Below are 57671 nucleotides of genomic sequence, written 5' to 3'. Positions count from 1 at the left end.
AATTGGCATTCGGGTCTTTTGAATTGAGAATGACGTTGTAGGCTCCACGATTAATTTTTCCAACCAGATTCATATTCTGATAACGGTAACCTTTGTATGTCGCAGACTGAACAAAACCTTTTAAGTTGGCATTTGCATTTTTAAAGTCAAAGCTTTCTCCTTTGGCATAAATATTTGCAGTAATTGATCCTAAATCTTTATTCTGAATAATTTTTCCGATCTGTAAATTCTGAAGATTAGCTTTTACATCATACAATTCGCGGTTTTTTCTTCGCATATCCACTTTAGCGATAATTCCTGCATTGCCTAAAGTAGAGGTAAGACGTAAATTGGTGTTAACAACTTTGGTTGTTCCTTTTGCAGTTCCTTTTATTGTAAAGAATGACGGTAAAGTAATGTTTTTCGGAATCGTATTTTTTGGAACTAAATTGTAAATCGTTTTGGCGGATGAAGAAACTTCTGCAATTTTTAAATCATAATATAGATTATCAGGATTCATCGCATTTTTTATTCTTCCTGAAGCTGCAACTTTCAACCGATCCAGACCAGAAACTTTCAGATTCTGAATGGCAAGATCATTTATTGTTCCTTTCAAAAGTGCATTCACATTTAAAGTCGCATTCGGATATTTATTGAATGGAGCGGTATTTCTCAGGCTCGGAACCAAATTTAAAATATCTGAAAACCCAACTTTAGAATCACGGATGTCTGCTGAAATTTTCACAGCTCCCGGATTTGCAGAAAGTTGCTCAATTGAATTGTAATTTAAAATAATTTCATCTCTTAAAACCGTTTTCGGAGTCTGTAAATACAAATTTTTCAAATAAGCCTGTTCTGCTTCATACACAAAATCGGTATTGAATTTCTGAACATTCAAGCCTCTTGCTTCCTGAATTTCGGCAGATTTTACACTTCCTGCAAAACCATTGTTCTCCATTTTAAAATTTCGGACATCAAGATTTAATTTTGCGAAATTCAAATGATTAAAATCCATTCCGCTTTTGGTTGGAGCGACTGCGGTATTGTTGTAAGCGACCTTTACATCATCAAGAATCAGTTTTCCTAAAAGAACTTTCATTGCTTTTTCTTTCGCTGAATTTTTTGATGTTGCCGGTTCTGCTTTTGTGTCTTTAGGATTTGCGTTTGCTGTCGGAAGATAAAGATTGGCGTTGATGTTTGCGCCTGTTAAATAAACATTTCCAACGTTGTAAGATTTGTTTTCAAGATCAAGATCGTTTATATTGGTGCTTAGTTCTTTGAAGAGAACTTTAGCAAATGTTTTGGTATTGTCGTCGCCGTAATCGATGTTAAAATTGGTCAGTTTAATTCCGCTTAAACCCAACTTCATCGGTTTTTTCTGATTGAGAGAATCTACTTTCTGTTCTACATTATCTGCAACTTCTTCTATAAAGTCCTGTTTTAGTTTTAATTTTAATCCGTCTAGATTGATGTCGTTGACAGCGTAAGAATTATTCTGAAGATCAAACGTTTTTACTCTCGTATCAAAAGAATTGAAATAAACTTTGATGTCATTTTTTGACTGCTGATCATTAAAAGTTAGACCTATATCTTTCAGTTTAATTTTATCAAGCGAAATAATGAATGGTTTTGAAGTGCTTTCTTCTTTATCTGAAGTTGCAAATGCATCAATGATGTAATCAAAATTGAATTTTCCATCTGGTTTTCTCACCACGTTGGCTCTTACCCCTTCGAGATCAACCGAAGTAAGATCCGCTTTTGAATTGATAAGCTTCCACATATCTAAACCGACATCAAATTTTCTTACGGTTAAAAGAGTGTCGATATTCTGACCTTTCAAATACAAGTTCTCCATAACTAGACTGTTCGGAAAACCGATGTAAACTTTTTCGAGACTTACTTTTGTTTTTATTTTTTTCTCCAGATAAACGACAAGCTTATCTTTCACGTAATTCTGAACAGCAGGAATTCTCAGACTGAAAATAGCGAGAATAAGGATAACAAGTATTGAAATAATCGTGATCGCAATACCTTTAATTATTTTTTTAAAGTTTATTTTTCTTTTCAATTTTATATGATTTAGACTGATGTAAATAATTACTCTTAAGGATAATAGTATTAAAACTATCTTAATGATAAGTGCTTACGAATTAAATTTTATCAGTAGAAAAATAAGAATATAGGAATATTTTCATGATTATCTTTTTATGATTTAGTTATTGAAAAAAACTTTTGTTAAAAACACCTGCAATATGTTTGCCAACCCACCTTAAATCATATTAAATTGAATAATAACTAAAAAATAAAACCTGCTCAGAGAACAGGTTTTAGATAGAAAATATCCCTATTGAAGTTAAATATCCAGAGAATATTTAAAAGTGAATAGGTTTTCAGATGTTAGTCGGATACAATAGAGATATTTTTCTGATGGATGTTTTTACTTCATAGTTGATATATTTAGAGATTTTATTCTTGCCATTTTGCAACTTCCCCTTGCGGAGCTGCGCCACCCTGAGCTTCTGTAACAGGGCTTTTTTCCTGATTGATGTGATATATGTAAGCGGCTATTTTCTCAGCATCTCTTCCTGTAATGGTTCCTTCTTTGATAAAAGGTCGCATTGTAGGATTGTTGGGTGAGCCGTTCTCAAGCATCCAGAAAACATTTCTGAAAACATTTTTTTCTTTGATGTTGATCCAGTTTTTGTCAGTAAGATTGGGACCTATTCCACCTTTTCCACCTTCTGAGTGGCAGGTTACACAGTTGGTTTTAAAAAGTTGTTCTCCTTCAGAAATATTGTCTGCACTGTATTTTGCGGTTTCTAAATTGATGGCGGGTGCGGTTTTCTCGTATTCAGCGATGGATGCAAGCTGCATTTTTGCTTCCTGATCATATTCAGCTTCCGGGTGAGCATAATCTGTAAAAGCAAAAGCAATCATGTAAACGGCGCAGAAAGCAATTCCGAAATAGAAAAGACCAATCCACCATTTGGGTAAGGAATTGTCGAGCTCGGTAATTCCGTCAAAACCGTGATCGATAAGAATATCTTTCTCTTCAGACTGAGATTGTTTTTTAAAGGCTGAATTCCAGAGTTTTTCAAAATAAGGAGTTGACTTTTCTTTGATAAATAATTGCTTCTCTTCTTCGGAAAGCTTTTTAAAATTTTCATTTTCAACTAAATCTCCAATCGAATTCATGATTAGAATAAGAATGGTGACAATCAGAAGGAGTACCCAGAAAAACGGTGATGTGAGATACCCGGAATCCTGCGTGAACATCTCAAATGCCATAATGGTTAAGCCTATTGTTACAGCGATATATATTGAAATTGGAGTTCTCGTTTTCATTTGATTAAAATTTTACGATTCATTATTTTACACTTGCGGTTTTGATGTCAGTCGTTTTGATATCGGTTCCCAATCTTTGCAGATAAGCGATCATAGCAACAATTTCTCTTTGTTCAAGCGGGATAAAAGCATTTCCTTTTGCTGCTTTTTCTTTTTCCATCTGATCTTTTACATCGGTTGCTTCGGCATAAATTCTTTTAACAATTGCTTTCGACTGATTATCTGCCCATTGATCGGCAGAATCAATTTCTGCTTTTGTGTATGGTATATCAAAAGTGTTTTTCATCAGTTTGATTTTATCAGTCATCTGAGATCGGTCGAGTTTATTGGTAATCAACCATGGGAAACGAGGCATGATCGAACCTGCGGAAGTAATTCTCGGGTTATACATGTGCTTAAAGTGCCATGAATCCGGGTTTCTGTCGCCTTCTCTGTGAAGATCGGGTCCCGTTCTTTTGGAACCCCATAAAAAAGGTCTGTCATAAACGAATTCTCCGGCTTTAGAATACTGTCCGTTTTTACCGTCAAATCTCATTACTTCATCGCGGAAAGGTCTGATCATCTGTGAGTGACATGAGTTGCAGCCTTCACGGATGTAGAGATCTCTTCCTTCCAGTTCCAAAGGTGAATAAGGTTTTACAGCTGAAATCTGAGGTAAATTACTTTTTACAGTCAATGTCGGAACGATCTCCACCAAACCACCAATTGCAATAGCAATAAAAGCAAGTATGGATAATAGGTGAGGAGTTCTTTCCAGCCAGAGATGTACGCCTTCACCTTCTTTTCTTGAGCTACCTACATTTGCTAAAGCCGGAGCTTCTGCAGGAACATTTTTCTGAAACGAACCTTTTCTGATGGTTTTGTAAACGTTGACAACCATTAAAATTGCTCCACTCAGATAGAATAATCCGCCTAAAAATCTTAATTTAAAATAAGGAATAATTGCAGTCACCGTATCGAGCCAGTTTTTCCATAATAAGGTTCCGTCCGGATTGAATTGTTTCCACATCAAACCTTGGGTAAATCCTGCGATATACATGGGAACAGCATAGAAAATAATTCCTAAAGTTCCCATCCAGAAATGCCAGTTGGCAAGTTTTTTAGACCAAAGTTCGGTTCTCCACATGATCGGAATCAGGTAATAAACGACTCCGAATGCCATGAAGCCATTCCATCCTAGCGCTCCTAAATGTACGTGACCAATAACCCAGTCTGTATAATGACCGATTTTATTTAAAGATTTTGTTGCTAAAAGCGGTCCTTCAAAAGTTGCCATTCCGTAACAGGTTACAGCGACTACGAAAAATTTAAGAATAGGATTTTCTCTTACTTTATCCCATGCTCCGCGTAATGTGAGAAGACCATTTAGCATTCCTCCCCATGAAGGAGCAATCAGCATAATTGAAAAACCGGTTCCTACAGCTTGAGCCCAAGCCGGAAGTGCGGTGTATTGAAGATGATGAGGTCCTGCCCAGAGATAAACGAAAATCAGTGACCAGAAGTGAATGATTGATAATTTATAAGAAAAAACGGGTCTGTTGGCTGCTTTCGGCATAAAATAATACATCAAACCTAAAACCGGTGTTGTCAGTACGAAAGCAACCGCATTGTGTCCGTACCACCACTGTACAAGTGCATCTTTTACTCCCGCATAAGCAGAGTAGGATTTCCAGCCTGTAAATGATAACGGAACTTCAAGATTATTGAAAATATGAAGCATGGCAACTGCAATCCAAGTCGCAATATAAAACCAGATAGCCACGTAAAGGTGCCTTACTCTTCTTTTGGCAATCGTTCCGAACATATTGATTCCGAAAATCACCCACGAAAATGTAATTAAAATATCAATAGGCCATTCGTGCTCAGCATATTCTTTTGAGGTGTTGATTCCCATTAAAAACGTGATTACAACGGCGATGATCATGATTTGCCACGTCCAGAAATGAACCCATGATAAAGTATCACTGTACATTCTGGTTTTTAAAAGTCTCTGCATACTGTAATACGCACCGCAGAAAAATGAATTACAGACGAATGCGAAGATCACGGCACTCGTATGAAGCATTCTGATTCTTCCAAATCCTAAAGCTCCCTGCGAATTGATCAATCCCTGAATATTTCCGCTTCTTAAACTCTGAATTGTAGTGTCATCCGTTCCAAATAAAAATTCGGGTAATTCGGGATAAAAAAGCATTAATGCAGCAGTCAGTCCCAGGATAAATCCGATGATTCCGAATACGATTGTAGCATAGAGGAATGCTCTGACAATATTATTGTCATAATTAAATTTTTGCGTCTCCATAATTCCAGTTGTGTAGTAGAGTATAAATTTTATTTCGTTGAAAACACTTTAGCTGTAAAAAACATCTGTTGAATAGAAATAAATATCATAATACAAGTCTAATGTTTTGACAAAGGTATTTAGTAACTTTGTCTGAGGCTAATAGATAAACTTCTAAAATATACCTAAAACTACTAAAACAAAAGCTATGAAAGTGTGCGGACAAAACATCAGAAAAATCCGAAGAAGTAAAGATTTTACTCAGGAATACATGGCTTTTGAAATGGGGATTTCTCAGAAAGCCTATTCGGATATCGAAAATTCTAAAGTGAAAATCAATCTGGAAATCTTAACGAAAATTTCAGACATTTTAGAGATTAAACCCTCCGATATCTGCAGTATTTCGCACAAATGTTCGGGGAATGATTATGAAGATAAATTCAATGATTTACTTGAATATATGAAGCAGAATAACCTTCCAATTCCTGAAAATTATCTATAATACTGATCCTTAAGATTTTATTTTCTGTAAAAAACACGGCATAATTTAGCGATTGATTTAATTATTTTCAATAAATTGATTTTATTTTTCGTATATTTATAAAAATGTCTATTAATACTTTATAAAATAAGTTGTAAGCATTCATAATTTTTAAATTATATTAAAATGAAAAATGTTTATATAAGCGAAAGCGACGGACATAATATTAATGATCTACCTCCGAAGTCTATAAATATTGCCTATCTAATTTTAGTACATCGTTTACCTGATCAATTCAAAAAACTTTTCAGAGCAATCTACGAATCCACAAATTTTTATCTCATACATATTGACAAAAAAGCAAATCAGGAAATAGGTGAAGAAGTAAGAAGCTTTCTCGAAAAATATCCAAATGTGCATATTCTTAACCATGAAAATGTTGTTTGGGGCGGATACAGCATGGTACAGGCTGAACTTGACGGGATGAAATACCTTCTTGACATGAATACAGAATGGGACTATTTTATCAATTTGAGCGGACAGGATTATCCTTTAAAATCGCAAAAAATAATTAAAGATTTTTTATCAAAAAATAACGGTAAAAGCTATATTAAAATTGCCAATCAGGAAAAAGTGAGACCTGAAACAATGAATAGAATTGAAAATTATTTTGAAGAATCAGAAGGTAAAATATCAGACAAAACTCATAAAAGAGATTTTATGAAAAATATAATTCCCTACATTGGCGGTCAGTGGATGATTTTAACGAGAGATTGTTGTGAATTTATTATAAACAGTACAGAAGTAAAAAAGTTTGAAGATTATTACTTAAATACTTTAATTCCCGATGAATCTTTCTTCCAGACAGTTTTGATGAATACATCATTTATCGGAACACTGGTAGATGATGATAAAAGAGCAATAATCTGGATTCCTGACGGAGATATTAAATTGCGTCCTAAAACCTTCACAAAAGCAGATCTGGAGTTTCTGCAGAAAGGGAATCACCTTTTTGCCAGAAAGTTTGATGATAATGTTGACGAAAATATAATTGATTATATTAAAACTGATCATGAAAAGCCTTTAAAAACAATGGTTAAAATAACTGATGTTAAAAATATGAGCAGAACTTTCAACCACCTGAACTAGATTGAAATCATTATGATATGACCTTGATTCACTTGAGTCAAGGTTTTTTTATTTCTTAAATAAAAATTCCGGATCAATATAAATTACAAAGTGAAGGTTTCCTGTGTTTTTTTAATTAAAAAAACCATCCTTTGAAAAGGATGGTTTGTAGACCCACAGGGATTCGAACCCCGGATAACGGTACCAAAAACCGGTGTGTTACCACTACACTATAGGTCTGTGTTATTTTTGGTGGTGCAAATTTACAGTTTTTTTCTTTATCTGCAAGTAATTGTTGGCGAAGTTTGAATTTTTTTAATATTATTGATCATCTTTGATCGTTTATCAGAGTTTCGTGAAAAACAAAAACCACCCTTTGAAAAGGATGGTTTGTAGTCAACGGGGAACAATTGTCGAATCATTTTATCGAAGATTTGCAAAAATTAGACTTACTAATTTAGTAGGATGCTTATCACTAGTGTAATCACATTATCCTTTTTTTAGTCATTAAAAGTTTTATATTTTTAGGGTTGGAAAAATTATGATAATTTTATAAGTATTATAGTTAGCTTAATTCTTAAAACTAATACCATCTAGCTCATTTTTGATCACAAATAGAGAATATGAAAAAAAATAAAACTCAAATAACATCTAAAAGTATTGTACAAAGCGGTTTACCAAATGATTTTCGAAAATCAATTTCAGAATATATTTGGAATGGTTTTGATGCAGAAGCTTCTGTTATAGACATTTTCTTTAGCGCCAATGAAGTTGGTACTTTGTCTGAATTTTTAATAACAGATAATGGTAATGGGATATCATTCAAAACCATTGATGAAACTTTTGGATATTTCCTAGATTCTAATAAAGCAAAATCTTTTGACAACAATAGATTTATTAAAGGTAAGAAAGGAAAAGGTAGATTTTCTTTCCAACAGTTTTGTGATGAAGCAATGTGGAAGACTACATATTATGATAATGAGAATCAAAAATTTTTAAGTTATAATATCGAAATAGTAAGTTCTAATCTTGATGATTACAAAACGTCAGATTCAGTAATTACAAACGAAGGTTGCGGAACAACTGTTCATTTTGGATCATTCACAAATTTAACTGGGGATTTATTAGATTCTTCAGAATTCACTAGCTTTTTAGAGTCAGAATTTGGTTGGTTTTTATATTTGAATAAAAACAGAAATTTTGCCATTAATGTCAATAAAGTTCCAATTGATTATAACAATGTAGTTGAGAAGATTACAGAATACCCAATTGAAATTGAGGGCAAAAGCTTCGATATTTCTTTCATCTTATGGAAAAACAAAATCAATGAGAGATATTATTACTACTTTCTAAATAATGAACTAGATGAAAAAGGTCGAGAACATACAAAGTTCAATAATAAAACTCAAGATTTTTGTCACTCAGTTTACGTAATATCAGATTATTTTGAAAAATTTAGCAGGACGGAAAATGACGGAACTTCTTTAGGTTTTGAAAAGAACCAGAGTGATCCTGTTTACAAAAAGCTCTTACTGTTTTTAAATAGAATAGTTTCTGATGAAGAGAAAAATTTTATTAGGAATAGGAAAGCTGAAAAGCTTATTGAAGATTATAGAAAGAATAATATTTTTCCTAAGTTTCGAAGTAATCAATATGACAATCTTCGCAAAAGAGATTTGGAAATTGTCGTTAAAGAACTTTACTGTATCAATCCTAAAATTTTTCAAAATCTAAGAATTCCTCAGCAAAAAACATTAATTGGTTTTTTGAATTTATTGTTAGACTCCGAGCAGCGTGAAAATATTTTACAAATTTTAGAAAATATTGTTGAAATATCTGAAGAAGAAAGAGAGGAATTGGCAAGAGTACTTTCTAAAACAAAAATTAGCAATATTACTGCATTAGTACAATTGCTAGAAAAAAGGAAAAATACAATCAATACTATTCAACGGTTAGTTTTTGATTTGGAAAAGTTTACAAATGAATGCGATCACATTCAGGTTTTAGTAGAAAATAACTATTGGTTGTTTGGTGAACAATATCATCTTGTTTCTGCTGACGATAATTTTGAGAAAACATTAAACAATTATTTATACTTCTTAGAGCAAGAAGAAAAAATTAAGTTTGATAAAGATGATGAAGATGATGAGGTTCTACAGAAAAATAAGAACGAAAGGAAAAGAACAGTTATTGAGTCTAAAGAAAAATTAAAAAGGCCAGATATATTTATTTGCAGGAAAAATGCTTCTTCAGGGTTTTTAGATGAGGAAGAGAATATCATCGTAGAACTAAAACGACCAAGTGTAATATTGACGAAAGTTCAGTATGACCAATTAGAAAATTACATCAGGTTTATTGTAAAAGAACCCAAATTCAATAGCGATTTACGTAAATGGAAACTGATTTTAATTGGTAAAGATGTTGATGATTATATAAAAGATCAGTACGAATCACATAAGAATAAAGGCAAGAAATTTTTAGTTCAAGCGGTAAAAAATTATGAAATATATGCTTACACTTGGGATGATATTGTGAAAATTTTTGATCATCGGCATCAATTTCTTCTTGATAAAGTAGGATACAAAGATGACTTCATAAACGAAATAGAAACTATGAAAAATAATCCGCAAGAATTGGTCAGAAAAGTGATATAAGTTTTTTACTAAAAAATTAATTCTATAATTAATGAAAGCACCGATAAATATACATCCCCCTAAAAATTGGCAGGATTTTGAAACTCTATGTCTCAAAATCTGGGGTGAAGTATGGAATATTCCGCACGAAATTGAATTCAATTCAGATAATGCTCAGGGACAAAATGGCGTTGATATTTATGGACCTATTGATGGCGGACTAAGCTATAATGGGATACAATGTAAAAACAAAAAACTAAATTTAATTGATGGCAAGCCAAATAGGATTTCTGTTGGAGATATACAAGCTGAAATCGAGAAAGCAAAATCTTTTCAACCTAGTTTAAGCAAACTGATTATAGCTACCTCTTTACCAAAAGATCAAAAGGTTGAAGAATATGTAAGAATACAAAGTGTAGAGAATATAAAGAATGGACTCTTTTCTATTCAAATTTGTTTTTGGGAATTTTTTGAAAGAAAAATATCTGAATTTCCAAATGTATACAATTGGTATATTAAAAATGAGGATTTTCATCGTGTAAAGCAACTGTCAGTAACATTCGACAATGGCAAATCTGAAATTATTTGTCAGCCTAAATTTCAAAAAAACGTTAAACGTTACATATATAAATCTAAAGATGACAATATAGAAGATGAATTCGAGTATAATTTGACCCTAGCAGAAGCTATTAAAAAATATGATTCTTTAGGAAGTAAACCTAACAAGAAATTTAATGCTTTATTTAGTAAAATAAGTTTAAATCATTCTTTGATTGGACATCAAAAGTATGTCTGGGGACAAACGTGTTGGTTAAAACTTCAAATTCAAAATTCTGGAGAATCAGTTATTGAAGATTTTAAGATAGAGCTTGATTTTGAAGGAGATTTTGAAAAAGTTGGCGCAGAAAGTGGTCATTATTTGATTAATCCCAATTATGTAAACAATATAAGGGAGTATAGTAATACTGAGAAATCTCTGTATATCAAAACTCAGAGTAAAGAGCTTGTCCAAGGAGATTATTTCAATACTGGAAATTTTTTTATCAAGCCTAAAGTTTCAGGAGAAAACAGTGAGGTTATCGTCAATTGGAAATTACTGTCTCGTGATTTTACAGATTCGGGAACACTATTAATAAAAATCAAGCCCAAATTCCATACAGTTTTTATTGATAAAGATGTTGAAAATATTGAGGAAGAAAGAGAAGATATTATATATAAATTGTTCGAAAGACCGGGCATTTCAAACTTTACAAGTATCAATTATCTTGATAAAGAATCTGATTATAATTTTGAATAAATGAGAGATAATTTCAGTCAGAAAACCAAAGATATTTTAGCTAAAAGAGTTGCTTGGAGATGCTCCTTTCTAGGTTGTCAGAGGCTTACTGTAGGACCCGGACATAGGAACAATGAGGATGTTATTAATTTGGGAGAAGCTTCACATATTTTTGCTGCATCTTCTGGAGGTCCTCGTTACGACGATGCTATGTCACAAGAGCAAAGAAGTTCTATTGATAATGGTATTTGACTGTGTAAGAGCCACGCAAGAATCATTGATGTAGATTATGTCAATTATTCACCAGAAACTTTAAAACAATGGAAGTTAATCGCAGAGCGAACTTCTTTTGAATTATTAGAGAATTTAGATCACCAGAAAGTAATTCTACCAACAACCTTAGTTGCCATTGGAAGTAATATTCTTATCGAAGCAATTTGGAAGTCAGCAAATGATGGCATTTGGAAATTTGAAATTGTTAAATTCGTTTTGGGTGAATTTAATAATATTCTAAGTTTTAATGACAACAAAAGCAAATTAGAAAAATATATAATTATCGAAAGCCAAGGTGACGGAAGATTGATATCAGGAGATTTGAATTGGCAATTGGTAGATAATAAATACATTATTTCGTTAGCTACTCTGGAAAAATCAAAGAGAACAACACCTTACAGATTGACTGACATATCTGCAGATTTCCAATTTGAGGATGGGGATTTTAAATTTGTTACAGGTGAAGATGCTGCAAAGCAAGCGATAATGATAGCACTAAGTACTAATTTTGGTGATATGAAGGACTCTCCTTTATTCGGGTCTTTCTTTTCATATTATTATTGGAAGTTTAAAGATGATATTTTTAACTTAACACGACTTCTCAAGCTTGAAATAACAAGACTTGTCTCTATTCCTTACCAAGATAGACTAAGTGGAGATTATAATCCTCCTTTAGATTTTATCAACAGAATTTTGAAAATAGACATATTAGAGATCAATGTTATTGATTCAAAAATTCCTATTAAAATTGCAGTAGAATGGGGAGATGGAAAACATTGGGAAAGTGTAATTGAAATCTACATTGGAGAGTTAGAAAGGTTTAATAATTTTTGAGTTTAATCTTACAAAGATTTTGAGTTTATAAGAAATCGGTCACAATGGCGGATTTAAGATGTGTAATTGCTGTAACTTTCTGACAATTAGTACGGTATTGACTGTGGGAATGCTTTTTGAGTATATGATCTAAACTCATACTATGTTGAAATCTCTATTTCAAAGAATCACATCTAAAACACCAAACAAAGAAAATCTTAATCGAAAAAGTATAAGCTCGTTAGCTCCAAAAATCTTAACTGAAGAGAAAGATATAGCAAGAGTTCAGCCTTATCTCACAGCAATCAAAAACTCTATCGATGAGCCTGATATTACCAATATAGCGATTACTGGCGCATATGGTTCTGGGAAAAGTACAATCATAAAAACTTTTCAACACCTAAATCCTGATTATAAATATTTGAATATTTCCTTAGCATCATTCAACGATTCTAGTGATGTTGAAGATTTAGAAAGATTGCTTGAAGTAAGTATCCTACAACAAATATTTTATCACGTAAAACCCGAAGAAATTCCGGATTCTAGATTCAAACGTATCATCAACAATACTACCGAAAAGATGTGGTCTATTGCTGTCGGTTTGGTTTTATGGATTTCCACTATTTTCATTCTTTTCAAATTTGATTTTATTAATAAAATTAACCCTGACAGTTGGAAATGGTCGTTAAAATTAGATTGGATAGCATTATTGGTATTTCTTATTTTCTTTTTTGGAATTGGGCTATTTTCTAAGACAATAGTTCGTTTATTCAGTAATTCAAAAATTAATAAACTTAATATCCAAGGGGAAGTTGAGCTTGGAGATAACATCGATAAATCTGTATTTAATGAGCATTTGGAAGAGATTCTATATTTCTTTGAAAGAACAGATTATAACGTAATAGTCATTGAAGATTTAGACAGATTCGAGAATACAGATATTTTCACAAAACTCAGAGAAATCAATATTTTACTTAATAATTCCAAATCTATACAAAGTAGAAGAGGCGGAGAGAAAATCAACTTTGTGTATGCCATCAAAGATGATATGTTCAAAAATAAGAATGAGAGGGTTAAGTTTTTCGAATACATTATTCCCATTATTCCATTTATCAATCCTTCTAATGCAGATGAACAGCTCACAAAACTTATTAGAGAAGCTAAATTAGAAAGTGTATTATCTAAAGAGTTTATCAGTAATGTTGTCACGTTTATTGATGATATTGATATGCGTTTGCTCATCAATATTTTTCACGAATTTGTTCTATATCGCGACACATTGAATCCGACTTTTGTGACCAAACCTGAAGATCTGTTTGCTATAATTACTTATAAAAATCTTTATCCCAACGATTTTATGAAATTGCATAAAAGAGAAGGAATGCTTTATGAATTCATTGGAAAAAAAATCCAATATACTGGAGAGCTAATTCAAAAGTTGGATGTTGAAATTGGTAATAACGAAAAACGTATCCAAAATATAGAAAACGAATCTGATTTGTCAGTAAGAGAGTTACGTGCGATTTATATTGCTGAAATTCAAAAGGAGTTTCCTAATGCTGTACTTTTGGATTTGGATGGAAACAAAAAATTTTATGAATTGCTCAAAGACGAAAATTTTGAAAAAATGATAGTTTCAGACAAGTTAAGTTATAATTACTATCAGCTTCTCAATAATTACAGTAGTTATCAAGATTATAGATTGTATTCTGATACAGTTGCTTTCTCATTTGCTAATATTGAAAAGAAAGTAAATACCGATTTTACCTATTCTGAAAGAGAGCAATTTATTTTGAATAAAACAAATAATGAACTCGGGGATTTGAAATCTGAAATGGCTAAACTAAAAAGCAGAAAACAAGAAATTAAATCTTGGGATTTAAAACAGATATTTGAAGAGATAAATATAAACCCTTATTTGGATGAATTTGCAGGCAGTCCATTGATGCGTAATCTATTGATAAATGGCTACATCAATGAAAATTACAATGATTACATCTCATTATTTCACGAGGAAAATTTGACCAAAGAAGATTTTCTTTTTGAGAAAAAGGTTAAAAGTGTAGAACATCTTCCATTCGATTATCAGTTAACAAACATCGAGACATTGCTTGGTAAAATACCTGATAATTATTTCAAAAGAGACGTAATTCTAAATTTTGATTTATTAGATTTTCTTGGCAATAATTATGAAAAATATAAAAATCATTACGAAAAAATCATCAATATTTTAAGTAATGAAAAAGATATTTCTATTGAGTTTATCGATGCCTATATTTACAGAGAGAATTCGCCATTAGAGATTTTTATACAGTCTATCTGCAAATCTTGGAGCGGTTTTGTAGATTTCTTGTATGATAAAAGTAATTATACGGAAGATAAAGAAAACTACTATTTAGAATTGCTTATAAAATTTGCGCCAGTGGATGATATTCTTAGATTCCAAAATAATGATTTGCTAAAAGATTTTATAGAAGAAAAACCTTATTTCTTATCATTGATAAAAAATGATGAGCAAAATAATTATTACGATAAAATCTCTTCACTTTTAAAAAGATTGAATGTGAAATTTTCAGATTTGCATCCTTCTACAGAAGATACCCAAAAACTGTTTGATTACGTTTACAAAAACGATAATTATCAAATAAATGAGGAGAATGTGGAACTCTTCATACAAACTTACAGTAAAGAAATTGAAATTAGCGATTTGGCAAAAGCTCATTATAGTTCTGTATTCAAATCCGGTTGCGATGACCTTATTGGTTATATAAAAGGAGGTATCAACGAGTACGTTAAATATGTGTTTTTGAAACAGGAACAAAACCTTGAGGAACCAGAAAGTTCCTTTATTTTTCTCCTTAATGACAGTATTTTGACCAATAATATGAAACAGGAAATTGTAAATAAATATGATTTCAAAATATCTAATTTGTCAGATATTGATGAACCGGAAATAAAAACAATGCTTATTGAATTTAATAAAGTGACTTCAAACTGGGAAAATGTTCTTGATTATTATATTGAATGGGATTCTAGCATAGAGACTCCATTGATAAATTATCTTAATAAAGAAGAAAATTATCTGGAGCTTTCAAAACAAACAATGACTAAAGAAGGAGATTTTGATTATCAAGAATTTAGAAAGAAAATTCTACTTTGTAATGAGCTGTCAGATGAGAGCTACAAAAATCTTTTGGAAAGTAGTATTTACACAAGAGCTGAGCTTGCGTTTGACGGTTTGAGCATCGAAAAGGTTAAATATTTGGTCAGCAAAATTTTATCATTATCTGAAGAGAATTATAATTTACTGAAGGAAAAATTTCCAAATGAACATATTGAGCTTTTAGCTAAGCATCAAAATAAATTCATTGCAGATTTTGAAAAATATACTCTGGTGGAAAATGACATCATTTTATTGCTGGCTCAAATGACTAAAATTAGTGATAAAAACAAAATCGAGATTATTAAAAAACTTGATGCAGATTGGATTATTAACTACAAGGATATTACAACAATTGTTTGCTCTGTCTTATCACATTTGCCATACGTGCAGTTAGAATATCAGATTTTGGAAGGTATATTTAAAAATACAAAATCTATCGAAAGCCGAGTAAGAGTACTTAATATTCAGTTTGAAAAACTATCGGTTGAAGAAGTGTATAATTTGATTAAAATTTTACCGTATCCATATTCGGATATTGCAGTCAGCAGAAAAAGACCGTCTATTCCGATGAATGCTTACAATCTACAGTTTGTAAATCATCTCAGTAGCAAAGGATATATATCATCTTTTGAGAGGAAAAATGAGGAAATAAAGATCGTAGCTAATTATTAATTTTGAATATAATAAACACCATTCTACGTTCAAATTTCCCAAAAGAGAATATGCAGAACAGGAAATAATCAATAGAACTTGTAACATAAAATCTTATCTAACTCAAAATATTAAGGGATATAGTCAAAAAGAAATTTGGTCTAAATAATAAAAGATAGCAATCTGTCTTTTCTAAAAAAAAAGATATATTTATAAAAATTAAATAACTATGGATTTTAAACTTTTAGCCTTAAGACCACTTAAGAACTGTAATGAGAGATTTCGTAAAAATCTTATAGAAGGTAAAATTTATAAATTTTATGAAGATTATAAATTTTATAATGGTAATACTGAACTTACGGAAGAAGATTTCCACGATGTAACCAATATTGAATACCAAACAACAAATCCTGTCCCCGAAGATCTTTATGGTAGCAATATAAATATTTCAGCAATAGTAGGGAAAAATGGAAGTGGAAAAAGTGCACTTATTGAACTATTTACAGCCTGCATTAACCAGTTGTCTTTAAACCTCGCAGAAGATAATCAATTACACACAACCGCAGATCTACTTAGTGCCGTTAAAGATGAGGAGGAAAAAAAAATCAGATGTGAGATTTTTTATAAATGTGATAACACTTATTTCCAATTAAAAATTGATGATGTAAACTTTGAATTTAAAAACTATTCAAATGTTGATACTTTTACTCTCAGCAACTTCTTTTATACAGAAATTATTAATTATTCATTATATGCATTTAACTCTCAAGTAGTTGGCGATTGGATCGATAATCTTTTTCATAAGAATGATTCTTATCAAATACCGCTGGTTATAAATCCGAAAAGAGAGGGAAAGGAACATAAATGGCAGTCAGGCACAATAAATATTAATAATGAAAAAATATTATTAGAGCAAAGACTTTTAGTTAATTTACTACGACCAGTCATTGATAATAATGTTAGTTTTAGAGAAATCGGTGAAAATAAAAAAGTGACCAAGCTGCTGATTGATGATCAAGATATTAGAGATTTTTTTATCTATTCAAACGACCAAGGGCAATGGGGAAAGAAATATGAGACAAATGAGGAGAAATCAAATTTTTATCAATACATAAAAGGTAATCACAATATCGATGTTTCTGTCAATTTCGATGTGTATAACCAAACACTCCCGTTACTTTCCTGCCATAATATTCCTGAAATTTTAAATAAAATAAAAATTTACTACAAGATTATAGATATTGGAGATGAAAATCTTCAAATGAAAATTGATTATTATCTAATATACAAAGTTATAAGTATCTGCGATAAGTATTTAGAGTATGATCAATTTGTCACCTCAAAAAACATCGTTGAACAAGGAGGAAAAGAATATACACGTTATTTCATAGATATCGATAATTTTTTAATATTTATCGAAAACCATAAAAGTCATATCACAAATAAATTTTTTCAAACAATAAATTTCAATTTACATTTCAACGATGGCTGGCAAGAGGTAGTCAGAAATAATAAAACAGACGTAGATACTATTTCAAAACTTCTAGAAAATCTGGTCAAGAATTTTCCAAAAGAAAATTTAAAATTGATCGAAATTTTACCTCCACCAATTTTTAAGACGACTATATTCTTAAATGATTTAGATTATATTGATGAAAACGATGATAACCTAATAGAGCTTAATAAACTGAGTTCCGGAGAACAACAATTGATATATTCTGTAAGTTCAATTACTTATCATCTTCTAAATATAAATTCGGTAGTTTCTGGTGAAAAAACAGCAAAATACAGGTACGTCAATTTAATTTTTGATGAGATTGAACTCTATTTCCATCCTGAATTTCAAAGAAAATTTGTAAACTACTTACTTAATCAAATAGGGAATTCACAACTGACCAACATCGACGGACTAAATATTCTTTTGATAACTCACTCTCCGTTTATTTTATCAGACATTCCTAAGCAAAATGTTCTATTTTTAAAAGAAGGCAAGCCTGATCAGTACATTAATAAAAGTACCTTTTCAGCTAATATAACAGACTTGTTATCTGAAAGTTTTTTTATCGGGGACACACTTTTAGGAGAATTTGTTGACGAAAAGATTAAAAAGGTAATTACGTATCTAAATAATCAAAAACGAGAAGAGAAAGAGTTTATAAAAGGTGTTATTTCTTTAATTGATGAACCTCTTATAAAATATAAGCTTGACGAAATGTACTATAATTCTTTTCCGGAGGAATTAGATATAGATGAAGAAATTAAAAAAATGAAACAATTGGCAGATAAATACAATTTTAAAATCGAACCTCAATTATGATTGTTTTACAAATAGATGAATCAAAAATGATTTTTTTTAGCAAATTGTTGCAATGTTGGTTTTTAAGAAAATTTGAAGGAGGTAAGTCATATAAAAATGGACACGATTGCGGTAATAAAAATTGTGTAATTTGTACTAGTTCAATTAATATTGAATTAGGTTTGCCAACAAAATTTGTTTCGTTCGTTAAAAAAAATCTGAAGGGAATTGTAAGCGGCACTCCTACTGAAATATTTGAAATCAACAAAGAATTCAGAAAAATTAAATTTGCTGAAAAAGATAGGAAGAAAATAAATTTTTTCTTAAAAAAAACAGGTTATGAAAATTGGTTTCAACCAAATTACTCTAAAGATTTTTTAAATATTCTAAATATTGACACCTGTATATATTGTAATAAAAATTACACATTAAACATTCTTGATAATTTTGCTAGAGCAGAATTAGATCATTGGTTTCCAAAAGATATTTTCCCCCTATTATCATTATCGTTGTATAATCTTATCCCAAGTTGTCATTCCTGCAACCACATTAAAGGAAGTCCCAAATACGATTGGAATAATGCTCTTGATGAACTAAATCACCCATACAAAACAGATGTAAATGAATCTTTCACATTTAGTTATGAATTCGCAGATAATTTACAATCGTTGAAAGTTGTTACTAAGGTGCCAAATTCTGCTTTGAAAACGCCTGCAACATTAAAATTTAACAAAATTCAAGAAATCTATAATGCTCATTCGAATAAAGAACTAAAAGACTTATTAGATCTTCGATATAAATATTCTGATAAATTTCTTGAAAGAATGATCAATAATTTCAAAATAATGACGAAACAAGAAGCTTATAGAATAGCTTTTGGGATTGAAATGGATACAGAAAATTATCACAAACGTCCTTTTAGCAAATTTAAAAAGGACATTTTAGATGAATTATTATCTAAATAAATTAGCAATCGTGATGAGAAAATAAAACATTCCACTTTCATTTTTTACTATAAAATTTGCCACACTCTCATAGTTTTGACTTCCGCCGAACGAATAACTAAAATGAATAATAACTAACTATTTTTAAATTCGTACGTACTAATTAAATAGTATACGAAGAAGTTAAGATCAGATTATCTATAATTTACGCTTATTTTAGCAATTTCCATTTCTAAGATAATTATTTAAAATGTTAGGGAGTCCACTAAGAAGCGGACACCCTAACATTTTTTGTCAAAAGGAAAAAGAAGCTAATTTGCACCAGGCGTTACCACACCAAAATTAGCACCTTTCAATTTTTTATTATGAGAAAATAATTTCTCAACAATATTATTGGTTTTGTGTTTCGGAAGAAAGTTTCCAAAAACTATATCCAGTGATAGGGCTTATCCTTTCTGTTTAGATAGCAATGGATTTCTTCTTTTTTAAGTTCCGGAAAAAAGTCTATTGCTCGGTCAATTGCATAGTTGGCGAGAAAATGAATCTCACTTCGAACTGTATTTACAACTTTTTCACGGCCATAGTATTTTATAATTTCATCAATCTCATTTTTTCCTCCTCTTTCAATAATACGAGAAATAATATGGACATAGGCTGTATCCCAATTTAATAAGCTAAAATCGGCGTCCCAGAAGAATTTCGGATGAATATTCGGTAAAACTTTATCTTTTATTCTCATACTATAAATATAAGGTTTTTATCTCTTTTTCTCAACAAAATTACCTTCTAAATCCTTTTCCTTTATTGATGGGAATGGATTTTTTTGAAATTAAACTTCCAAATTTCAGATTAGGATTTAAAACAGCTTTTTTGAGTCTTTCCTGCATTGTCTTCCAATTATTCTCCTTTCCTTGAATCATTGAAATGTCATATTGATTTCTAATACCATCAAAGTAGATTAATGAACGTGCTACTAAATTTGAATTTCCATTATATTTTAGTTGGTAGCTATCGAGATATGACTTTAAGGGATTTTCTTCAAGAAGAAAATACATATCTACGAAATCCTTTAATCTTGCTCCACTTTGAAATATTGCGTGAAGTTTCATAGCACCAATATCATCATTAGAAATCATCCTAATATTTTCAGAAATGTTATCCATCGCAATAACTGGATATTTGTGTGCTAAAAGGTCAACTTTTATATTTTCAATATAGGTCATAATTGTATTCTCAAAAACAATCTCATCTGTTGCCTTATATTCTTTTTGCAGATATCTAATTAAAGCCTTTGAGTTAAAGTCCTTCGTAGTAAACAGATCAATGTCAATGGATAACCTATGCCCTAATTTCAAGGCTAAGGCGGTACCGCCAACCAAAGTAAAATCTTTAAGCATTTCATCTTTCATCAGTTTTTGGAGAAGCTCCCACATTTTCTTACTGACAGTTTCTTTGTGAAGCATAATTTCATTTTTTAGAAAAATAATTCTGAAAATGAAGACTATGTTTGAAATGGCACTATGCGGAAATAGTTGTCACTAAATGTCCTAATAGCTTAAATTTTAAAATATTGGTAAGTAGATGATGAATATTGATATAGAAATCTATTTATGTTGGCAATTATATAATTACGCACCTAGACAGTTTTGTAATTGCTTAAGTATCTTAGATTTGGCTTATTTTTTATAAATAATATTAATTAAAAAAAGAAAATATATTTTTGAATTTTTTAGTATTATTTTTTAATGACTTAAAAGAATTAATATTGAGAAGTGAGATTGATTTTAAATCACCTGTAGGGTGATATTTGTACTCAAAAATAGGTTTTGCCTTAACACCCGAATTATCTGTGTCTGCAAAATGGCATTATTACATCAGTAAAAAAAGAAGATAGCGTTAAGAACATCAATCACAATTCTGAAAATTATATCTCTGTACTTGTAGGCTTTACTCTGGATTGGTTTGTTATTTTTAATGTTGAAAGTATAGATATTAATCCTATATTATCAATTGTACCAACTTGGGGATTATGAAGAAATTTTGCAAAAAATTTCAATTGTGAGTTGCATATAGGAATGGGTTACGATATTCAGGAATTTCCTAATCTGAGTTTTAGAATTGGATACGACTTTTAAAAGCACTTCTTTAATTATATTATCGTGATAGACTATTTCGGAGGCTATTATATTTATGCGTTACGGGAAACCGTAAAGAGATTGTGTTTTTAAAATCTAATTTTACAGATCGATTAACAAGTCATTTTTTTAACGAACAGTTTTTTTTATAATAGAATTAAAGTACTTTTAAACAAAACTAATAACTACTATGAATTTAAAATTACCCAAACTACAAAGAGAAGAAAAAATTGGAAGCGCTGCAAAAAAGAATATAATAATTCATTTAATTAAGGAAGAATCATATCACGAATTTGAAATTGTTTCTTTCCAAAGAGGAAAAGTCATTTTAAAAGATTTAGATAATAATGAATATTACATCACTACAGATAAAAATGATGTTCCTGATGATAAAAACTTTGTTCTATTATCAAAAAGTTTTCTCAAAGCAGATGTTGAAAATGGAAATATAAGATTTGTCAAATGGTTGAAGCATCCTGATAATGTTGAGAACTTGTCAGATATAATCGTGGCTTCTTGGAAAAACACATTCAATTTCAAAGAAGAAGATATTGAAAATAATACAATTGGATTACGTAAACCTCAGATTGGTGCCATTCATTCGATTTTAGGACATTTGACAAATGCTACTGAAATTGCCACAGTCGTATTACCGACAGGAACAGGTAAAACGGAAACAATGTTATCTGTGTTGATTGCTAATAAATGTAGTAAGCTTTTAGTCACTGTACCATCTGATGCTCTAAGAGGTCAATTAGCCGGTAAATTTTGTAATTTAGGTTGGTTAAAAAAACTTGACAGTGAAGGAAATTCAATTGTAAATACTTCCGCTAAATATCCAAAGGTTGGAATGCTGAATACTGGTTTTAGCAATGAAGAAGAACTTAATCAATTTTTTGATAAATGCAATGTAATTGTTTCTACTATGGATTTATTGACATCAATGTCAATTCAGCAGAAAAACTTATTGACTGAAAAGTGTTCACATTTATTTGTTGATGAAGCACATCATTCGAAAGCTAAAAGCTGGAGTAAGCTCATTAAATCTTTTGATAAAAATAAAGTTGTGCTTTTTACAGCAACACCATACAGGAATGATGGGCAATTACTCGATGGAAAAATCATTTATAATTTCACACTAAAAGAAGCACAGGAACAAGGTTATTTTAAAGAAATTGATTTCATCCCAATTAGAGAATATGACCAAAAAATTGCAGACTTAAAAATTGCAGAAACAGCTGTAAATAAATTAAGAGAAGACCTAGCAAATGGTTATAAACATATTTTGATGGCCAGATGTGAGGATAAATATCGTGCGGATGAAGTTTTTGAAATCTACTCACAATATAAAGACTTAAATCCTGTTAAAATATATTCTAACCTAAAGGGGCAATCAAATATTAAACAAAATATAATAGACAAACAGCATCAGATTATTGTATGTGTTGATATGCTTGGAGAGGGATTCGACTTACCTGAATTGAAAATTGCAGCATTCCACGATGTCAGAAAAAGCTTACCAATCACTTTGCAATTTGCAGGTAGGTTTACACGTACAAATAAAGATAATAATTTGGGTAAAGCCAGTTTTATTGCAAATCTTCATCAACCAACTTTAAGTGATGAATTAAGTTTACTTTACGCTAAAGAATCAAATTGGAACTCAATATTACCAGCCTTAAGTTTACAAGCTACTCAAGAACAAATAGACCTACAAGAATTCTTAGCAGGGTTTAGTCACTTGGATGAATCACTCATTCCATTTCAAGAAGTCCGTCCAGCCTTTAGCTCCGTGGTTTATCAAAATCTAACCGAGGATTGGCATCCAATGAATTTCAAGGAAGGTATAAAAGGTTATGAAAATTATGACTATAAATTTTTCGATTTAAATAGAGAGAAAAAGGCATTGATTGTTTTTCTAGGAAATAAAAAACCTGTTGATTGGGGTAGTTTTAAAGACGTTTATAATATTGAATGGGATATTTATATAGTTTACTGGCAGCAATCAAAAAATTTATTATTTATACATTCCTCAGATAAAGGAAGCCTTTATAAAGAATTAGCAAATGCCGTTATTGGTGAAAGTTCCTTACTAATAAAAGATGAAGAGGTCTTCAAAACATTTTATAATATTGACAGGGTTCGACTTTTTAACTTAGGGCTGAGAAGAGGTCTTGGAAAAGATATAACTTTCCAGTCTTATTATGGAAAAGGTGTACAAGAAGGGCTTTCTCTGGCAGAAGAAAAATCGGGCATTAGCAACAATGTTTTTGGGGTAGGATTTGAAGATGGCGATATGACTTCTATAGGTTGTTCAAGAAAAGGAAGAATTTGGTCATATTCTAGAGGAACAATAAATCAGTTCCTGGATTGGTGTGACGGAATTGCTGTTAAATTGGCAAACGATGAAATTGATCCTAATAATATTTTATTTAGTAACTCGATAAAGCCAGTTAGGATTTCCGTGAGGCCAGATGCTTATCCAATTTCAGTGGATTGGCATCACGAAATCTATAAAACAATTGAAGATAAAGTTGTTTTCACAATTAACGGAATCGAGTATGATTTGTCAACTTTGGAGCTTAACACATTTAATCCTAATAATGATAATCCGTTGTGCTTCTCTTTAGATACTGAAAATGAGAGTATTGCTTTTCAATTAAATCTAAGTGAAACACTTACAAATGGCAATAAATTATACGGTTTCAGTATTGTGAAGCTCTCTACTATTGATGCTAATGTAAAAATTGGATCAAGAAATTTTGCAGTAGCTGAATTTTTCAATGAACTTCCACCCAAATTTTGGTTTCACGATGGAGCATTTTTACAAGGAAATGATTACGTTAAATTTAATGAACAAATACTAGATTTCCCCAAAGATGAAATTGAAGAGTGGGATTGGAATGGAGTTAATTTAAATAGTGAATCTGAGGGATTTTCGAATTTAAACACCAATTCAATTCAGTTTCATTCCATTGAAAAATTAATCCAAGAAAATTATTATGATTTAATTTTTAATGATGACAATAAAGGAGAAATAGCAGATATTGTTGCTATTAAAAATAATGAAAATGAAATTCTTATAGATCTATATCATTTGAAATTTGCTCAAAATGGTCGAGTTTCAGGTGAAATCAAGAACTTTTATGAAGTTTGTGGTCAAACACAGAAATCTTTGATTTGGAAATATAAAGATAATGTGGAATTCTTTAATCATTTGATAAAAAGAGAAGATAAAAAACAGAAGATTGGACAAACCCGGATTAGAAAAGGTGATATAGAATTATTGGAAAAATTACTTTTTGAAGCTAAGTGGAAGAAAGAATTGAAATTTCAGATTTATATTGTCCAACCAGGCTTTTCTAAAGCAACTGCAACACCGTCAATATTAAATTTATTGGGAGTTACATCAAATCATCTTAAGAAGGAAGGAGGAATTGATTTACGGGTAATTTCAAGCTAATTTAGCTATTAATAAAAAACCAATAACCATTATGAATTTTCTATTATTTGGAGGTCAGCCTGATTCAGGTAAAACTTCAACAGTTACAAGATTAACAAACTTGTTATTAACTACACCATTTTCATTTACAATTACTGATGGAATATTTCCTCCAGTAGGAGTAATAGATTTTTTAATTCTATTGCATAGAATTGTAAAAGGACATAGCCAGTATGTTACAGTAAGCTCACCAAGTGATGATGCCGCAGCTATAAACAATTTAAGAGATTTTATCATTAAACATAGTAGTGATAAAATAATTGATATTATTGTAAGTAGTGTAAGAGATATTGTTTGGGAAAGAGGTTATTTTTTTAGCACGATAAAAATCAATCCTACAGATGTCAATGTGTTTGAAATTCCGTTGGCGCGAGTTACAAGAAAACATTCTTCAGGTCTTTTTGCTCCATCGATGAATTGATACAAAATACCGTAGATAGGATGGTCGATTTTATAATAACACGTCCTCCTTTTAATCTATAAATCACTGAATGTTTTCAAGGATTTTGTTTCTAGATTTTCTTGGCTTGAAAAGAAAAATATCTCAGTATTTGTAAATATTTCAAACAAACTTTGATTCGCAACATTTTCGACCGACCAGAACAATAAATTTTAAAAAAATATAATACAACTAAAACTACGCAAAATGACCGCGTAGTTCTTTTTTAATTTTGCACCGAACTTTAAATAATATCAATGATTGGCTAAAAATCTAATCCAATCTTACAACAAATTAAATAAAAATATGAAACTAATAGATAATCTCGGACTAAAGAATTTTAGAATCTTTGATGATAACGAAGGATTTTTTGAGGAAATATCTTCCATTAATATTTTGACAGGAGCCAACAACTCCGGAAAGAGTACAATTATCAAATCTCTGCAAATGCTCAAAAATAGTGTCAAAGACGGGCATCCAGTTTTCGATTTGGATTTGACGCAGCAGGAGCATTTGTTGGGAGATTTTGATAATGTTCTTTATAATAAAAATAATAAGACCATCGAAATCTCTTTGCCATTTACATTTTTAGGATTAACAAATCTTTATGCATCACTGTCTTTTGATGCTCAGGATTCGCCAAACAATTATAAAGCAAAACTGAGATGTATTAAAATTCTTGATAATAAAGACCAATCTGTATTATTTTCATTCAAGTATAGAGATGCTTCACAAGAAGAAAAAGACACTTATGATAAAGAATTTCAAAGGAAGAAAAAGGAAGATGAAGAAAAATATAATACTGGGGAACAAGGCTTAGAAAAAGCTTTCTTCGCACAACATAGTTGGTTTGCTTTACCTTATGACCCTTTGGTAGGTTATGTGGAGTGGACGATAAATGCTCCAAAATTGAAAGAGGAGTTAAATATGGTTAAAGGATTCTACAAAATGTATTTAGAAATTAACGATAGAAGCAGCTGGCTTGAAGAAATGGAAGAAACTGCGGAAAAGGAAAATTATCCGTTTGTACCTTCTATACTTATCAATTCATTCAAAAATGATGTAAGCATAGTAGAATGGGATACTTTTCTAGCAAGTCTGCCCTCAGACATATTATCTGAAAAAAAAGAAGTCTGTGAAAGTGATTCTGAAGTTGATGATTTTACACCGACTCCAACGGACGAGGAAATTCTGTATTACAAATCACTGGAGATTTTGCGACAAAAGTTGAATTGGTTGAGTATTGAGAAAGTTGAAAAAAATGGGAGAAATGTCGAAACTTATAATGTAATAGAAAATTGCTTCAAAAGTACTTGGAAAGGATTAATTCAAAGAATATCAACGGTCAATTATTTATCTGCTGTCAAAGAGCAAAATTCAAGAATTTATCTTGCCTCAAACGATTCTCATTTTATCAGTTTGCTGAAGGATTTTAATTATTATAAACTACAGTATTCTCGTTTTCTAAAGGAGTACTTGCAAAAATTTGAAATCGGTCAAATGATTGAAGTTGATTATCAGCCGAAATATCAATTGATTTCTGTTACCATTACAACTTTGGAAGGAGTGAAAAGAGAATTGGTCGATTTCGGTTATGGAATCAAGCAATTGATTTTGATTTTGATTCAAATCCGTGTACTTGCTGCTAAAAGTGAAAGATGGTTTGAAAATTATAATGATCCGGAAGGTCCAACTTCTAAGAGATATTACATCCCAAGTTTATTACTTGTAGAAGAACCTGAAGCGAACTTGCATCCAAAATGGCAATCGCTACTTGCTGAGCTGTTTGTAAGAGCGAATGAAAAATATAATATTCAGTTTGTGATAGAAACACATAGCGAATATATGATTCGAAAATTTCAAAATCTGGTTGCAGGTAAACAGTTTGATGGAAAGAAAATAAAAATATTTTATTTAAGAAATCAACAAAAAAACGGAACTAAAAAGCCAATATCTACCCTGCATATAGAGGAAGATGGAAGCATAGATTATAAACTCTTCGATAGTGGCTTTTTTGACGAAAGTGAAAATCTGGAATTTAGCTTACTCAATATCCAGCGTGATAGCTTCATTACAGATTTTAAAAATCTTAAAAATCAGCAAGAGGAAAGCCAAGCGAAGATAGAGGTCTTGGAGAATAGGATTGATGCGTACGTTAACAAATTGGATATGCGCTTTTATGCGCAGATCATTGTTCAGCAATTCAATACCACCAAACTTTTAGATTTAACAGCAAAATATTTAGCTTCTGGTCAATATTTGCTCAGCAATATTGATGAAGACGATGATTTTTCTCCGGTAATTTTACAGTTTGGGAGAGCTGTAGAAAATGAGTTGAAAGAGTTTTATAAAACTGTTAATCCTACAAGGAAATGGACAGTAGGATTGATGCAAGGCTCATTAGAAAAGTTCAAAACTGGTATTCTAAGTCCGAATGTGAGTTCTTGTAACGATACAGATTTTGCACGATTAGAAATAGAATTACGAAATTATTTTCATCAACCAATAAATCTTAAGATAGAACTATTACAAGATTTAAGAGAAATTAGAAATTCTGTAGCGCACGCTGGAGAATTTAAAACAAAACAGGATGCTGAAAGTTATTTTCAAATTGCGAAAGCATTTCTTGATAGCTGGACAAGCGAAAAGAAACTTTAGTGTTAGTTGTTTAAAATATTCAGAATCAGTACTAGATTCAATTATTTTAAACTAATAATTCAGATATAATAAATTCCCACTTTGATGAACATTTTTTAAAGTGGGAATTTTTATTTTTAAAATTTAAGCCTTATTTCGTTGAATGTTGCTTTAGAAATTTTACTTATATCGGTAATTATGTAACTACATATCTACATAATAATATTATTAAGTGTATCATTTGATAAATACACAAATATTTTTGATAATGAGGTTTTTTTTGTTCATTTTATATAAAATAAACAACAAGCAAAATATTACCTCAAAGGTAATGGCAAGTTGTGTTTTGAGCATCTCGAAACGTTTCGAGATGCTCAAAACAACTTGCTCTTGCAGAGGGCTGAAATTTTCTCCGAAGTCGAAAATTTTGATTGGAAATGTATTTATTACTAGAAAGATTGTGATTGGTAATTAAAAATAATAAAAAGAAAACAAAGGAATAGTTTCAGATTATTAAACACAAGTTCAAGCCTATCGGTATAAAGCAAAATCTCCACCCTTAAGGTAGTATTTTGCTTTATAAACTTGCTTATTAAAATCTTCAACGATGATGAAATGGCTTTCTTTTTTTTCCTTTTTTCTTTTGGATTAATTTGATTATAAGAAGTAATGATCTCTTTCTGTTGAAGAATATCAAATGTTATTACATCTTGCTTTTAGCATAAAAATATCTTTAAATAATCTGCTCTCTAAAAATTTTTATTCAGGTATTTTTTAATGGCGTGGTTTAAAATATTCTGTCTTTTTTTCACTTGATTCAAGAATGAATTATTCTCATCTCTATTAAAAATTCTATCGCATCTTTTCAAATAAGATATATAATTAGATTGTTTTTTCACGGGCATCTTTACTGGTTCCAAATCGTATTCACCTACTACATTCTTTACAAACTTATATCTCATTCGGAATTTTTGTTTTAGCTCTTTCGAATCACTGTCAATATTTTTTAGAGGAGCATTATATAGCTTCTTTATTTGGTGCTTGTAAATCGCCCTTTTGCTTTCTGGTGTTATATTTTGGGAAGCTCTTTTAGCTCTCCTCTTAACGATGTATATAATTCTTCTAAAGTATTTTGATAGGTTTGTAGATTTTATACTTGTACTAAATCCTCTGTATTCAAATCCCAAGTAGATAAGAGGTTTTGCAATTCTTCTTTGATTATTTTCAATCTTAATTGATGTAAGCCTTTTATCAGAATTCTTGTTATAAATTAGATTTTCAAACAAGAATTCTTCAGTTTTGTGAGCACTTATCTTTAAACCGTACTTTAAAATCTCAGTTAATACAAATTGTTTTATATTGTCTACTTCCTCGGAATCACAAATTATTAATAAGTCATCAGAATATCTTCTATAATAGCCACCATATTTCCGAACAACTTCTTTAATAATGTTCCTGTCAAAATCTAGCAAATAAATATTGGCTAACACAGCACTCAATGGAAGACCTTGGGGTATCCCAATTTTAACCACTTTCCCATTATCAAGTTTTTTGCTAAAAGGATTTTTATAAACTTTAAGATGACCATTCTTGATTTCCTCTCTCAATTCATTTATATCTCGAAAAAAGCATTTGTATCCCTTTGATTTTCTTATTAAATGAAGTTTTTTCTCATCAAATCCAGACCTCCTAGATCCAGGATAATATTTCGTTCGAAGGTTATCTCTTAGTATATAGCTGAAATTTGTACACGCTCTAAAAATCTTATAATGGTCTTCAGGAAGATAATTTTCTTTGATTATTTCACACCATTTACCATATAAAATTTTGTGATCTAATCCAGAAAAGAAGTTTTCTATATCAAATGTTAGTGCAGCGACATTTTTGTACTGTGAACGATTTTCAATTTCATCAAATGCTTCCTTCGCAAAATGAATTGTACTTTTACCCTTTTCCTGATTTTCTAAATTAATTTTCCGGTAGGCGATTATACTTTTATCAAGTTCAGTATCTTCTTTTATTATTTCTAAATATTTTGAATTTAAAATAGTTCCATAATAACTGTAAATGAGGGAATCAAAATGGCTTGCATAATGGATGGGTCTTGATTTTATAGTTTGTTTACTTGTTCCTTTTCTTATCTTAAAACAATGTGTACGACCAGAACTATTGGTGTTTATGTGTTTGCTTTCATCATATTTTTTGTATTTTCTTTCACTAATTGAATCGTGCATCAAAGGAAAAAAAGCATATTTTTCAATATACTTTTCATTGGTAATTTTCTGTTCATAGATTTTCCAATCTTTTTCAACGGATAAAGAAGGGGTAATATGGATATATCCTTTACTTTTTAGCCAATCGGGCTTACTTTTGATCATAAAAAAACTTACTTCTGAAATTTACAATAGAGGATATAGCATTTACATACATAATAATCGGATAAGTACCCATTCCTGAGTCATTGTTTATTTTTCCTAAATACTTGTTTAACCTTTATAGCAAAATAACATCTAAATCAATAGATATGACAGAAATTAATCTGAAATCACTACCTTTATGGTTTGAAACAATTCTTCTATCGGCAGAACTTGTAGGCTTGTTGCCTAGCCCCATAAGTGGGTTAATGCTGCTGATTAGTAAATTACAATCCAATACTGTCTTCTTACAGCAAGTAGAACTTTAATTGTAAAATTAAAATTTTTCTATCCTTCCTAGTTGTAAAAATCCTCACTCAGAAGTAAGCATTACAAATATAATTATATATTTGTAATAAAATTAATAACTTGAAAATTAAATCAACAAATACAAATGATCCCTTGTATAAATTAGGGGACTTGGTTACATATTTAACAAATCCATTTCTTGGGTCTATCTCAGAATTGATTGTTAAAGCTAAGTCAGAATATACACCCCCAATCCTTGTCGTTTTCGAAATCAATAATCCTAAAAATTATAATGAGCAAACAGGCAAAAAAGATGTTCAATACAACTGTATTTTTTTTAATACAAAAACTTGTTTATTTGAAAGGAAATGGTTCAAAGAGATTGAGTTAAAACTTATTGCAGAAAATGAAAATAGTATTGATTCTGAACTCGATATTTTAGCTTTAACTGATGCTCAACAGTACATCAACAATAAATATATTTTGAAATCAGTTGATATTGAACTTAAAAAATTAAAATCCAATTACGAAAAAACAGATAATGTTAAAACAAAAATTACTGCAAATTTAGATTTTGTATCTCCTATTTTGACAGTGTTAGAAGTTTTACCAAATGAAAATAAAAAAGTTTTTGACACTGTTAGTGGTACTAAATTACATTCACAATTACTTTTAAAATGTAAATGGTTCAATTCCACAAAGCAGGGATTTTCAGAAGAGATTTTACCATCGAATATCCTAAAAAGTGTTGAAGAATATGATATTTCGAATAGCGAGTTTTCTTTTGATAAAGAAAATTTATATCTGTTTCCAGAAAGTACTGTGAAAGATAAAGTTTATGAAGTACAAGATGTTGTTGAGTTATTAAATATATCTTTTAATACATATTATTACGAGTTTGTGTACAGGAATATTTTCACTCAAAAAATCAACAATTTAATATTAACGACTGATAATATTTCGGCGATAAAAGAAATACAAAAAGAAGATGTTTTTTCAGGTGAACTTATTGGAATAAACCACCAAAGAGTTTTTAAACAGCTGATGCCATCTACATTTAAAAAAGATAATTTTTATAAGATTGTTTATAAAGATAAAATGAACAAAATAAGTGAAAGAATAATTTACGTTATTGATGTCATTGCTTTTAACAAGTCTTTTACAAAAGTAACATTAACTACTGCACAAAAATCTAAATCAGAAACTCTTGGTGATTTACACTGCTATGTAGAAGCTTATTGTCTCTTAAGGAATGGTGAAAGACGTCATTTTGTATTGAATCACGAAAACATTCTTTCTGTGAAAAAGTATCTCTTATAAGTGATTATTGTAACAAACAATGATGAAAAATAAAAAGGCTCAACTTATAGTCGAGCCTTTCCTATGAAAAAGTAATTATCCCGAATTACTTATATTTTTATTTATTAATAAGCTTCTCCAGCCTATCCATCATTTCGTCTTTCTCTTTCAGCATTCTTTCATACAAAGCAATTTTTTCTTCGTGAAGCTGAACTAACTTTTCAATAGGATGAAAAGTTGGATTATGATTGATACCATTCAAAATTGAACCATTGTCAAAAGTATTTGCAATAATATTAACAGCTTGTTCTTCATCGAAATTTTGAAAAGCCTCTACAGGAATTTTAAGAGCTGTAGAAATTGCTTTCAATAGTTCATCTTCGATGATATCTTTCTGCTCCAGCATAGAAATTTTCTTTTGATTCCATTCCTCTCCCAAGTCAAATGCTAAAGCCTCCTGCTTGATGCCAAGCATTTCTCTAAAGCGTTTCACATTTCTTCCTTGATGTATTTTCTGTTCCATAGCGGTTATCAAAATTTTAAAGGCTTAAAGATAAAGCCATTTCTGTTAATTCGTCTGAATTGTAAAGTTAAAAAATTATCCTGTAAAATATCCCTTCCGTCGGATATTTTATTCCTAAAAAGAATAGATTATTCACACTGAAGACCAGAATTTAGTTCTCGATTTTAAATTATAATATTATGAAAAAGATAAAAATATCGATGGAAACTAATTTCTGGGCAACATACGAAATTGAAGATCCTTTTGAGCTAATCAAAGCTTTTTTTAACTACTGTACTGTAGACAGTTATAAAAATACTCTAAACGAGGTTATGCTGTATGTCTACAGAGCTGAGGTCTGTAACAAAGAACGTCCAGGAGACGTTTTCGATTTTAATACTGCTGTCAGATCATTTATAAGGGGAGCTTATTTGCTAACATTCAAATCTAAAAGATGGAAGGTAAAAGAAGTTCCCGAAGAATGGCAGATCATAAGCCAGGCATCTTTAAACAAAGAAGAATATCAGGATCCATTTCTTGTGTTCGAGAAAGCATTCAAATGCAAAACGTTGGACGAATATGAGTTTTTCTTGAATGAAATCGTTCACGTCTCGCTTTCACCTTACAGGGAAGAATTTGATTATGACCTTATCACTCCCCACATTTACCTTGTTAAAATGCTGGATGCAGCGCAGGTTATGAGTGAAAGGGGTGTCTCAAAGATCAAAGATATAGTGAAGAATAATTCTGAATAATATATCCCTTTCCGGAATAGAATATCCCTCAGTCCTTCGTCAACTTTACTAAAGCAAAATTATAGAAATGAAAAAGAACACACCCTTTAGTAAAGAGAGACAGCTTGTACAAACAAGAGAGCAAGCTGAGATCGCATTAAGTATTTTGGTTCAGAATTCTCAAGGAGAAGATCTTGAATTAGGTATATTCTACCTGCGTGACCAACTGAATAATCCCAGGCTTACAGAACTGCTCGATAGCTATCCTGATTTGATTCAAGAATACGAATTGGAGAAATTGTTATCAGGAAAAATTGAGATCAAAGATGCAAGCAGGCGGGATGTCAAGACGGCAGGACTGCTGTCCTGCCTATTATTACTCATTCACTTTTACTTTGACAAGGATAATTTGAGTAAATGCAAGGTCGATGATGTGACTCAATTTGATAGCATAAATTATATAATGAATGCAATCACTTCGGAGGAATGTATTAATGAGCTATTCCTACTAATATTTTCAATAGTAGGAATTGATTACTTTAAGAAATATCAAGAAAATATGAAAGATCCTGATTTTGTTTTGAAACAGACTTTGGGATTTGACAGCGATCCCGAAATGGGTGTACATATCGATATGATGGTATGGTTTGCCTTGGTTCGCTTATTTATTGAGGCTATCTTTATATACTACGATAGTGATTATGAAACTAAAAACGATCAGCTATGAAAGCGCCAAATAAATCTCCGTTTTCAGTTCTCGCCAACGAGTTCTTGGAAAGTACATTGAATCAGCTTGTACACGACTATTCAATTGTTCAGATATTCTACAAGCAGGAAAAGAACTCAACGAAATCACACCTACTGATCTCCGTTTCTAAAAATGCAGATGCTATAAAATTACAGTCAAAAAAGTGGGTTGCCGAAGTCAGAGAACAATATCAGGTCTATATTTACTTCATTGATTATTCAAGAGTGGAGTACCAATTTTCTAAAGGTCACCCGTTCATAGAATACCATTGTCATCAGTCATCAATGATCTATCAGAATGAAGACTCACGTTCTTCACTTTTGATCAATAGAAACTGGAAAAAATATCACAAAAAGTTCAATCGGTACGAAGATACTTTCCACCACGACCACGAGATCCATCAGTTGCAGGTGGAAAGACTGATCGCTGAGAATTCCTACAATAGTGTCTTTACTTCTTATGAAAAACTGATCGAATATGATCTTGAATATCTGGAAGAATTATTTACTGGAAACAGAACATTCGACATTGATCTGAACAAAAGGATAAATAAACTGCTGATCTACATTCCGGAACTCAAACAATATTTTGTCAAAAAGAACCAACACGAATATTTTATCACTGAAATTTTTGACGAAACAAAGAAATCAATTGAAAAGGATGATTTATTCTACAATTCAGAAATGTTTGATTCATTGCGCATTATTTCAGATTCGTTATATACATTTATCTCAGTTCGATTGTACAATTTGAAGCATCTTATTAAAAAGCAATACGAGAAGATATGTAATGCTGGTGAAGGTCTATTTCCAATCGAGGAATCTAAAAAAGATGAAATTCTCGAGAAGGCTATTGACAGAATATTGACCTTCGCAGAATTGGAACAGATCTATTTTTTTCATCAAACAACCTATGGAGATGTGAAAACTTACTATTTCCTGGTAATAGGTCTGAATGTAAACAATGAAAAAATCAAAGCCATCACACATTCTTTGATGAGCCTTTTTGGAACTCAATACAGGTTTTTATTGGTGGGTCACGATCGTTACTGGATTCAAAAGAATCTCCGTGAGTTCCAGAGTTTCTTTGTTTTCATTATGCAAGGTAAAAATCTCGTCTATTCCTCAGATCAGTATCATCCGGAACCACATTGGGAAACGCCCCATCATCCACAGCACAATGACCTGCATTTTTATTACAAAAGCACATTGGGAAGTTCATTGCAGTTTTATAAACTGATTGATGGAGAAAAAGAAAATTATCAAGGGGTAGATAATATCTTTGCTTTATTTCTCTTGTCCTTTTGTAGAACATACATCTATGCAAAAACCTACTATCTGCCAAATTATATGACCACTGAAGCACTTTGGCAACTATGTATCTACGCAGATATGGACATACATAAATACCACTATCTATTTGATCAATTCTCTAATAACATATTTTCTTTTACTGATTATAATATGAGCGTACATCACAGTATAGCAAAAGTTAACACTGAGAAAGCAGATCAGATGAAAATGATTGTAGACAAGTTGATGGATGAGCTCAAGGAAACTGTGCTCGGCGGTAAATTAATACTGAGTTTTGAGATAGACTCTTTATATGAAAAAACTATTAATTGAAATGCACGTTCTTTATAATTCAGGACTCTATTCCTCACTTTTCCTCAGTTTCAGATGATTGATGAATAAAATCAAATTTACACTTATGAAAATAGATATCATTACAAAAGAAGATTTACAAATATTCAAGACAGAATTACTGGAAGAAATTAAGAACCTGCTTCAAGTAAAAAATTCAGAAAAGAAATTGTGGCTAAGATCAACGGAGGTCAAAGAACTTCTAAAAATTTCCACTGGAACATTACAGAACCTTCGTGTTAATGGAACTTTGTCTTACACCCGCATTGGAGGAACTTTATATTACAATTACAAAGATATCGAGCAGTTATTAAATAATAAACCTTCATAATTATTTCATCTTTCTCAAGCTTTTCACTGCGAGATATTTCAATTGGATATCAGCAAATTACTATCAAGCAAATGAATTACATCAAACATTTAACAGTCTTCTTTGGGAAAGTAACACAAGAAAGCTCATTAAATCCCACGCATATCAGCCTGTATATGGCTTTATTTCAATTCTGGAACTTCAATCGCTTTAAGAATCCGATCCATATCTCTCGGGATGAGGTTATGCGAATTAGTAAAATACACTCAAGAGCTACTTATCATAAATGTATAAAGGAACTACATTCTTTAGGTTATTTCGACTACCAGCCTTCTTACAATCCATTCGAAGGAAGTCAAGTTAATATGTTTGATTTTTCAGGTGAATTGAAGCCTATTCCGAAGAGAAAAAGGAAATAAAATAAGATTATATTATTGAGATAACAATGAGTAGGCAGACTAATAAAGACTATTGATGCCAATACATATCAAAGATTTAATGTTGGAATTTCTCTAAATTATATTTAGGGAAATTCTGTATTTATGTCTCAGCCAAAAGAAATCAAGAAAATCCCGATAGAGGAAGTAATGGAATACTTCAAAAGCGAAGGTATGGAAGTAACACAAGAGGAAGCCGAAAAGATAATGGAATTTCTCTACAGCCTTACAGTGATCGTTATCAAAAAGTATTTTGACAACGATGAAGAGTGACATACTTCCTGGAATAGTATCACTTATAAAATTGGAATACAGATAATTCTAACTCTTATTTGTTCGTCCAGACAGTCAACATCATATCACAAATTTAAATCTTTATCATTATGAAAATAGCAGATCTATATATACGAGTCTCCACAGATGAACAAGCAGACAAAGGCTATTCCCAAAGAGATCAGGAAGAGCGGCTACGTCGTTTTTGCTCGCAAAATAATATTACCGTTGGAAGAATTATCTATGAAGACCATTCTGCAAAATCCTTCAACCGTCCCGAATGGACAAAATTGTTGGTTGAGCTAAAGAAGAAAGGCTGTAAAACCAATTTGATCTTATTTACCAAATGGGACAGGTTCAGCAGAAACGCAGGCGATGCATATCAGATGATAAGCATCCTTACCAAATTGGGAATAGATCCGCAAGCGGTTGAACAACCCCTTGATCTTTCTATTCCGGAAAATAAAATGATGCTGGCAATCTATCTTGCTGCTCCCGAAGTTGAGAACGACAGAAGAGCATTGAATGTATTCTACGGAATGAGAAGAGCAGTAAAGGAAGGTCGTGTTATGGGAAAAGCACCTTTTGGATATGCAAATAAAACGACAGAAAACGGCAAGAAATACATTGCACTCAGCGAACCAGAGGCATCTAAAATGAAATGGGCATTTGAAGAAATATCGAAAGGAATTTATGCTTCTAATCAGATTAGATTAAAAATGAACGAATCACTTCGGAAGAAAATTAGCAGAACGTCATTTCATATCGCTATCAGAAATCCAGTCTATTGCGGAAAGGTTTTTATCCCAAAATTTAAAGATGAAGAAGCTTATTTTATTATTGGTCAGCATCAGCCATTGATCACCGAATCTTTATTTTACAGGGTACAGGAAATTTTAGATGGCAAAAAGAGAATACACAGACCTAACACCAAGATATTATCAGATGAATATTTTCCATTAAGAGGCTTTTTGATTTGTCCTAATTGTGGAAAGAATATTACTGCAAGTGCATCGAAAGGCAGAAATAACAGATACTATTATTATCATTGCAACGCTACCTGCGGTTTTCGCCACAGAGCTGAGATTGTCAATTCTGTTTTTGAGGATGGATTGAAGGCGTTGCAAATGACAGAAACTGTAAAGAAATTGGTCAGAAAGATATTCTTAAATTCTTATGAGAGATTCATTAAAACACCGAGACTCGAAAAGAAAACACTTTCCGATGAAATAGATAAATTAAATTCCAGATTATCTATCGCAAGAAATAAATTGCTTGCAGAAACGATCGATGATTATGAATATATTGAGATAAAAAAGGACTGTAAAGAGCAAATTGAAAGGCTGGAAATTCAGTTGAATATTCTACCCGAGCAATCGAAAGTTGACATTCCAAAACTCATTGATCACGCTATTGAAAGTCTTACAAATCTCTGGAAAACGTACTCGGAAGGGGGAATTGCGGTCAAACGGCAAATTATCGGTTCGATATTCCCCGAAAAATTGGAATTTGACGGAAATCATTATCGAACCACCCGAATTAACACCATCGTAAATCTTATTTTTCAGATTAACAATGAGTTGCCAAAAAAAGAAAACAGGAGAAATGATAATAATAATCATTTCTCCTGCTATGTAGACCCACAGGGATTCGAACCCCGGATAACGGTACCAAAAACCGGTGTGTTACCACTACACTATAGGTCTGTTTTATTTGGTGATGCAAATCTACAGTTTTTTTGTTTACGTGCAAATCGTTTTTTTATTTTTTTTAAATTTACACCACATTTTTAGCAGCATAATCATGATGATTGACTTCAATAATCTCGAAATTAATAATTTACATTCTCAGACAGAATTTGAAAAAAAAGTGTTTTTTTTTTTAGAAGAGTGGCTCTCGGATTCTGAAAGAGTAAAAGTTCAGACTTCGGGCTCTACCGGAACTCCGAAAATTTTTGAGATTGAAAAAATTAAAATGCTGAATTCTGCAAAGATGACGTGTAATTTTTTAAACTTAAATAAAGATGATAAAGCACTGATTTGTCTCCCTGTCGAATACATTTCAGGGAAAATGATGGTTGTACGGTCTTTTGAAAGAAAATTGAAATTGATTGTCAAAAATCCGTCTTTAGAACCTTTAAAAGATCTGAATGAAACAGTTGATTTCTGTGCAATGACACCTTTGCAGGTTCAAAACTCATTAGATAAAATTCATTTGATTAAAAATTTAATTATCGGTGGTGCGGCTGTTTCCGAATCTTTAAAATCGAAAATAAGTCAAACGCTCAGACATTCAAACAGTCTGACAAGAATCTACGAGACTTACGGAATGTCTGAAACGCTTTCTCATATTGCCTTGAAAGAGATTTTTCCTGTAGCGGATGATTATTTTAAGGTTTTTGAAAACGTTTCTATTTCTAAAGATGAAAGAGGATGTTTGAAAATTTTCGCTCCTGATTTGAATTCAGAAATTTTGCAGACTAATGATTTAGTTGAAATTAGCAATGGCAATCAGTTTAGATTTTTAGGAAGAATTGATAATATAATCAATTCAGGAGGAGCAAAAATATTTCCCGAAGAACTCGAAGCGTTGGTGAAAAAAGAAATTCCGAATGAAGTTGTTTTTTTAGGATTAAGAGATGAAAGTTTGGGACAAAAGTTGATTGCAGTGATTGAAGCACAGGAATCTGAAAATTTAATAAAGAAAGTAACTGAAATTCAGTTTGAAAAAAGTTTTTACAAGCCGAAAGAAATTATCTTTGTTGATGAAATTCCCAGAACTGCAAATGGAAAAGTGAACAGGATTCAACTAATGAAAATTTTAGATGAAAAATAGATATAAAATCCCAATTATGTTGATTCTTTTTGTCATAATGGTTTATCAAATACAAAAATGGGGAGCACAAGAATATAAAAAAGATTCTTTGGATTTGAAAAATGATTTTAAATTAAAAGGTATAGTAGATTCTTTTCATATTTCAAATAATCATTGCTTTGCTGTAATTTACATGAGCAATTTTGAGTCTAATTTTAATTATTTTAATCCAAAAAAGAAAAAAAATATTTTCCATATGCCATAAAAGGTGAAAATGCGGAAATCTACACTCAGGTTTGCAGAAGTCAAATTAATTCGGGAGATTCTGTAATTATTGATTCGAATAAAAGAACGGTGTTTTTTAAGACAAAGTCAATCGGCAATCATGAAGGAGACATTAATTTTGTACAAGGAGATATTGGATACATCAAAAAAAAGTCACAATTGTTTCCTGAAAATTTTTTAAAATAATGAAAGATTTTACCAAAGAACTGAATTTTAAAACTTCCCGCAGCAGCGGAGCAGGAGGTCAGAATGTGAACAAAGTGGAGACTTCTGTTACTGTAACCTGGAAAGTGGATGATTCGGAATTTTTTAATGAGAGACAGAAAAGTTTAATCAAAGAAAAACTTAAAAACAGAATCAATCTTGAGGGTTTTTTATTTCTAAGTGTTTCAGAAAGCAGAACCCAGCTTCAGAATAAGAAAATTGCTATTGAGAAAATTCTTGATCTGGTAGATCAATCTTTAATTATTCCAAAGTTCCGGGCAAAAACAAAGCCTACAAGGTCTTCGGTAGAAAAACGTATTCAACAGAAAAAACAAAATTCAGATAAAAAAGAAAACAGACGTTTTAAATTTTAATTCTCCACAACTGGAAAAAAATGTATTTTTGCGGAAAATTGATGACAATGTTTAAAAAACTTTTACTTTTTGGGGTATTCGCAGTCCCATTCTTTTTCTCAGCACAGGAAGCAACCTCTTCAGAATCCAGAATTTCAGTAATACCTTCGGTTGGTTATGCATGGCGTCTTGCAAAAATGCCTGAAGGAATTTCCAAAGAATCAAGAGATTACATCAAAGGTCTGAAAAGTGGAGTGGATGTAAGTGTTTCTGCGTATTATCACCTCAAAGGAAATGGTGCAATCGGTATAAAATACTCTACATATATAGCGTCAAGCGATGGAAGAATAGCGGTGCAGGGTTCAAATGGGCAAGTTGTTTCGGGGTTTGTAAGTACAAAAGATAATATCACTTTTGTGGGTCCGGCTTATATGTTTTCAAATTTCAAAGACGATACAAAGCACAAATTATTTTATGACATAGCTTTAGGTGTAATCTCTTATACCACTAAAACGGGTTCTATTACAGGTAAGGGTTCAAATCTTGGTTTGGAAGCTAATTTTGCTTATCAATACGCAATCACTGATCATATTTTTGTTGGTCCTAAACTTGGTCTTACAGGAGGAACATTGAGTAAGATGAAATATAATGGTACAACGGTAAATTTCGATGAAGAAGAAAGAGAAGGGCTAAGCAGACTTTCTTTAAGCGCAGCGGCAACTTTCCGTTTTTAAATTTTATCTTTGTAAAAAAATTAAAAAATGAGCAAACCGATTACTGAGTTCATAGAAAAATATTACCTGCATTTCAATGCAGCAGCTTTGGTAGACGCATCAAAAGGATATGTTGCCCATCTGAAAGAAGGCGGAAAAATGATGATCACGTTGGCAGGAGCAATGTCAACCGCTGAGTTAGGAAAGATTTTAGCTGAAATGATCCGTCAGGACAAAGTAGATTTCATTTCTTGTACAGGAGCAAATCTTGAAGAAGATCTGATGAACCTTGTAGCGCATTCTCACTACGAAAGAGTACCTCATTACAGAGATCTGACGGCTCAGGACGAGTGGGATCTTTTGGAAAGAGGGCTGAACAGAGTTACAGATACTTGTATTCCTGAAGAAGAAGCGTTCAGAAGACTGCAGAAACATATCGTTGAGATCTGGAAAGATGCTGAATCAAAAGGCGAAAGATATTTTCCGCATGAATTTATGTATAAAATGATTCTTTCGGGAGTTCTTGAGCAGTATTATGAAATTCCTAGAGAAAACTCTTGGATGATTGCTGCCGCAGAGAAAAATCTTCCAATTGTAGTTCCGGGATGGGAAGATTCTACAATGGGAAATATCTTTGCCTCTTATTGTATTAAAGGTGAGCTGACAGCAACTACAATGAAGTCAGGAATCGAGTACATGACCTATTTGGCAGATTGGTATACGAAAAATTCAGCAGGAAAAGGTGTCGGGTTTTTCCAGATTGGTGGAGGTATTGCAGGAGATTTCCCGATTTGTGTGGTGCCGATGTTGTATCAGGATATGGAAATGCATGACATTCCGTTCTGGTCTTATTTCTGTCAGATTTCAGATTCTACTACTTCTTACGGTTCTTATTCTGGAGCGGTTCCCAACGAGAAGATTACTTGGGGGAAATTGGATATTACCACGCCGAAATTTATCGTAGAAAGTGATGCCACCATTTGTGCGCCGCTGATGTTCTCTTACATTTTAGAAAATTAAATTTATCCTTACTCTGACGAAGGAAAAATTCATACAAAAACGCTCCAATTAACGGAGCGTTTTTTTTATTAGTTTTTCTTATTTAAATCTTTCAGTCTAAAGAATTAGTAAGGACAAAATAGCGGTATGCTAAGATACCTTTCTGAATTTTAGTTAGTTTGTCAGGATCTTTATCACTTAATTTTGGTAAAACAGCTTTGTTGATCTTGTTTAAAAATCTGAAAATTGACTTTTTCATAATTGCATGATTTTATATTACATCCTTCAAAAATGATGCAAATACAACCTTAATTTAAAAACAAAATTTCCATTGCAGTATTCGTTACGATCACAGCTTTTATCTTTAAAATTTAATAAGCTTGTGCAGTAAATTACAAGTAGAAGATTTATTTCTTAAATTTGAATGTTATTCAAAATAAATATAATGAACGAACTTTTCAAGCAGCAGGTCTGGGAAATTTCCAAACTTATTCCCAAAGGAAGGGTTTCTTCTTACGGAGCCATTGCAAAAGCCGTTGGATTTCCCAATCATTCGCGCCATGTCGGGAAAGCGATGGGAGGCTGTCCTAAAGATGTTCCGGCGCATCGTGTGATATCGAGTTCGGGAACTTTGTCGGTTCCGGAATTTCAGGAAAGATTGGAAGAAGAAGGAATTGAAGTGGAGAATTTCAGAATAAAAAATTTCAAAAAACTGTTTTGGAATCCTCTGGAGGAGATGTAGCTGGAAAACGTTTTGAGCTAGTTTGATTTTTTTTGAGAAAAGTTTGATTGGAATACGAACTTCCTAGCCCCGATAGAAGCGGCATCCTTTTTTGCTTTTTCCGAAACTTTATTTTATGGCTGACTTCTCTAAAAGCAAAAAAGATATAGCGGATAGCGGGATTAGCTCCTAATTATTGATATTATTTTCATAAAAAACTCGGAACGACATCATCGTTCCGAGCTTTAATATAAGTAAGTTTAATTTACTTTTCCAACTGCTTATAGCTTCTTTGGATAAAATCTGTCAAATCTTTTCCTTTCAACAAGTTCTGAGAAAGTTTAGCCAAATCTAAAGCATATTTAATCTGAGAACTTTTCTCTTCAGCTTTTTCATTAGCCAGAATTTTAGTTGCAAATTCACTGTTAGAGTTCACCACCAAATTGTACATTTCCGGGAAACCGCCCATTCCGAACATTCCGCCACCACCGGTTGCCTGCATATCTTTCATTCTACGCATAAATTCGGGTTGAGTGATTGTGAAAGGTGCATCTGTGCTGTCTAAATCTTCTAATTGAACTGTGAATTTCTTATCATTAATTGACTCTTCAACGCTTTTCTTTAATATTTCTTTTTCAGTTTCATTCAATTTAGAAATCGCAGGTTCATCTTTTTTAATCAAATTATTGATGTGATCTGCATCTACTCTTGCAAAAGAAATTTTCTCTTTTGAGGTTTCTAATTTCTGAATTAAGTGCGGTACAATCGGAGAATCTAAAAGAATTACCTCATACCCTTTGTCTTTCGCAGACTGAATGTAAGAGTGCTGTTCATCAGCATTCGTAGCATAAAGAATGACTAAATTTCCGTCTTTATCGGTTTGAGAAGGCTTGATTTTTTCTTCCAATTCATTCCAAAGGAAATATTGACCGTCAGTTGTTGGATACAACGCAAATTTGTCAGATTTTTCGAAGAATTTATCTTCAGAAATCATTCCGTATTCAATAACGATTTTGATGTCGTTCCATTTTTTGTTGTAATCTTCACGGTTTTCATTAATCAGAGAAACCATTTTATCGGCAACTTTCTTCGTGATGTAAGAAGAAATTTTCTTCACAGCCCCGTCAGCTTGCAAATAAGAACGTGAAACATTCAACGGAATGTCCGGAGAATCAATAACACCTCTTAACAACATCAAAAAGTCAGGAACAATTCCTTTTACCTCATCGGTTACAAAAACCTGATTTTGATACAACTGAATCTTATCTTTTTCGATATTTAAATTATTCGCCAATTTTGGAAAGAACAAAACTCCCGTCAGATTGAACGGATAATCAACATTCAGATGAATATTAAACAAAGGCTCCTCAAACTGCATTGGGTACAACTCGTGATAAAACGCTTTGTAATCTTCATCTTTTAATTCGTTTGGAGATTTCGTCCAGGCAGGAGTGGGGTTATTAACGATATTATCAACTTCTACAGTTTCTGCAACTGCATCTTCTGCAGCTCCTTCCGGTAAAGGAAGTGTTTCCGTTTTTGTTCCGAATTTGATAGGAACAGGCATGAATTTGTTGTACTTCATCAACAATTCGCGGATTCTGCTTTCTTCTAAAAATTCTGTAGAATCTTCTGCAATGTGAAGAATAATCTCCGTTCCTCGATCAGTTTTATCAGTAGTTTCTTCTAGACTAAATTCTGGACTACCATCGCAGATCCAACGAACTGCAGGGTTTTCGTCACGGTAAGATTTAGTAAGGATTTCAACTTTTTCAGCCACCATAAAGGCGGAGTAAAAACCTAATCCGAAATGCCCGATAATCCCGGAATCTTTCGCAGAATCTTTATACTTGTCTAAGAATTCTTCAGCTCCGGAAAAGGCAACCTGGTTGATGTATTTTTCAACTTCTTCAGCGGTCATTCCCAAACCTTGGTCGATGATGTGGAGTTTTTTGTTTTCTTTATCGATTTTAACTTCGATTTTCGGATTTCCGTAATCAACTTTGGCTTCACCGATATTGGTAAGGTGTTTTAATTTTAAAGTTGCATCTGTAGCGTTTGAAATAAGTTCTCTTAAAAATATTTCGTGGTCGCTGTACAAAAACTTTTTAATCAACGGAAAAATATTTTCCACCGAAACATTGATATTTCCTTTTGTCATTTTATTTTAAATTTGATTATTAATTCTCAAAAGAAATACCATTGAACGAAAAGTGACAGATTGGCATTTTAATTTTTGGTGTTTATCTATCTTTATAAATCATCTTTAGCCTTATCATAAATTCTGTTACCATTAATTTTATCAAAATACATTAATTTTATAAAGCAACTGATGACACCATTGTGTTCTATAGATAATTGAATTTGCCCTTTGTCAGTTTCCCAAATTGAATAAAATTTACAGTTGTCAAATTTAACTTGATACATTTTAGAACTGTCATCTTCAGGCTGAGAATAGGATTTTGTTACAAATTTTTCTAAAACATCTGACGGTTCTCCATATTTTTCGCTTAACATTTTTTTTAAATTAAAATAGTTGTCTGAAAGTGATGACCATGTTTCTTTCTCAGGAAATACAACCGCAATTTTAGAAACTAAATCTACCATTTTTAATGTTGAAACTCCAATATGGCAATCCTTATATCCTGCAAAATCACCTTGCAAGATCGCTGTTCCATCTTCAGTACTCAAATGAGTTAGTCCATTTTTTTTCATCTTGAGAATATAGTCTGCAAGAGTGCCGTCTATCGGAACGTTTTTAAAAATAAGATGTTCAGAAGTGTGGTTTTGTGCATTACAAAATATAAATAAAAATAGCGTGATTAAGATTAAAATTTTTGTTTTCATAACGTCTTTTTTATTTAATACAATAAAAGACAGCCTCTCAGCTGTCTTTTGTATTTCAATCAAAACAAATTACTTTTTGTTGTTGATAATCTCTTCTTTTACTTTGCCTTCAAGCTCTTCAGCCAGTTCAGGATTGTCTTTCAATAGATCTCTTACGCCATCACGTCCTTGTCCCAATTTGGTATCACCGTAGCTGAACCATGAACCGCTTTTCTTCACGATTCCCAAATCAACCGCAGTATCAAGGATTTCTCCTGTTTTAGAAACACCTTCACCGTACATAATGTCAAATTCTGCCATTTTGAAAGGCGGAGCTACTTTGTTTTTCACAATTTTCACTTTCACACGGCTACCAACAGCTTCATCACCGTTTTTGATTGGGGCGCTTGCTTTTCTGATGTCAACTCTTACTGAAGCGTAAAATTTCAATGCATTACCACCAGTTGTCGTTTCAGGATTTCCGAACATTACTCCGATTTTTTCTCTCAACTGGTTGATGAAAATTACCGTACATTTTGTTCTTGAAATTGTCGCCGTTAATTTTCTTAAAGCCTGAGACATCAATCTTGCGTGAAGACCCATTTTAGAATCTCCCATTTCACCTTCAATCTCTGCTTTTGGTGTCAGTGCAGCCACCGAGTCAATGACTACAATATCAATTGCTCCTGAACGGATCAGGTTGTCTGCAATTTCCAAAGCCTGCTCACCGTTGTCTGGCTGAGAAATGATCAGGTTTTCAAGATCGATTCCTAATTTTCCTGCATAACCTCTGTCAAAAGCGTGCTCAGCATCAATGAATGCAGCGATTCCGCCTGCTTTCTGTGCTTCTGCAATTGCATGTAAAGTTAAAGTTGTTTTACCTGAAGACTCAGGTCCGTAGATCTCAATAATTCTCCCTCTAGGGTAACCGCCAACGCCTAAAGCGATGTCTAGTCCTAAAGATCCTGAAGGAATAACTTCGATGGTCGTGTCAATCGCACTGTCTCCCAACGTCATTACAGTCCCTTTTCCGTATGTTTTATCTAGCTTGTCAAGCACCAAAGCAAGTGCTTTTTTCTTATCGTCTATATTGCTCATATTGTATTAAATAATTTATCAAAAATACGGAATTTAAATTTTAAAATGCTAATAATATTTGTTTTCGAGATTTGTTTTTAGCGTTAAAAAATGATAAAATTTTTCCAGTCTAAATGAAATAAAATATAAAGTACGAATCATTACCAACTAATGAAAATTGGAATGTTGGGTGATTCTTAAATAATCCTCCAGCACCTTCATCTGATCTTTATTTCCTTTTTTGATCCGGTTTTTTCTGCTCACTGTATTATCATATATTTTATTGAAAAATCTTTTCACATAAGGAAAACCATTGCGTAATGAAACTTCTGGAATCTGAAGTCTTTTACAAACCTCATCATCAAGAAGATACCAGGTACAGCAAATGTGTAAATATCTCAGGTTTTTTCTCTGAAACTCAAATTTTAAAATAGGATTTTCAAGCGATTCGTTGAGCAAAGAATGTGCAAGCAAAACAGAATCCTGATCTGCAGATGGCTGAATAGAAGTCCATAAATAAAAGTATTCTGTCGCCTGTTTTTTATCGTTAGGCAAAAGTTCTTCAGGAATTCCCAAAAGGTAACCCACGTATTTCCAAAGGTGAAAATGACCTTTTTCCTCTTCTGCAGAAATAGTATTTCCTAATTTATGGAGACTGTGCAGGAAAACCAGACTGAAACCGATGTAAGTTGCCATCATATCCCAGGAATTGATGGGTTCACCCCAGTTTTCGGTGTCCCAGTTTTTGTAATGTTTTTTAATGGAAAGTCTTGCGTAAGAATGGATAAGTCTTGTTTTAATGGCAAATTCATATCCTTTTTTATGAATTTCCAAGGCATCATATCTCGTAACATTGACCCAAAAATCCAGAGTTTCTGACAGTCGTTTTACAGCACCTTTTTTCAGGGCTTCCGTAACGATAAGAGGTTTGTTGAGATAAGCATAATCATAACCGCCAATAAGACAGTAGTCACGAAGCGAAATGAGAGAATCTAGGTTACAACGCATACAAAGTTCTGCTCCGTTTTTCAATAAACTGTAATCTAACCAGTCTGGAACGGTCTGTGTTTGTCTGAATAGTTTTTTTACACTTTCCGGCACATTGTCATCGTTTGAAACTCCTTTTCGGATGTAATGCTCAATTTCTCTTGATGCTTCGCTGTATTTTTTGGTGAAATAGACTTCTTTTACAACTTCGTCCCCAATTTCATCTATATGATAAAAGTATTTTGAAAATTTATCAAAATCTTTAAAGCTCACTTCTGCACCTGAAAAATCAATCAGTTGTTTTCCGTTGCCTCTTTCCCAAAAATCTTTGAAATGTTGTGAATCTTTAAATCGTGATTGTAAAATTGTCCTTTCCATGTGATGATAAAAATACAAGTTTTAAGCCGAAAGTTGTTGGTGAGATTTGTCAGTTGAAATATTTAATTACACAAATATCTGATTTAAACGTGTAAGTTTTTCACGGAATAAAGTTTTATTAGGAACATTAAAAAACCGTCCCAAAAAATGGAACGGTTTCAACTTTATATGAAAGTTTTAGACTTAAGCTAAAACTTCTTTTACTTTGTTTGCAGCTTCTTCCAGAGTAATTGCAGAGTGTACCGGAAGACCAGATTCGTCAATTAATCTTTTAGCTTCTACAGCGTTAGTTCCCTGTAATCTTACGATCAATGGAACAGGCAAGCTTCCCATAGCATGGTAAGCGTCTACAACACCTTGAGCAACTCTGTCACATCTTACGATACCTCCGAAGATGTTGATCAAGATTGCTTTTACGTTTGGATCTCTCAAGATAATTTCAAAAGCAGTCTGTACTCTTGCTGCATCAGCAGTACCTCCAACGTCCAAGAAGTTTGCAGGGTTACCACCAGATAATTTGATAATATCCATAGTCGCCATTGCAAGACCGGCACCGTTTACCATACAAGCAACGTTACCATCTAATTTTACGAAGTTAAGACCAGCTTCACCAGCTTCTACATCTAAAGGATCTTCTTCTCTTGTATCTCTTAAAGCTTCAAGATCTTTGTGACGGAACAATGAGTTACCATCCAGAGTTACTTTAGCATCTACAGCGATAATTTTATTATCAGAAGTTTTTAATACAGGGTTGATTTCGAATAAAGAAGCATCAATTCCTACATAAGCATTATATAGAGAAGTGATGAATTTTGTAAATTCTTTGAATGCGTTTCCTTCAAGACCAAGGTTGAAAGCAATTTTTCTAGCCTGGAAACCCTGAAGACCCAAAGTAGGATCGATCAATTCGTTGTGGATCAAATGAGGTGTTACTTCAGCAACGTGCTCAATATCCATACCGCCTTCAGTAGAATATACAATTGTATTTTTACCTTCAGCTCTGTCTAAAAGAATAGAAACATAAAATTCTTTAGTTTCAGATTCTCCGGGATAATAAACATCTTCTGCAACCAAAACAGAGTTTACTTTTTTACCTTCAGCAGAAGTTTGTGGAGTTACCAACTGCATTCCGATGATGTTCTGAGCGTTTTCTTTCAATTTATCCATGTTCGGAGAAAACTTTACACCGCCACCTTTACCACGACCACCTGCGTGAATTTGTGCTTTTACAACCCAAGCCTGAGCTCCGGTTTCAGCGGTAAGTTTTTCAGCAGCAGCTACAGCTTCGTCTACATTATTGGCTACGAAACCACGTTGTATTGCTACTCCGTACTTTGATAAAATCTCTTTTGATTGATACTCGTGAAGATTCATATTATTTTTATTATTATATTTTAATTTTTAAAGGTTGACAAATTTAATAAAAAGACACGGAAGTTCAAGATTATTAGCACAAAAATTAAAATTTACATGATGTAGTCTAAAATTTAAGCCAAAAACAGTTTGTCTTCATACCTTTTGGGTATGCAAATTATTAGTCTGTTATCTGTCATTAAAAAATGCCGGGACTTGACAGATTTTATATTCTGTTCTTCATAAAATAAAAAATCAGCATTCCCCAACTTAAACTCATCAATAAGCCTCCGAGTGGTGTGATAGGACCTAAAAATTTAAGATTTGCTCCCAAGTAATCCTGCAAACTCAAGCCATAAATACTGAAAGAGAAAAGCATTGTTCCTGCAATCATCAAAATAGAAATCCATTTTTGGGATGAGGTGTCAAATTTTAAAATGTAACCTGCAATGAGCAAAAAGAATGCGGCATACATTTGATATCTTACTCCTGTTTCAAAACTTTCCAGTCTTTCTACAGATAAGATTTTCTTTAAAGCGTGTGCGCCGAATGCACCCAAAATTACTGACAACATCCCATAAAAAGCGCCAAAGACTAAAGTAATTGTTTTCATTATATTGATTTATATAACAGATTTTTAACAGACCTGTTTTTATTAATAGTTAAAAGCTTAAATGTGAATTTATTAATTCCGATAAATTAATGCGAATTTTGCTTTGGTGGGCTATTTATTTTTAATCAACGTTAAAATACTGTACAGCAAAAAAGCGGTTCCTAATGACAGAAATCCATATCGCAAATACATATTGTCATCAACAAGCGTCAATCCGATCCCAACAAACAAAAGACCGATTACTGTAAAACTTGAGCTTCTTTTTTTCATGTTTAATTTTAATTTAGCTCAACAATTCTACCTTTCTTAGAACTATCCAACGCAGCTTCAATAATTTTCATGTTCTGAACGACCTCATTTCCTAATGATGGCAAAGCATATCCGAAAACAATATGTTCGTAAATTTGCTGATAATAATTCATATAATTTCCGGGTTCGCTTGAGGTTAAAACTCTTACTGTTTCAGAATTTTCATTTGAATAATTTAAAATTCCATCAGATTCTTTCAAAGGCTGCATCCAGTTTTTTCCGTAGGCTGGAATTGCTCCTGTTGCCAATTCATTTTCCTGATCATCTGTTCGTTCCTGCAAAAAGCTTCCTTTATTGCCATGAATTTTATAGGCAAAATGTTCTTCTTTTGTGAAGACTGAAGATTTTAATCTTACTCTTAGATCATATTTATAGTAAAGTAAAATTTCAAAATAATCATTGGCAAACACTTCTCCTTTCATCGAAAATACATCTCCAAATAATTTTTCAGGAAAACCAAAAAGCTGAGTTGCCTGATCCACTAAGTGTGAGCCCAAATCATGAACTGATCCGGAACCGTTTTGCCCGGGATTTTCTTTATGTTCTTTTCCGCTGGCTTCTGTACGGAAGCGGTCAAACCGGATTTCAACTTCTTTTATATTTCCAAGTTTTCCTTCAGCAATAATTTTCTGTACCTGAAGATAATCACGGTCAAACCTTCTGTTCTGATAAACGCTTAGAAACAGATTTTTACTTTCTGCTAATCTTACCAATTCTTCTGCTTCTGCAACATTTACTGTAAACGGTTTTTCTACGACCACATTTTTTCCGGCTTCCAAAGCCATCTTTGTATGCTCAAAATGAGTCTGAACCGGTGTATTGACAATCACAACTTCGATATCAGCATTATGTAGCATTTCTTCCACAGAACGGTAAATCGTTGCATCCGGATATTTTTCTCTTGAATCATCTTTCGTTCTTTCTACAATCGCCGATAAAAAAAAACCGGGATGTTCTTTTAAAAATGGAGCGTGAAAAATTTTTCCGCTCATTCCAAAGGCGCAAAGACCCACTTTTACCAATTGCATATTGTAATTTTTCAACAAATATATCTATAAAAAAACTTTTCAGCGAAAATATCCTGTTACTTTTCTATCAACAAATTATTTGGAAATATGATAAAAATCACCATAATTATTTTTATTAGTTCTAAATAACACAAAACTTAATACTTACTTTTGCTGCGTTATTTAAATCCATTCCAAATTAAGTATAATGAAGAGAAATCTAATCTCATTAAGCCTCTTGGCAATTACAGTATCTGTAAGTGCTCAGATGAGAAACAACAATGAATCTGATACCATCAGAATACAAAGCATTGAAGATGTAAATCTTCATAAAACAGGAAATCCAAATACAGCAAAACCAGTTACCACAAAATCAAATCTTACGGTAATGGAAAATCCACAGGCGATTTCTATTGTTACCCATGAGATTATCGAACAACAACAGGCAAAACAGCTAAGCGATGTTCTACAGAATGTAAACGGAGTTTACCTTACTTCCGCAAGAGGTGGTTCTCAAGACAGTTTCGGAGGTCGTGGTTTTATTTTCGGAAACGATAATATTTATAAAAACGGAGCAAGGGTGAATAGCGGCGTTTTTCCTGAAGTAAGCGGACTTGAAAGAGTGGAAGTTTTAAAAGGAGCTACCGCAATGCTTTACGGAAATGCAGCAGCCGGAGGAATTATTAATTTAGTTACAAAAAAGCCAAAGTTTAATTTTGGAGGAAGTGTAGGAATGAACGCAGGAAGCTGGAATTCTTACAAGCCAATGGTTGATATTTACGGACCAATTTCAAAAAACGTTGCCTTTAGGATAAATGGAACTTACGAATATGCTGAAAGTTTCAGAGACGTTGTACAATCTGAAAAGTATTATTTTAACCCTTCTTTCTTGTTTAATTTAAGCGAAAAGTCTCAGTTAATTGTAGAAGCTGATTATCTTAAAAATGATCTTACTCCTGATTTCGGGATCGGATCAATCACCAACAAAGATCAAAGCTATTCACTTATTGACTGGTTGCCCAGAAATACTTTTTTTGGAACCGACTGGCAATATCAAAACGTTCAGCAGGCTTCAACGAACGTAACATTTAATCATCAAATTAATGACAAATGGACGTTGAATGCCTCTACATCATATCAAAATTATACTAAAGATTATTTTTCTACAGAAAGAATACAATGGGTTTATGCACCTCCCGTTGCAACACAATTATCTTGGAGTACACCACTAAACAAAACTTATAACGAGCAAAATTATGGTTCTGTACAGGTAAATGTAAATGGAGAATTCAATACAGGAAAAATCAGTCATAAAGTATTAATTGGCACAGACGCAGATTATAGTCAGTCTGACGCAAATGCTTATAATTTGATACAACCTCCTACAAACATATTATATTTGGATGATCCAAATTCCTGGGACAATGGAAGCTTGGCAATGCCTGATTCTAATTTAAATACTAAGACAAGAACAAGGACAAGAAGAATTGGTGTTTACGCTCAGGATTTTGTTAGTTTAACAAAAGAATTTAAGGTAATTGCGGGTCTTCGTTGGTCATATCTTGAAAATATGCCGAGCTTAATAACCCGATTTGCAGCGAATGAAAAATCTGAAGTGGCAAACTCGGCAACTTCAGATAATGCTCTTTCACCAAAAATAGGTTTTGTATATATGCCAAATGATAATTTCTCAGCATTTGCAACATACACCAATTCATTCGCAACAAATGCAGGTTATATGTCTGATCAGATCAGCAATTTAAATACTACCGGAACATTGTCACAGGTGAGAAGCAGGGTAATTGATTTGCCTAAACAAGGAATAAAACCTACCACAGTAGATCAATATGAAATAGGTGCTAAGAAAAACATCTGGAATAACGCTTTGGCAGTTAATGTAACCCTCTATCAGATTCTATATCATAACTTTTATCAGAATTTTTTCTACGTTGATGCAACCGGAACGCCACAAACGCCCGATACAAACCTAAAGGAATTTGCAGGAAAAATGAGAAGCCGCGGTGTAGAATTGGATATTACCGGAAATCCTACAGAAAACCTATCGATCATCGGCGGTTTTTCATATAACAACTCGGTCTATTTAGATACTCCGGAAAAAGGGTATGTAGAAAAGCAGAGACTTGTAAGAACACCTGCAACGACAGCCAATGCATCAGTATTTTATAAATTCACAAAATACGTTCCCGGATTAAAAGCAGGAATAGGGGTTTATTACATCGGAGACAGAATTGCAGGCTGGAATGATTCAAAATCTACAAATATTACCAGAAAAGATGTAAGCAGAAGTTTTGAGCTCAAAGATTACACAACAGTTTCCTTATCTTTAGGATATGAATGGAAAAAATTCTCATTACAAGGAAGAGTGGGCAATCTATTTGATGTTGTAAACTACAACGTTCACGAAAATTACTCTGTAAACCCTATTACACCAAGAAATTACTATTTCACACTGACATACAGACTTTAAAATTTTATAACATTAATAATTTCTCAATTCAAAGTGGAAGTTGCAATTTTGCAGTTTCCACTTTTGAAATTTTAAACGAAAAAATAATATATGGATAGGATCAAGGATACTAGAAGTTTTATGAGAATTACACACCGTTATTTAGGCTTTTTTCTCGCCGGAATTATGGCGGTTTATGCTATTAGTGGTGTTTTGTTAATTTACAGAGACACAGACTTCTTGAAAAAAGAAAATAAGATTGACAAAAAAGTTGCAGTAAACCTTTCAGAGAAAGAACTTGGAAAAGAGCTGAAAATAAAAAATTTCGAAGTCGAAAAAAAGGAAGGTGATATTTTAAAATTCAAACAGGGAACTTACAATACATCAACAGGACAGGCAAAGTACACCAAAAAAGAGCTTCCTTATGTTTTGGATAAAATGACGAAGCTTCACAAGTCACAGTCAAAAGATACTTTATCACCTCTTAATGCATTTTTCGGTGTTTCCCTGTTTTTCTTTGTGATCTCGAGTTTCTGGATGTTTAATCCTAAGACGAAAGCTTTTAAAAGAGGAGTGAAATTTGCAATTGCAGGATTGGTAATTTCAATAGTCCTTTTGCTTGTATAATTGTACTATCTGCACAATTTTGCCTTAAAACTTCATATTGTGATATTTATCACGTATTTGCAAAAATGATCTGAAATAGATGTAGTGGCACATTTATTGAATTTAATGCTCTATCAAAATAATGACATTAAATATTAAAATTATAAACTTATGAAAAAGCTAATTTTTACAGGAATTTTGGCTGTTGCAGGATTGACCGGAACAGCAAATGCACAAATTCAGGAAGGTAACTGGATGGTAGGAAGCACTTTGTTGTCTAGTAATTTCGGGTTAAATACCGGTGCAGGATACGATATCAAACTTCAGCCAAGAGCAGCATACTTTATCAAAGACAACGTTGCATTGGGAGGATACGTTACTCTGGGATTTTCTAAGCCGGGAGCAGGAGAATCAACTCAATTTGATTATGGTGTAGGCGCTTTGGGACGTTACTTTTTATCTCCGGGAGAAAAAGGTGTTGACAATTTACTAAATCATGGCAGATTCTTCTTGGAAGGTAATGTTGGGGTTGGTGGTTTCAATGTAGAAAACGGTATCTCTACAACTGGTTTAGATTTTGGTGTAGGTCCTGGATATTCTTACTTTATTACTCCGAATATCGGGGTTGAAGGTTTAGTAAAATATAATGGAGTAACCGGTTTCGGAAACGAAGGATTAACTTCAAGAATCAGTTTTAATGTAGGTTTCAGTATTTATTTGCCAACATCTAAAGGAAGAGAAGTTGCAAACGATCTGAAATAATAACTTCTAAATAAAACAAAAGCGGCTCGGAAATTTTTCCGAGCCGCTTTTTCAAATTAAAACTAAACTATATAATAAATAAAAAATCTAAGTCTATTTGTTGGGTTGAGGTGTATACCGGAGGTAAGGTTTGATCTCAGTGACACCTTTGGGGAAAATATTTCTTGCATCCTCAGTGGTAATTGAAGGCGGAATAATGACATCATCACCATCATTCCAGTTGGCAGGAGTTGCAATTTTGTGAGAATCTACCAATTGTAAAGAATCTAAAACTCTGATAATTTCATTAAAATTTCTTCCTGTTGAAGCCGGATAGGTAATAATAAGTCTCACTTTTTTATCCGGATCAATGATCAGTAATGACCGCACAGTTGCTGTAAGGGATGCATTTGGATGAATAAAGTCATACAATTCTGAAACTTTTCTGTCTTTATCTGCAATGATCGGAAACTGAACATCCGTGTTTTGTGTTTCATTGATATCTTTGATCCAGTTTTTGTGATCTTCCACCTCATCAACGCTTAAAGCAATCACTTTGGTATTTCTTTGGTCAAACTCTGATTTTAATTTTGATGTATAACCTAGTTCTGTCGTACAAACCGGAGTGTAATCTGCAGGGTGAGAAAATAAAATCCCCCAGGAATCTCCAAGATATTCATAAAAATCAATATTTCCTGCAGTAGAATCTGCCTGAAAGTTGGGTGCGGTATCTCCTAGTTTAATTGACATAATATTTTGCTTTTATTAGTCTACAAATTTAATAGACTTTTTGCTACTGGCAAAATTTTTGCTTAAAAATTTAATTTAAAATTTTAAAAATGCTTTTTTATGGATTATGGCTTAAGTTATATTGACACAGTATATAAAGTTTTACAAAACTGGTACATTGCTTTTGCAAGGCTCACTCCGAAGTTGATTGTGGGAATTGCCGTCTTCTTATTCTTTTTATTTACGAGTAAATATCTGAGTAAAGTAGCCGTAAAAATCATGCACAAGGTTTTCCCCAAGAGCAAAAAAGAAGGCTCTGTACTTACCATAATAGGAATTTTCCGCTTTGTTATTGTTCTGATGGGCGGTTTTATTGCTCTGGAGATCATGGGCTTCAGCGGATTTCTATGGAAATTTATCGGAAGTTTAGGCGTTGCCGGTGTAATAGCCGGTGTTGCTTTGAAAGATCTGGTTTCCAGCATATTCTCAGGAATGCTGATTGGTATTGACAAAGCATTTAAAGTCGGAGATTATATTATTATTGGCGGAAACTCGGGAACGGTAATGGAGATCGGTTTTTTAACCACAAAAATAATCAGTGACGACGGTAAAAAAGTATACATCCCGAATCAGGTGATTTTCAATGCACCATTTTCAAATATTACAGCTTCTCCACAACGAAAAATCATTTTAGATTTTGAAATTCCTGCTGACGAAGATATTCTGATAGCACAGCAGGGAATTTTGGAAGTCATTAAAAGTTTAGAAAATATTGATAAAGTTGAAACTGCGGAAGTCATATTTACAAATTTAAAACAGGGAATATTTAACCTTCAGGCAAAATTCTGGATTGTCTCAGGCTCAAATATGCTGCAGATAAAAAGTGAAGCCTTAACGAAGATAAAAAAACGTCTGGATGATGACGGAATTCCACTATTGACTCCAACAAGTATTAATATTACTAACAATTCTTCAATTGAGCCTCCGAAAGAAAATGTGGATTTGTAAATTGCACTAATTTAAATCAAAAGATTATTGATTCAAAACTACAAAAGCTTCTTTACAAAAAATCACCCAAACGGGTTATTTTATCATGCTATTAAATTTCTAAAATTTGTTTAAAAATTAATAGCCATGAAAACAAAATTTTTATTAATATTTCTGTTGGGATTTGCAGGAATCGTCTTTGGACAAGAAGAGTTTAAAAAACACTATATAATTCCCTCTAATCCTGTATCTGGGTATACGCTTAAAAAAGAAGTACAAAAAAAGTATGAAGATTTAAACGAAAAAGAAAGAAAAGAACTTGCTAAAAAATTCAAAATTGGAGATAAGATTGAGGTTGTAGAAAAAGTAAATATTTCTGGTAAAGAAATAGAAGTTGTAAAAGAAGTAATAATAGATGATTCTTTTTTAAAAACTCTAACTAAGCCAGATATTATAGATGCTAATTTAGGTTATAAAGCAAACGCCATGGTTTCTATTTCTAAAGATCGGTTGATCGTTAATCCTTATATACTCATTAAAGAAAATGACGAAAATGACAAAACTGTATATTTTTACACATTGGAAAATCGTAAAAGTATTAGATTATGGACAAAAAGTATAACTGTTAATGGAATTACAATACCAATCAAATATAGATTTAAGGGAAAAAATGGATTAAAAGAAGATTTTTCAACAGGAATAAATGGAAATTTATTTATAGGATATTCTTTTGGACAAACCAACTTTTTATACCAAAAGGAGGTTGGAACTAAAGAAAATACATGGAAGATTACAGGAGGTATCTTATTGGGTGCGTCATCTGTAAAATTAAATAAATCTAACACAGATTTATCTAGCTCACCAATTATTGATGATTCAGAATTCACCAAAGGACTTGGATCTATTGCTTTTGGACT

General features: G+C 32.2%; 45 protein-coding genes, 2 tRNA genes and 1 pseudogene (2 of these 48 running past the window's edge). 29 read left to right on the top strand and 19 right to left on the bottom strand.

Annotated elements, in window-relative coordinates; translation table 11 throughout:
• The 3 genes from AC4FQ5_RS07875 to ccoN all read right to left on the bottom strand — a co-directional run.
• A protein-coding gene (locus AC4FQ5_RS07875; protein WP_491142204.1) for a translocation/assembly module TamB domain-containing protein crosses the window boundary here: on the bottom strand, positions 1–2047 show its beginning. 2993 nt of this gene lie to the left of the window's left edge; 2047 of the gene's 5040 nt are visible here — the first part of the coding sequence; its start codon is at positions 2045–2047; the stop codon falls past the left edge of the window.
• Between the two features lie 398 nt (positions 2048–2445).
• Positions 2446–3324: a c-type cytochrome gene (locus tag AC4FQ5_RS07870; RefSeq protein WP_491142202.1), complete on the bottom strand. Its 879-nt coding sequence runs from the start codon at positions 3322–3324 to the stop codon at positions 2446–2448.
• Between the two features lie 22 nt (positions 3325–3346).
• Positions 3347–5626, bottom strand: coding sequence for a cytochrome-c oxidase, cbb3-type subunit I (gene ccoN, locus AC4FQ5_RS07865; RefSeq protein ID WP_491142200.1), 2280 nt, complete (start codon positions 5624–5626; stop codon positions 3347–3349).
• Between the two features lie 187 nt (positions 5627–5813).
• Here ccoN and AC4FQ5_RS07860 point away from each other — a divergent pair, with 187 nt between their 5' ends.
• Together AC4FQ5_RS07860 and AC4FQ5_RS07855 are read left to right on the top strand one after the other, a co-directional pair.
• The gene (locus AC4FQ5_RS07860) at positions 5814–6107 is read left to right on the top strand and encodes a helix-turn-helix domain-containing protein (RefSeq protein ID WP_491142198.1); all 294 of its coding nucleotides are present in this window, start codon (positions 5814–5816) and stop codon (positions 6105–6107) included.
• Positions 6108–6272: 165 nt separating this feature from the next.
• On the top strand, positions 6273–7235 hold the full coding sequence (locus tag AC4FQ5_RS07855; protein ID WP_491142196.1) for a beta-1,6-N-acetylglucosaminyltransferase: 963 nt from the start codon (positions 6273–6275) through the stop codon (positions 7233–7235).
• 148 nt (positions 7236–7383) lie between these two features.
• Here AC4FQ5_RS07855 and AC4FQ5_RS07850 read toward each other — a convergent pair.
• A tRNA-Gln gene (locus AC4FQ5_RS07850) sits at positions 7384–7454 on the bottom strand.
• A 383-nt stretch (positions 7455–7837) separates the two neighbouring features.
• On the opposite strand from AC4FQ5_RS07850, the gene AC4FQ5_RS07845 reads away from it, so the two are divergent.
• The 6 genes from AC4FQ5_RS07845 to AC4FQ5_RS07820 all read left to right on the top strand — a co-directional run bounded on the left by AC4FQ5_RS07845 (position 7838) and on the right by AC4FQ5_RS07820 (position 19284).
• Entirely contained in the window at positions 7838–9868 is a 2031-nt protein-coding gene (locus AC4FQ5_RS07845; RefSeq protein ID WP_491142194.1) for an ATP-binding protein, read from the top strand.
• A gap of 31 nt (positions 9869–9899) precedes the next feature.
• A complete protein-coding gene (locus AC4FQ5_RS07840) occupies positions 9900–11144 on the top strand; it encodes a hypothetical protein (RefSeq protein ID WP_491142192.1) in 1245 nt (414 codons plus the stop codon).
• A gap of 468 nt (positions 11145–11612) precedes the next feature.
• Positions 11613–12230, top strand: coding sequence for a hypothetical protein (locus tag AC4FQ5_RS07835; RefSeq protein ID WP_491142190.1), 618 nt, complete (start codon positions 11613–11615; stop codon positions 12228–12230).
• Between the two features lie 142 nt (positions 12231–12372).
• On the top strand, positions 12373–16044 hold the full coding sequence (locus AC4FQ5_RS07830; protein ID WP_491142188.1) for a YobI family P-loop NTPase: 3672 nt from the start codon (positions 12373–12375) through the stop codon (positions 16042–16044).
• Between the two features lie 208 nt (positions 16045–16252).
• The gene (locus AC4FQ5_RS07825; RefSeq protein WP_491142186.1) at positions 16253–18340 is read left to right on the top strand and encodes an AAA family ATPase; all 2088 of its coding nucleotides are present in this window, start codon (positions 16253–16255) and stop codon (positions 18338–18340) included.
• Complete coding sequence (locus tag AC4FQ5_RS07820) at positions 18337–19284, top strand: HNH endonuclease family protein (protein WP_491142184.1); 948 nt, start codon at positions 18337–18339, stop codon at positions 19282–19284. Before AC4FQ5_RS07825 ends, AC4FQ5_RS07820 begins: the two co-directional genes overlap by 4 nt.
• A 406-nt stretch (positions 19285–19690) precedes the next feature.
• Here AC4FQ5_RS07820 and AC4FQ5_RS07815 read toward each other — a convergent pair whose 3' ends face one another.
• Positions 19691–20002: a DUF6922 domain-containing protein gene (locus AC4FQ5_RS07815; protein ID WP_491142182.1), complete on the bottom strand. Its 312-nt coding sequence runs from the start codon at positions 20000–20002 to the stop codon at positions 19691–19693.
• Positions 20003–20042: 40 nt separating this feature from the next.
• Positions 20043–20726, bottom strand: a complete 684-nt coding sequence (locus tag AC4FQ5_RS07810; protein WP_491142181.1) for a nucleotidyl transferase AbiEii/AbiGii toxin family protein — start codon at positions 20724–20726, stop codon at positions 20043–20045.
• 862 nt (positions 20727–21588) lie between these two features.
• On the opposite strand from AC4FQ5_RS07810, the gene AC4FQ5_RS07805 reads away from it, so the two are divergent.
• From AC4FQ5_RS07805 to AC4FQ5_RS07795, 3 genes are all read left to right on the top strand, one after another.
• Complete coding sequence (locus AC4FQ5_RS07805) at positions 21589–24861, top strand: DEAD/DEAH box helicase (RefSeq protein ID WP_491142179.1); 3273 nt, start codon at positions 21589–21591, stop codon at positions 24859–24861.
• A 31-nt stretch (positions 24862–24892) separates the two neighbouring features.
• Positions 24893–25321, top strand: coding sequence for a hypothetical protein (locus tag AC4FQ5_RS07800; RefSeq protein ID WP_491142177.1), 429 nt, complete (start codon positions 24893–24895; stop codon positions 25319–25321).
• Between the two features lie 324 nt (positions 25322–25645).
• On the top strand, positions 25646–27997 hold the full coding sequence (locus AC4FQ5_RS07795; protein WP_491142176.1) for an AAA family ATPase: 2352 nt from the start codon (positions 25646–25648) through the stop codon (positions 27995–27997).
• Positions 27998–28725: 728 nt separating this feature from the next.
• Here AC4FQ5_RS07795 and AC4FQ5_RS07790 read toward each other — a convergent pair.
• Positions 28726–30354 carry a reverse transcriptase domain-containing protein gene (locus tag AC4FQ5_RS07790; RefSeq protein ID WP_491142174.1) on the bottom strand — a complete coding sequence of 543 codons (1629 nt, stop codon included), beginning with the start codon at positions 30352–30354 and terminating at the stop codon, positions 28726–28728.
• 405 nt (positions 30355–30759) lie between these two features.
• On the opposite strand from AC4FQ5_RS07790, the gene AC4FQ5_RS07785 reads away from it, so the two are divergent.
• Positions 30760–31959 carry a hypothetical protein gene (locus tag AC4FQ5_RS07785; protein ID WP_491142172.1) on the top strand — a complete coding sequence of 400 codons (1200 nt, stop codon included), beginning with the start codon at positions 30760–30762 and terminating at the stop codon, positions 31957–31959.
• Positions 31960–32056: 97 nt separating this feature from the next.
• Here AC4FQ5_RS07785 and AC4FQ5_RS07780 read toward each other — a convergent pair whose 3' ends face one another.
• Complete coding sequence (locus AC4FQ5_RS07780) at positions 32057–32461, bottom strand: helix-turn-helix domain-containing protein (protein WP_079464175.1); 405 nt, start codon at positions 32459–32461, stop codon at positions 32057–32059.
• A gap of 179 nt (positions 32462–32640) precedes the next feature.
• On the opposite strand from AC4FQ5_RS07780, the gene AC4FQ5_RS07775 reads away from it, so the two are divergent.
• From AC4FQ5_RS07775 to AC4FQ5_RS07750, 6 genes and pseudogenes are all read left to right on the top strand, one after another.
• Positions 32641–33195 carry a hypothetical protein gene (locus AC4FQ5_RS07775; RefSeq protein ID WP_491142170.1) on the top strand — a complete coding sequence of 185 codons (555 nt, stop codon included), beginning with the start codon at positions 32641–32643 and terminating at the stop codon, positions 33193–33195.
• 67 nt (positions 33196–33262) lie between these two features.
• Positions 33263–33901, top strand: coding sequence for a hypothetical protein (locus AC4FQ5_RS07770; protein ID WP_491142168.1), 639 nt, complete (start codon positions 33263–33265; stop codon positions 33899–33901).
• Complete coding sequence (locus AC4FQ5_RS07765) at positions 33898–35547, top strand: hypothetical protein (protein WP_491142167.1); 1650 nt, start codon at positions 33898–33900, stop codon at positions 35545–35547. The genes AC4FQ5_RS07770 and AC4FQ5_RS07765 overlap by 4 nt, the downstream gene beginning before the upstream one ends.
• An 85-nt stretch (positions 35548–35632) precedes the next feature.
• Positions 35633–35896 (top strand): helix-turn-helix domain-containing protein, encoded by a 264-nt coding sequence (locus tag AC4FQ5_RS07760; protein ID WP_129534934.1) that lies wholly within the window; start codon positions 35633–35635, stop codon positions 35894–35896.
• A 521-nt stretch (positions 35897–36417) separates the two neighbouring features.
• A complete protein-coding gene (locus tag AC4FQ5_RS07755) occupies positions 36418–36585 on the top strand; it encodes a hypothetical protein (protein ID WP_491142164.1) in 168 nt (55 codons plus the stop codon).
• Positions 36586–36695: 110 nt separating this feature from the next.
• Positions 36696–37643, top strand: a pseudogene (locus tag AC4FQ5_RS07750) (recombinase family protein); the annotation flags it as partial.
• 577 nt (positions 37644–38220) lie between these two features.
• On the opposite strand, the gene AC4FQ5_RS07745 reads toward AC4FQ5_RS07750, so the two are convergent.
• Positions 38221–38291, bottom strand: a tRNA-Gln gene (locus AC4FQ5_RS07745).
• A 97-nt stretch (positions 38292–38388) separates the two neighbouring features.
• Here AC4FQ5_RS07745 and AC4FQ5_RS07740 point away from each other — a divergent pair.
• The 5 genes from AC4FQ5_RS07740 (at position 38389) to AC4FQ5_RS07720 (ending at position 41974) form a co-directional block, all read left to right on the top strand.
• Entirely contained in the window at positions 38389–39420 is a 1032-nt protein-coding gene (locus AC4FQ5_RS07740; protein WP_491142162.1) for an AMP-binding protein, read from the top strand.
• Positions 39410–39664, top strand: a complete 255-nt coding sequence (locus tag AC4FQ5_RS07735; protein ID WP_491142160.1) for a hypothetical protein — start codon at positions 39410–39412, stop codon at positions 39662–39664. Before AC4FQ5_RS07740 ends, AC4FQ5_RS07735 begins: the two co-directional genes overlap by 11 nt.
• A gap of 205 nt (positions 39665–39869) precedes the next feature.
• A complete protein-coding gene (gene arfB / locus AC4FQ5_RS07730; protein WP_491142158.1) occupies positions 39870–40262 on the top strand; it encodes an alternative ribosome rescue aminoacyl-tRNA hydrolase ArfB in 393 nt (130 codons plus the stop codon).
• A 47-nt stretch (positions 40263–40309) separates the two neighbouring features.
• Positions 40310–40975 carry a hypothetical protein gene (locus tag AC4FQ5_RS07725; protein WP_491142156.1) on the top strand — a complete coding sequence of 222 codons (666 nt, stop codon included), beginning with the start codon at positions 40310–40312 and terminating at the stop codon, positions 40973–40975.
• A gap of 27 nt (positions 40976–41002) precedes the next feature.
• A complete protein-coding gene (locus tag AC4FQ5_RS07720; RefSeq protein WP_491142154.1) occupies positions 41003–41974 on the top strand; it encodes a deoxyhypusine synthase family protein in 972 nt (323 codons plus the stop codon).
• Positions 41975–42065: 91 nt separating this feature from the next.
• Here AC4FQ5_RS07720 and AC4FQ5_RS07715 read toward each other — a convergent pair whose 3' ends face one another.
• Positions 42066–42212 (bottom strand): hypothetical protein, encoded by a 147-nt coding sequence (locus tag AC4FQ5_RS07715; protein WP_491142152.1) that lies wholly within the window; start codon positions 42210–42212, stop codon positions 42066–42068.
• A gap of 186 nt (positions 42213–42398) precedes the next feature.
• Here AC4FQ5_RS07715 and AC4FQ5_RS07710 point away from each other — a divergent pair, with 186 nt between their 5' ends.
• Complete coding sequence (locus tag AC4FQ5_RS07710; protein ID WP_491142150.1) at positions 42399–42695, top strand: MGMT family protein; 297 nt, start codon at positions 42399–42401, stop codon at positions 42693–42695.
• 244 nt (positions 42696–42939) lie between these two features.
• Here the strand turns inward: AC4FQ5_RS07710 and htpG are convergent, their stop codons facing one another.
• The 8 genes from htpG to AC4FQ5_RS07670 form a co-directional block, all read right to left on the bottom strand.
• On the bottom strand, positions 42940–44835 hold the full coding sequence (gene htpG / locus AC4FQ5_RS07705; RefSeq protein ID WP_491142148.1) for a molecular chaperone HtpG: 1896 nt from the start codon (positions 44833–44835) through the stop codon (positions 42940–42942).
• 92 nt (positions 44836–44927) lie between these two features.
• On the bottom strand, positions 44928–45521 hold the full coding sequence (locus AC4FQ5_RS07700) for a hypothetical protein (RefSeq protein ID WP_491142147.1): 594 nt from the start codon (positions 45519–45521) through the stop codon (positions 44928–44930).
• A gap of 69 nt (positions 45522–45590) precedes the next feature.
• A complete protein-coding gene (recA, locus tag AC4FQ5_RS07695; protein ID WP_263003617.1) occupies positions 45591–46598 on the bottom strand; it encodes a recombinase RecA in 1008 nt (335 codons plus the stop codon).
• A 147-nt stretch (positions 46599–46745) separates the two neighbouring features.
• Positions 46746–47942 carry an oxygenase MpaB family protein gene (locus AC4FQ5_RS07690; protein WP_491142145.1) on the bottom strand — a complete coding sequence of 399 codons (1197 nt, stop codon included), beginning with the start codon at positions 47940–47942 and terminating at the stop codon, positions 46746–46748.
• A gap of 183 nt (positions 47943–48125) precedes the next feature.
• Positions 48126–49316: an ADP-forming succinate--CoA ligase subunit beta gene (gene sucC, locus AC4FQ5_RS07685; RefSeq protein ID WP_300351945.1), complete on the bottom strand. Its 1191-nt coding sequence runs from the start codon at positions 49314–49316 to the stop codon at positions 48126–48128.
• A gap of 205 nt (positions 49317–49521) precedes the next feature.
• Positions 49522–49908 carry a DUF423 domain-containing protein gene (locus tag AC4FQ5_RS07680; protein WP_491142143.1) on the bottom strand — a complete coding sequence of 129 codons (387 nt, stop codon included), beginning with the start codon at positions 49906–49908 and terminating at the stop codon, positions 49522–49524.
• Positions 49909–50019: 111 nt separating this feature from the next.
• Entirely contained in the window at positions 50020–50178 is a 159-nt protein-coding gene (locus AC4FQ5_RS07675) for a hypothetical protein (RefSeq protein WP_491142141.1), read from the bottom strand.
• 8 nt (positions 50179–50186) lie between these two features.
• On the bottom strand, positions 50187–51245 hold the full coding sequence (locus AC4FQ5_RS07670) for a Gfo/Idh/MocA family oxidoreductase (RefSeq protein WP_491142139.1): 1059 nt from the start codon (positions 51243–51245) through the stop codon (positions 50187–50189).
• A 187-nt stretch (positions 51246–51432) separates the two neighbouring features.
• Here AC4FQ5_RS07670 and AC4FQ5_RS07665 point away from each other — a divergent pair, with 187 nt between their 5' ends.
• From AC4FQ5_RS07665 to AC4FQ5_RS07655, 3 genes are all read left to right on the top strand, one after another.
• On the top strand, positions 51433–53712 hold the full coding sequence (locus tag AC4FQ5_RS07665) for a TonB-dependent siderophore receptor (protein WP_491142137.1): 2280 nt from the start codon (positions 51433–51435) through the stop codon (positions 53710–53712).
• Positions 53713–53802: 90 nt separating this feature from the next.
• Complete coding sequence (locus tag AC4FQ5_RS07660; RefSeq protein WP_491142135.1) at positions 53803–54318, top strand: hypothetical protein; 516 nt, start codon at positions 53803–53805, stop codon at positions 54316–54318.
• Positions 54319–54468: 150 nt separating this feature from the next.
• On the top strand, positions 54469–55059 hold the full coding sequence (locus AC4FQ5_RS07655; protein ID WP_491142133.1) for a hypothetical protein: 591 nt from the start codon (positions 54469–54471) through the stop codon (positions 55057–55059).
• A gap of 93 nt (positions 55060–55152) precedes the next feature.
• On the opposite strand, the gene AC4FQ5_RS07650 is transcribed toward AC4FQ5_RS07655, so the two are convergent.
• Complete coding sequence (locus tag AC4FQ5_RS07650; protein WP_491142131.1) at positions 55153–55788, bottom strand: peroxiredoxin; 636 nt, start codon at positions 55786–55788, stop codon at positions 55153–55155.
• 99 nt (positions 55789–55887) lie between these two features.
• Between AC4FQ5_RS07650 and AC4FQ5_RS07645 the strand changes: the two genes are divergently transcribed.
• Positions 55888–56775: a mechanosensitive ion channel family protein gene (locus AC4FQ5_RS07645; RefSeq protein WP_491142129.1), complete on the top strand. Its 888-nt coding sequence runs from the start codon at positions 55888–55890 to the stop codon at positions 56773–56775.
• 126 nt (positions 56776–56901) lie between these two features.
• Positions 56902–57671, top strand: the 5' portion of a protein-coding gene (locus AC4FQ5_RS07640; RefSeq protein ID WP_491142128.1) for a hypothetical protein. The gene runs 133 nt beyond the window's last position; 770 of the gene's 903 nt are visible here — the first part of the coding sequence; its start codon is at positions 56902–56904; its stop codon lies beyond the right edge, outside the window.

This window comes from Chryseobacterium sp. DT-167, assembly GCF_058310155.1.
Note: the sequence above shows the minus strand (reverse complement) of the source record. Positions and strands in the feature narration are given on the sequence as shown.

Bases quoted from the DNA above. Each gene is read 5' to 3' on its own strand.
- AC4FQ5_RS07760 (WP_129534934.1), top strand. From the start codon at position 35,633: ATGAAAATAGATATCATTACAAAAGAAGATTTACAAATATTCAAGACA.
- ccoN (WP_491142200.1), bottom strand. From the start codon at position 5,626: ATGGAGACGCAAAAATTTAATTATGACAATAATATTGTCAGAGCATTC.
- AC4FQ5_RS07740 (WP_491142162.1), top strand. From the start codon at position 38,389: ATGATGATTGACTTCAATAATCTCGAAATTAATAATTTACATTCTCAG.
- AC4FQ5_RS07645 (WP_491142129.1), top strand. From the start codon at position 55,888: ATGGATTATGGCTTAAGTTATATTGACACAGTATATAAAGTTTTACAA.
- AC4FQ5_RS07680 (WP_491142143.1), bottom strand. From the start codon at position 49,908: ATGAAAACAATTACTTTAGTCTTTGGCGCTTTTTATGGGATGTTGTCA.
- AC4FQ5_RS07670 (WP_491142139.1), bottom strand. From the start codon at position 51,245: ATGCAATTGGTAAAAGTGGGTCTTTGCGCCTTTGGAATGAGCGGAAAA.
- AC4FQ5_RS07675 (WP_491142141.1), bottom strand. From the start codon at position 50,178: ATGAAAAAAAGAAGCTCAAGTTTTACAGTAATCGGTCTTTTGTTTGTT.
- AC4FQ5_RS07700 (WP_491142147.1), bottom strand. From the start codon at position 45,521: ATGAAAACAAAAATTTTAATCTTAATCACGCTATTTTTATTTATATTT.
- AC4FQ5_RS07690 (WP_491142145.1), bottom strand. From the start codon at position 47,942: ATGGAAAGGACAATTTTACAATCACGATTTAAAGATTCACAACATTTC.
- AC4FQ5_RS07860 (WP_491142198.1), top strand. From the start codon at position 5,814: ATGAAAGTGTGCGGACAAAACATCAGAAAAATCCGAAGAAGTAAAGAT.
- AC4FQ5_RS07845 (WP_491142194.1), top strand. From the start codon at position 7,838: ATGAAAAAAAATAAAACTCAAATAACATCTAAAAGTATTGTACAAAGC.
- AC4FQ5_RS07870 (WP_491142202.1), bottom strand. From the start codon at position 3,324: ATGAAAACGAGAACTCCAATTTCAATATATATCGCTGTAACAATAGGC.
- AC4FQ5_RS07820 (WP_491142184.1), top strand. From the start codon at position 18,337: ATGATTGTTTTACAAATAGATGAATCAAAAATGATTTTTTTTAGCAAA.
- AC4FQ5_RS07650 (WP_491142131.1), bottom strand. From the start codon at position 55,788: ATGTCAATTAAACTAGGAGATACCGCACCCAACTTTCAGGCAGATTCT.
- AC4FQ5_RS07780 (WP_079464175.1), bottom strand. From the start codon at position 32,461: ATGGAACAGAAAATACATCAAGGAAGAAATGTGAAACGCTTTAGAGAA.
- AC4FQ5_RS07765 (WP_491142167.1), top strand. From the start codon at position 33,898: ATGAAAGCGCCAAATAAATCTCCGTTTTCAGTTCTCGCCAACGAGTTC.
- AC4FQ5_RS07655 (WP_491142133.1), top strand. From the start codon at position 54,469: ATGAAAAAGCTAATTTTTACAGGAATTTTGGCTGTTGCAGGATTGACC.
- AC4FQ5_RS07665 (WP_491142137.1), top strand. From the start codon at position 51,433: ATGAAGAGAAATCTAATCTCATTAAGCCTCTTGGCAATTACAGTATCT.
- AC4FQ5_RS07755 (WP_491142164.1), top strand. From the start codon at position 36,418: ATGTCTCAGCCAAAAGAAATCAAGAAAATCCCGATAGAGGAAGTAATG.
- sucC (WP_300351945.1), bottom strand. From the start codon at position 49,316: ATGAATCTTCACGAGTATCAATCAAAAGAGATTTTATCAAAGTACGGA.
- AC4FQ5_RS07735 (WP_491142160.1), top strand. From the start codon at position 39,410: ATGAAAAATAGATATAAAATCCCAATTATGTTGATTCTTTTTGTCATA.
- AC4FQ5_RS07840 (WP_491142192.1), top strand. From the start codon at position 9,900: ATGAAAGCACCGATAAATATACATCCCCCTAAAAATTGGCAGGATTTT.
- recA (WP_263003617.1), bottom strand. From the start codon at position 46,598: ATGAGCAATATAGACGATAAGAAAAAAGCACTTGCTTTGGTGCTTGAC.
- AC4FQ5_RS07710 (WP_491142150.1), top strand. From the start codon at position 42,399: ATGAACGAACTTTTCAAGCAGCAGGTCTGGGAAATTTCCAAACTTATT.
- AC4FQ5_RS07815 (WP_491142182.1), bottom strand. From the start codon at position 20,002: ATGAGAATAAAAGATAAAGTTTTACCGAATATTCATCCGAAATTCTTC.
- AC4FQ5_RS07720 (WP_491142154.1), top strand. From the start codon at position 41,003: ATGAGCAAACCGATTACTGAGTTCATAGAAAAATATTACCTGCATTTC.
- AC4FQ5_RS07770 (WP_491142168.1), top strand. From the start codon at position 33,263: ATGAAAAAGAACACACCCTTTAGTAAAGAGAGACAGCTTGTACAAACA.
- AC4FQ5_RS07660 (WP_491142135.1), top strand. From the start codon at position 53,803: ATGGATAGGATCAAGGATACTAGAAGTTTTATGAGAATTACACACCGT.
- AC4FQ5_RS07725 (WP_491142156.1), top strand. From the start codon at position 40,310: ATGTTTAAAAAACTTTTACTTTTTGGGGTATTCGCAGTCCCATTCTTT.
- arfB (WP_491142158.1), top strand. From the start codon at position 39,870: ATGAAAGATTTTACCAAAGAACTGAATTTTAAAACTTCCCGCAGCAGC.
- AC4FQ5_RS07810 (WP_491142181.1), bottom strand. From the start codon at position 20,726: ATGCTTCACAAAGAAACTGTCAGTAAGAAAATGTGGGAGCTTCTCCAA.
- htpG (WP_491142148.1), bottom strand. From the start codon at position 44,835: ATGACAAAAGGAAATATCAATGTTTCGGTGGAAAATATTTTTCCGTTG.
- AC4FQ5_RS07800 (WP_491142177.1), top strand. From the start codon at position 24,893: ATGAATTTTCTATTATTTGGAGGTCAGCCTGATTCAGGTAAAACTTCA.
- AC4FQ5_RS07830 (WP_491142188.1), top strand. From the start codon at position 12,373: ATGTTGAAATCTCTATTTCAAAGAATCACATCTAAAACACCAAACAAA.
- AC4FQ5_RS07715 (WP_491142152.1), bottom strand. From the start codon at position 42,212: ATGAAAAAGTCAATTTTCAGATTTTTAAACAAGATCAACAAAGCTGTT.
- AC4FQ5_RS07795 (WP_491142176.1), top strand. From the start codon at position 25,646: ATGAAACTAATAGATAATCTCGGACTAAAGAATTTTAGAATCTTTGAT.
- AC4FQ5_RS07855 (WP_491142196.1), top strand. From the start codon at position 6,273: ATGAAAAATGTTTATATAAGCGAAAGCGACGGACATAATATTAATGAT.
- AC4FQ5_RS07790 (WP_491142174.1), bottom strand. From the start codon at position 30,354: ATGATCAAAAGTAAGCCCGATTGGCTAAAAAGTAAAGGATATATCCAT.
- AC4FQ5_RS07825 (WP_491142186.1), top strand. From the start codon at position 16,253: ATGGATTTTAAACTTTTAGCCTTAAGACCACTTAAGAACTGTAATGAG.
- AC4FQ5_RS07805 (WP_491142179.1), top strand. From the start codon at position 21,589: ATGAATTTAAAATTACCCAAACTACAAAGAGAAGAAAAAATTGGAAGC.
- AC4FQ5_RS07775 (WP_491142170.1), top strand. From the start codon at position 32,641: ATGAAAAAGATAAAAATATCGATGGAAACTAATTTCTGGGCAACATAC.